At 62.4% G+C, this 49,870-nt stretch carries 45 protein-coding genes, 3 tRNA genes and 1 pseudogene (1 of these 49 only partly in view); 25 read left to right on the top strand and 24 right to left on the bottom strand.

Going from position 1 to position 49,870, the window contains the following annotated elements:
• The first annotated feature begins 386 nt into the window (after positions 1-386).
• Positions 387-578 (top strand): hypothetical protein, encoded by a 192-nt coding sequence (locus tag P0D96_RS21080; protein WP_134456271.1) that lies wholly within the window; start codon positions 387-389, stop codon positions 576-578.
• Positions 579-653: 75 nt separating this feature from the next.
• Positions 654-1,046 (top strand): hypothetical protein, encoded by a 393-nt coding sequence (locus P0D96_RS21075; RefSeq protein WP_408175644.1) that lies wholly within the window; start codon positions 654-656, stop codon positions 1,044-1,046.
• 31 nt (positions 1,047-1,077) lie between these two features.
• Here P0D96_RS21075 and P0D96_RS21070 read toward each other — a convergent pair whose 3' ends face one another.
• Together P0D96_RS21070 and P0D96_RS21065 are read right to left on the bottom strand one after the other, a co-directional pair.
• Entirely contained in the window at positions 1,078-1,410 is a 333-nt protein-coding gene (locus tag P0D96_RS21070; RefSeq protein WP_408175798.1) for a DMT family transporter, read from the bottom strand.
• Positions 1,411-1,420: 10 nt separating this feature from the next.
• Complete coding sequence (locus tag P0D96_RS21065; protein ID WP_342960271.1) at positions 1,421-1,918, bottom strand: heme-degrading domain-containing protein; 498 nt, start codon at positions 1,916-1,918, stop codon at positions 1,421-1,423.
• Between the two features lie 238 nt (positions 1,919-2,156).
• Here P0D96_RS21065 and P0D96_RS21060 point away from each other — a divergent pair.
• The 7 genes from P0D96_RS21060 to P0D96_RS21030 all read left to right on the top strand — a co-directional run bounded on the left by P0D96_RS21060 (position 2,157) and on the right by P0D96_RS21030 (position 7,691).
• Positions 2,157-2,233 (top strand) — tRNA-Met (locus tag P0D96_RS21060).
• Positions 2,234-2,608: 375 nt separating this feature from the next.
• A complete protein-coding gene (locus P0D96_RS21055; RefSeq protein ID WP_132374874.1) occupies positions 2,609-3,154 on the top strand; it encodes an NUDIX hydrolase in 546 nt (181 codons plus the stop codon).
• Positions 3,155-3,163: 9 nt separating this feature from the next.
• On the top strand, positions 3,164-3,901 hold the full coding sequence (aat, locus tag P0D96_RS21050; RefSeq protein WP_132374875.1) for a leucyl/phenylalanyl-tRNA--protein transferase: 738 nt from the start codon (positions 3,164-3,166) through the stop codon (positions 3,899-3,901).
• Between the two features lie 116 nt (positions 3,902-4,017).
• Positions 4,018-4,839: an arginyltransferase gene (locus P0D96_RS21045; RefSeq protein WP_408315105.1), complete on the top strand. Its 822-nt coding sequence runs from the start codon at positions 4,018-4,020 to the stop codon at positions 4,837-4,839.
• 96 nt (positions 4,840-4,935) lie between these two features.
• A complete protein-coding gene (locus P0D96_RS21040; protein ID WP_408175648.1) occupies positions 4,936-5,997 on the top strand; it encodes a quinone-dependent dihydroorotate dehydrogenase in 1,062 nt (353 codons plus the stop codon).
• Between the two features lie 132 nt (positions 5,998-6,129).
• A complete protein-coding gene (locus tag P0D96_RS21035) occupies positions 6,130-6,924 on the top strand; it encodes a cystine ABC transporter substrate-binding protein (RefSeq protein ID WP_134456289.1) in 795 nt (264 codons plus the stop codon).
• Between the two features lie 107 nt (positions 6,925-7,031).
• Positions 7,032-7,691: an amino acid ABC transporter permease gene (locus P0D96_RS21030; protein WP_408175651.1), complete on the top strand. Its 660-nt coding sequence runs from the start codon at positions 7,032-7,034 to the stop codon at positions 7,689-7,691.
• Between the two features lie 18 nt (positions 7,692-7,709).
• Here the strand turns inward: P0D96_RS21030 and lepB are convergent, their stop codons facing one another.
• The 7 genes from lepB to P0D96_RS20995 form a co-directional block, all read right to left on the bottom strand.
• Positions 7,710-8,408, bottom strand: a complete 699-nt coding sequence (gene lepB, locus P0D96_RS21025; protein ID WP_408175652.1) for a signal peptidase I — start codon at positions 8,406-8,408, stop codon at positions 7,710-7,712.
• A 195-nt stretch (positions 8,409-8,603) separates the two neighbouring features.
• Positions 8,604-9,602, bottom strand: coding sequence for a Gfo/Idh/MocA family protein (locus P0D96_RS21020; protein ID WP_408315103.1), 999 nt, complete (start codon positions 9,600-9,602; stop codon positions 8,604-8,606).
• 145 nt (positions 9,603-9,747) lie between these two features.
• Positions 9,748-10,467 carry a FadR/GntR family transcriptional regulator gene (locus P0D96_RS21015; RefSeq protein ID WP_132374882.1) on the bottom strand — a complete coding sequence of 240 codons (720 nt, stop codon included), beginning with the start codon at positions 10,465-10,467 and terminating at the stop codon, positions 9,748-9,750.
• Positions 10,468-10,799: 332 nt separating this feature from the next.
• The gene (locus P0D96_RS21010) at positions 10,800-11,402 is read right to left on the bottom strand and encodes a flavin reductase family protein (protein WP_408175656.1); all 603 of its coding nucleotides are present in this window, start codon (positions 11,400-11,402) and stop codon (positions 10,800-10,802) included.
• Positions 11,377-12,591, bottom strand: coding sequence for a sugar phosphate nucleotidyltransferase (locus tag P0D96_RS21005; protein ID WP_408175657.1), 1,215 nt, complete (start codon positions 12,589-12,591; stop codon positions 11,377-11,379). Before P0D96_RS21005 ends, P0D96_RS21010 begins: the two co-directional genes overlap by 26 nt.
• Before the next feature lie 95 nt (positions 12,592-12,686).
• The gene (locus tag P0D96_RS21000) at positions 12,687-13,520 is read right to left on the bottom strand and encodes a methyltransferase domain-containing protein (protein ID WP_408315101.1); all 834 of its coding nucleotides are present in this window, start codon (positions 13,518-13,520) and stop codon (positions 12,687-12,689) included.
• Positions 13,521-13,981: 461 nt separating this feature from the next.
• Positions 13,982-14,515: a GNAT family N-acetyltransferase gene (locus P0D96_RS20995; protein WP_132374886.1), complete on the bottom strand. Its 534-nt coding sequence runs from the start codon at positions 14,513-14,515 to the stop codon at positions 13,982-13,984.
• Between the two features lie 347 nt (positions 14,516-14,862).
• Here P0D96_RS20995 and P0D96_RS20990 point away from each other — a divergent pair, with 347 nt between their 5' ends.
• From P0D96_RS20990 to P0D96_RS20955, 8 genes are all read left to right on the top strand, one after another.
• A complete protein-coding gene (locus tag P0D96_RS20990) occupies positions 14,863-15,114 on the top strand; it encodes an acyl carrier protein (RefSeq protein WP_132374887.1) in 252 nt (83 codons plus the stop codon).
• On the top strand, positions 15,111-16,397 hold the full coding sequence (locus P0D96_RS20985) for an acyl-CoA dehydrogenase family protein (RefSeq protein WP_408175660.1): 1,287 nt from the start codon (positions 15,111-15,113) through the stop codon (positions 16,395-16,397). The genes P0D96_RS20990 and P0D96_RS20985 overlap by 4 nt, the downstream gene beginning before the upstream one ends.
• A gap of 1 nt (position 16,398) precedes the next feature.
• On the top strand, positions 16,399-17,463 hold the full coding sequence (locus tag P0D96_RS20980; RefSeq protein ID WP_408315099.1) for an amino acid--[acyl-carrier-protein] ligase: 1,065 nt from the start codon (positions 16,399-16,401) through the stop codon (positions 17,461-17,463).
• Complete coding sequence (locus P0D96_RS20975; RefSeq protein ID WP_408315097.1) at positions 17,460-18,527, top strand: DUF1839 family protein; 1,068 nt, start codon at positions 17,460-17,462, stop codon at positions 18,525-18,527. The genes P0D96_RS20980 and P0D96_RS20975 overlap by 4 nt, the downstream gene beginning before the upstream one ends.
• A gap of 40 nt (positions 18,528-18,567) precedes the next feature.
• Complete coding sequence (locus P0D96_RS20970) at positions 18,568-21,192, top strand: glycoside hydrolase family 2 protein (RefSeq protein ID WP_408315096.1); 2,625 nt, start codon at positions 18,568-18,570, stop codon at positions 21,190-21,192.
• Positions 21,193-21,820: 628 nt separating this feature from the next.
• Positions 21,821-22,555 (top strand): Crp/Fnr family transcriptional regulator, encoded by a 735-nt coding sequence (locus P0D96_RS20965; RefSeq protein WP_006048767.1) that lies wholly within the window; start codon positions 21,821-21,823, stop codon positions 22,553-22,555.
• Positions 22,556-22,591: 36 nt separating this feature from the next.
• Positions 22,592-23,977 (top strand): undecaprenyl-phosphate glucose phosphotransferase, encoded by a 1,386-nt coding sequence (locus tag P0D96_RS20960; RefSeq protein WP_408315094.1) that lies wholly within the window; start codon positions 22,592-22,594, stop codon positions 23,975-23,977.
• Between the two features lie 2 nt (positions 23,978-23,979).
• Positions 23,980-24,933 (top strand): glycosyltransferase family 2 protein, encoded by a 954-nt coding sequence (locus P0D96_RS20955; protein WP_408315092.1) that lies wholly within the window; start codon positions 23,980-23,982, stop codon positions 24,931-24,933.
• Positions 24,934-25,178: 245 nt separating this feature from the next.
• Here the strand turns inward: P0D96_RS20955 and P0D96_RS20950 are convergent, their stop codons facing one another.
• The 3 genes from P0D96_RS20950 to P0D96_RS20940 form a co-directional block, all read right to left on the bottom strand.
• Positions 25,179-25,601 (bottom strand): helix-turn-helix domain-containing protein, encoded by a 423-nt coding sequence (locus tag P0D96_RS20950; protein WP_408280610.1) that lies wholly within the window; start codon positions 25,599-25,601, stop codon positions 25,179-25,181.
• Positions 25,598-25,897 carry a type II toxin-antitoxin system HigB family toxin gene (locus P0D96_RS20945; protein WP_408315090.1) on the bottom strand — a complete coding sequence of 100 codons (300 nt, stop codon included), beginning with the start codon at positions 25,895-25,897 and terminating at the stop codon, positions 25,598-25,600. The genes P0D96_RS20950 and P0D96_RS20945 overlap by 4 nt, the downstream gene beginning before the upstream one ends.
• A 262-nt stretch (positions 25,898-26,159) precedes the next feature.
• On the bottom strand, positions 26,160-27,368 hold the full coding sequence (locus P0D96_RS20940; RefSeq protein WP_408315088.1) for a glycosyltransferase family 4 protein: 1,209 nt from the start codon (positions 27,366-27,368) through the stop codon (positions 26,160-26,162).
• Positions 27,369-27,613: 245 nt separating this feature from the next.
• Between P0D96_RS20940 and P0D96_RS20935 the strand changes: the two genes are divergently transcribed.
• A complete protein-coding gene (locus tag P0D96_RS20935) occupies positions 27,614-27,820 on the top strand; it encodes a hypothetical protein (protein ID WP_408315086.1) in 207 nt (68 codons plus the stop codon).
• Between the two features lie 34 nt (positions 27,821-27,854).
• Here P0D96_RS20935 and rpiA read toward each other — a convergent pair whose 3' ends face one another.
• The 3 genes from rpiA to rnr all read right to left on the bottom strand — a co-directional run bounded on the left by rpiA (position 27,855) and on the right by rnr (position 32,056).
• Positions 27,855-28,550, bottom strand: coding sequence for a ribose-5-phosphate isomerase RpiA (gene rpiA, locus P0D96_RS20930; RefSeq protein ID WP_132374897.1), 696 nt, complete (start codon positions 28,548-28,550; stop codon positions 27,855-27,857).
• Between the two features lie 65 nt (positions 28,551-28,615).
• Complete coding sequence (rlmB, locus tag P0D96_RS20925) at positions 28,616-29,359, bottom strand: 23S rRNA (guanosine(2251)-2'-O)-methyltransferase RlmB (protein ID WP_007182197.1); 744 nt, start codon at positions 29,357-29,359, stop codon at positions 28,616-28,618.
• Positions 29,360-29,554: 195 nt separating this feature from the next.
• Entirely contained in the window at positions 29,555-32,056 is a 2,502-nt protein-coding gene (gene rnr / locus P0D96_RS20920) for a ribonuclease R (RefSeq protein WP_408315084.1), read from the bottom strand.
• 337 nt (positions 32,057-32,393) lie between these two features.
• Between rnr and P0D96_RS20915 the strand changes: the two genes are divergently transcribed.
• Positions 32,394-32,480 (top strand) — tRNA-Leu (locus tag P0D96_RS20915).
• Positions 32,481-32,721: 241 nt separating this feature from the next.
• A tRNA-Leu gene (locus P0D96_RS20910) sits at positions 32,722-32,808 on the top strand.
• A gap of 421 nt (positions 32,809-33,229) precedes the next feature.
• On the opposite strand, the gene P0D96_RS20905 is transcribed toward P0D96_RS20910, so the two are convergent.
• Positions 33,230-34,171, bottom strand: coding sequence for a LysR family transcriptional regulator (locus P0D96_RS20905; protein ID WP_132376918.1), 942 nt, complete (start codon positions 34,169-34,171; stop codon positions 33,230-33,232).
• Positions 34,172-34,657: 486 nt separating this feature from the next.
• Between P0D96_RS20905 and P0D96_RS20900 the strand changes: the two genes are divergently transcribed.
• A complete protein-coding gene (locus P0D96_RS20900; protein WP_408315082.1) occupies positions 34,658-36,619 on the top strand; it encodes an alpha-galactosidase in 1,962 nt (653 codons plus the stop codon).
• Between the two features lie 45 nt (positions 36,620-36,664).
• Here P0D96_RS20900 and P0D96_RS20895 read toward each other — a convergent pair whose 3' ends face one another.
• The 3 genes and pseudogenes from P0D96_RS20895 to P0D96_RS20885 form a co-directional block, all read right to left on the bottom strand.
• Positions 36,665-38,629, bottom strand: a complete 1,965-nt coding sequence (locus P0D96_RS20895) for a beta-galactosidase (protein WP_408315081.1) — start codon at positions 38,627-38,629, stop codon at positions 36,665-36,667.
• 657 nt (positions 38,630-39,286) lie between these two features.
• Positions 39,287-39,985, bottom strand: a complete 699-nt coding sequence (locus P0D96_RS20890) for a substrate-binding domain-containing protein (RefSeq protein ID WP_408175801.1) — start codon at positions 39,983-39,985, stop codon at positions 39,287-39,289.
• Between the two features lie 153 nt (positions 39,986-40,138).
• Positions 40,139-40,261 (bottom strand): annotated as a pseudogene (locus P0D96_RS20885) (LysR family transcriptional regulator); the annotation flags it as partial.
• A 192-nt stretch (positions 40,262-40,453) separates the two neighbouring features.
• Here P0D96_RS20885 and P0D96_RS20880 point away from each other — a divergent pair.
• The 3 genes from P0D96_RS20880 to P0D96_RS20870 all read left to right on the top strand — a co-directional run bounded on the left by P0D96_RS20880 (position 40,454) and on the right by P0D96_RS20870 (position 43,616).
• Complete coding sequence (locus P0D96_RS20880) at positions 40,454-41,773, top strand: MFS transporter (protein WP_408175697.1); 1,320 nt, start codon at positions 40,454-40,456, stop codon at positions 41,771-41,773.
• A gap of 32 nt (positions 41,774-41,805) precedes the next feature.
• Positions 41,806-43,119 carry an NAD(P)/FAD-dependent oxidoreductase gene (locus tag P0D96_RS20875; protein ID WP_408315079.1) on the top strand — a complete coding sequence of 438 codons (1,314 nt, stop codon included), beginning with the start codon at positions 41,806-41,808 and terminating at the stop codon, positions 43,117-43,119.
• 92 nt (positions 43,120-43,211) lie between these two features.
• The gene (locus P0D96_RS20870) at positions 43,212-43,616 is read left to right on the top strand and encodes a RidA family protein (RefSeq protein ID WP_408280585.1); all 405 of its coding nucleotides are present in this window, start codon (positions 43,212-43,214) and stop codon (positions 43,614-43,616) included.
• A 65-nt stretch (positions 43,617-43,681) separates the two neighbouring features.
• Here P0D96_RS20870 and P0D96_RS20865 read toward each other — a convergent pair whose 3' ends face one another.
• The 4 genes from P0D96_RS20865 to P0D96_RS20850 all read right to left on the bottom strand — a co-directional run bounded on the left by P0D96_RS20865 (position 43,682) and on the right by P0D96_RS20850 (position 47,689).
• Entirely contained in the window at positions 43,682-44,065 is a 384-nt protein-coding gene (locus P0D96_RS20865; RefSeq protein WP_408175702.1) for a nuclear transport factor 2 family protein, read from the bottom strand.
• Positions 44,066-44,095: 30 nt separating this feature from the next.
• A complete protein-coding gene (locus tag P0D96_RS20860; protein WP_408175704.1) occupies positions 44,096-45,037 on the bottom strand; it encodes an aldo/keto reductase in 942 nt (313 codons plus the stop codon).
• An 801-nt stretch (positions 45,038-45,838) separates the two neighbouring features.
• Positions 45,839-45,979, bottom strand: a complete 141-nt coding sequence (locus tag P0D96_RS20855) for a hypothetical protein (protein ID WP_408175706.1) — start codon at positions 45,977-45,979, stop codon at positions 45,839-45,841.
• A 384-nt stretch (positions 45,980-46,363) separates the two neighbouring features.
• Positions 46,364-47,689, bottom strand: coding sequence for an epoxide hydrolase family protein (locus tag P0D96_RS20850; protein ID WP_132374904.1), 1,326 nt, complete (start codon positions 47,687-47,689; stop codon positions 46,364-46,366).
• Positions 47,690-48,206: 517 nt separating this feature from the next.
• On the opposite strand from P0D96_RS20850, the gene P0D96_RS20845 reads away from it, so the two are divergent.
• The gene (locus tag P0D96_RS20845; RefSeq protein ID WP_408315077.1) at positions 48,207-49,163 is read left to right on the top strand and encodes an enoyl-CoA hydratase/isomerase family protein; all 957 of its coding nucleotides are present in this window, start codon (positions 48,207-48,209) and stop codon (positions 49,161-49,163) included.
• 41 nt (positions 49,164-49,204) lie between these two features.
• Here P0D96_RS20845 and P0D96_RS20840 read toward each other — a convergent pair whose 3' ends face one another.
• Positions 49,205-49,870, bottom strand: the 3' portion of a protein-coding gene (locus tag P0D96_RS20840; RefSeq protein ID WP_408175709.1) for a VOC family protein. The gene runs 9 nt beyond the window's last position; 666 of the gene's 675 nt are visible here — the last part of the coding sequence; its start codon lies off the right edge, out of view; it ends in the stop codon at positions 49,205-49,207.

Raw genomic sequence — 49,870 nt, 5'->3', positions numbered from 1 at the left:
CCACTGTGGCCGGCATGTCGGCCACGGCCGCCGGCACGAGGCGCGCGGCGGCGCTGATGTAATAACCACGGTAAGGGCCGCTGACCCGTTCAGCCATATTCGTTCTCCTCGTTGCAATTCATGGGCGGACGCCGTGTGGACCTGCGTTCGATACGTCTGCCTGTGCGTTGACCTTCATGTCGCCGGTTGCGTCCGCGCGGCCGGTGCAGCACGCGCGTCGGCGCGCGGCCAACCAGTATGTAAGGCGCCTCGCGAGCCGATTAGTTCTGTCCGACTCACGCGGCGACGGACCCGATCGCACTTGTTCGGCTCGCGCCGGTCGAACGGGATCATCGGCACGGTCCGTGCTGCCGCGACGACGCCTTTTCGAGTTCAGCGAGCGCAATATGGGAAAATATTTTCTGCAAAACCACGAATTGCCCGAGCCGGATGCGGCGAACACATGGTTTGCTTACGCCGAAAGCCACGGCATCGACATTCCAAAAGCCATCAGCATCTGGGAAGACGCGGCCACCAAGGAGGGCGAGGAAAGCCGCCGGATGGTCAGCGCGGCGGGCATTACGATCGAAACGCCCTGAACGTCTTGCGAGACTCGACAGGCGCTCCTAATCCACGTGGCAAGCCCGAATATCAATCTGAAAGGAAACAACACGATGCATTTCATGACGCAACTGCGCCGCGCCGGCCGCCTCGACCGCTTCCGAACCAATGCAGTGTTTGCGCTGGTTCGCCGGACGTCGCTGTCAGCCGCCCTTCCCGCCGCCGTGCTGCTCGGCGCGGCGGGCCTCGCCGGCTGCGCATCGTCGAATACCACGTCGCTGATCAATCTGCCGAACGGCCAGACTGGCTTCGCCGTGAATTGCAGCGGCGCCGACGCCGCTTCCAGCTGGGCCTCCTGCTACGTGCAGGCCGGCAAGGCATGCGGCGCGACGGGCTACGACATCGTGTCGAAAGACAATGACGAAGGCGGCACGGCGGGCGGCAGCGTCACGAACGTCGTCTCGGCCAACGTGAAAAACCGCTCGATGATCGTGCGCTGCAAATAAGCGCCCGCGGCGCCTGGGTTCGCGCGGCGGCTTAGTGCGCCTGCATCTTCGAAAACATGTTCAGCACGGCAACCCCGGCAATGATCAGCCCGAGTCCGATGACGGCCGGCACGTCGGGCACCTGCCGGTACAGCAGCACCGCGACCAGCGTGATCAGCACGATGCCGGCGCCGGACCACACCGCGTAGACGATGCCGACCGGAATGCTCTTGAGCGTGAGCGACAGGCAATAGAACGCCACGCCGTAGCCGAGCACGACAACCGCTGAAGGCAGGAACCGCGAGAAGCCCTCCGACGCGCGCATCGCGGACGTCGCGATCACTTCGGCCACGATCGCGATGCCGAGCAAGGCATAAGGAGGCAGCCGCATCGCCTCAGGCCTTTGCAAGCGCGAGCTTGCTGTAGTCGTGGCCCAGATGCGCGCACAGCGCTTCCACCACCAGTTCATGATCGCCGCGCTGCGGCAGACCCGACACCGTGATCGACCCGATCACGCCCGCGCCCGCCACCGTCAGCGGAAACGCGCCGCCATGCGACGCGTACTCCGTAGCAGGCAAGCCGTGCTTGTCGGCGAGCGTGCCGCCGGCCTGCTGCATCTTCAGGCCGATCGCGTACGAGCTGCGGCGGAAATGCGCAACCGTGTTGCTCTTGCGGCGCACCCAATCGACGTTGTCCGGCGTCGCGCCGTCGAGCAGACTGAAGAAGAGCGGCTGACCGAAGGTGCGCAGGTCGATCGCAACGGGGATACCGCGCGCCTTGGCGACCTCGTGCAGATAGGCGCCGACTTGCCACGCGCGGTCGGCATCGAATTGTGGGAACACCAGCGCGTGTTCCTGAGCGGCAATCACCTGCAGATCGTGAGCGATATCCATGGAGTTCAGAGCAAGGTAAGGGGTGGAGCGTGCGCCGCCGTGCGTGCATGGCGGCGTCGCGAGAGGAATCTGAATTCTAGCGCAGCGCCTTACGCAGGCCTTCCGGCATGCGACGTGAGCGATGCGTGCGGCGACCTTCAGAGCCCGCGCGCAGATTCATGGCCCGCGGATTGAAGCCGGTTCTTAAATAGCTATTGCACAGCTATCGGCTTTGTTCTATAATCTTTTCTTCGACGGACGCGGGGTGGAGCAGTCTGGCAGCTCGTCGGGCTCATAACCCGAAGGTCGTAGGTTCAAATCCTACCCCCGCAACCAAGTGCACCAAGCTGGTTGACTACGTCGAAAACAACATTGAAGGCTTGCCCAACCGGCAGGCCTTTTTTGTTTTCTTTCCAAATATTTCATAGCGCGTTGCGCATTCCCGGCTTTTCTCGTTTCCCCAGTCTGATTCCGGCAGCGGTTCTGACGGCAAATCGCCCCGCCCACGACGCCATCCACGCCCTCGGATCAAGCCTCGCGCGCAAGATACTCCGGATTCCGAACAAAATGATTGCGCCATTTGCGAGCAGTTTGGACGACCCCTCGGCACCGACCTCACTGCCCGCGGAATCCCGCGCGACGCTATTTTGCGGCCTGAGAAAAACCGCGTGCCAGTGATAAACTCCTATCACCCTTTCTCGTCCCCTTCCTATGAAATTCTGTTCTGTCTGCGGCCAGGGCGTCAGCCTGAGCATTCCGCCTGGCGACAACCGCGAGCGCTTCGTATGCGGCAGTTGCGGCACGGTGCACTATCAGAATCCGCGCAACGTGGTCGGCACCGTCCCGGTGTGGGACGAGAAAGTGCTGCTGTGCCGTCGCGCAATCGAACCGCGCTACGGCTACTGGACGCTGCCCGCCGGCTTCATGGAAATGGGCGAGACGACCGCCGAAGCGGCATCGCGCGAAACGCTGGAAGAAGCCGGCGCGCGCGTCGAAGTGCAAAACCTCTTCTCGCTGCTGAACGTGCCGCACGTGCATCAGGTGCATCTGTTCTATATGGCGCGCCTGCTCGACCTCGACATTGCCGCCGGTGAAGAAAGCCTCGAAGTGAAGCTCTTCGAAGAACATGAAATCCCCTGGGACGAGATTGCCTTTCCCACGGTCGGCCAGACCCTGCGTTTCTTTTTCGCCGACCGCGCCGCCGGCAGCTTCGGCCTGCACACGGGCGACATCTTCCGCTCGCTGCGCGAAGGTTGAGCGGCGCGCATGGTGCCCTGGCTCGGACCTGACGATCCGTTCCCGCCCGTCGAGCGCGCCCTCGGCGCGACCAGCGGCGCGCCGGGCCTGCTCGCGGCCAGCGGCGACCTGCTTCCGTCGCGGCTGATCGACGCCTACCGGCGCGGCATCTTTCCGTGGTATTCGGACGGCCAGCCGGTGTTGTGGTGGAGCCCCGACCCGCGCATGGTCCTGCGCCCCGCCGACTTCAAAGTGGCGCCGTCGCTACGCAAAACGCTCAGGCGCGTGCTGCGCGAAGACGCGTGGGAAATCCGCGTCGACCATGATTTCGCCGCAGTGATGCGCGCCTGCGCGCAGGCGCCGCGACGTGGACAGCGCGGCACATGGATCACCGCGGATGTCGTCGAAGCGTACTCGTCGCTGCATCGTGTGGGCGACGCGCACAGCATCGAAACCTGGTTCGAAGGCAAGCGCGTGGGCGGTTTGTACGGCGTGTCGTTCGGCAAAATGTTCTTCGGCGAATCCATGTTCGCGGACGTCACGGATGCGTCGAAAATGGCGCTGGCTGCGCTTGTCGGACACTTACGCCGTCACGAAATAGAAATGATAGACTGCCAGCAGAACACGTCGCATCTGGCGTCGCTAGGCGGTCGCGAGATAGCGCGCAAGGCGTTCATCGCGCATGTTCGCGCGTCGGTCGAGGCGCCGCCGATTCCCTGGCGCTTCGACAAGACCGCGTTGCTCGAGGTCGTTGCGCCAGCGGCGTAGGAAGAATCAGGCCGAATCCGGATCCGCCGCCTACCGAGCCGCGGGTCACGAGCCGCGGGTCGTCCACCGCAAGGCGCCGGGTTTGCATTACCAGAGATGCTTCGAGAGCTGCCAACGTGACTCATCCCAACGAGCTGCCTCTTTCCCCGCTTTCGGCGCTGCAATTTTATGCAACAGCGCCCTATCCCTGCAGTTACCTGGACGGGCGCATCGCGCGCTCGCAAGTCGCCACCCCGAGTCACCTGATCAACTCCGACGTCTACACCGACCTCGTCAAGGCCGGCTTCCGGCGCTCGGGCGTGTTCACGTACCGGCCATATTGCGACGGCTGCCGCGCCTGTGTGCCGGTGCGCGTGCCGGTCGACCAGTTCGAGCCGAACCGCACGCAGCGCCGCGTCTGGAAGAAACATGGCGAACTGATCGCGACCGTCGCGCCGCTCCACTACGACGAAGAGCACTACGCGCTCTACATGCGCTATCAATCGGCGCGGCATGCGGGCGGCGGCATGGATCGCGACAGCCGCGACCAATATGAACAGTTCCTGTTGCAGAGCCGGATCAACTCGCGGCTGGTCGAATTCCGCGAGCCGCTGCGGGACCGGCCCAATGCGCCGGGCATTCTGCGCATGATCAGCATGATCGACATCCTCGGCGACGGGCTCTCCTCGGTGTACACGTTTTTCGAGCCGGGGCTGCCGAACACGAGCTTCGGCACCTACAACATCTATTGGCAGATCGAGCAGGCACGCAGCCTCAAGCTGCCCTACGTGTATCTCGGCTACTGGATTCGCGAGAGTCCGAAGATGGCGTACAAGGCGAATTTCCGGCCGCTCGAGGGTTTGATCGACGGCGCCTGGCGCGTGCTCGATCCCACGGGCGTGGACCTGCCGCCGCTCGACCCGGCGATGCAGGGCAAGCGCGCGCCGTTCAAGCCGTAGCAAAGCCGTACATAGCAAGGCAGTAGCAGCAGCGGCCCGCTCGGGCCGCGACTCGATCCCGCCAGTCGGTCTCATTGAAGCCTCAAAGCCGGTAAAATGGCGGGTTCCCATTTTCCGGCCGCCCGGCTTCGTCCCGTGTTCAGTTCCCTCTACCCGCTTGTACGCGCCCAACTCTTTCGCATGGACGCGGAAGACGCTCACCACCTCACCTTGCGCATGCTCGGCGCCGCCGGCCGCACCGGCCTCGCCGGCGCGCTCGCGCCGCGCGTGCCGGATGCGCCGCGCACCGTGATGGGGCTGACGTTCCGCAATCCGGTGGGACTCGCCGCGGGCCTCGACAAGGACGGCGCCTGCATCGACGGCCTCGCCGCGCTCGGCTTCGGCTTCATCGAAGTGGGCACGGTCACGCCGCGCGCGCAACCGGGCAATCCGCGGCCGCGCATGTTCCGCCTGCCGCAGGCGAACGCAGTGATCAACCGGATGGGCTTTAACAACGCGGGCGTCGACCAGTTCGTGAAGAACGTGCAGGCCGCGCGCTATCGCGGCATTCTCGGCCTGAACATCGGCAAGAACGCCGACACGCCGATCGAACGCGCCGCCGAAGACTATCTGTACTGTCTCGAGCGCGTGTATCCGTTCGCCAGCTACGTGACGGTCAATATCTCGTCGCCGAATACGAAGAATCTGCGCCAGTTGCAAGGCGCCGGCGAACTCGACGCGCTGCTCGCGGCGCTCAAAGAGAAGCAGCAGCGCTTGGCCGACATGCACGGCAAGCTCGTGCCGCTCGCGCTGAAGATCGCGCCGGACCTCGACGACGAACAGATCAAGTCGATCGCCGACACGCTGTTGCGCCATCAGTTCGAAGGCGTGATCGCCACCAACACCACGCTCTCGCGCACGGCCGTCGCCGGCATGCAATACGGCGACGAAGCTGGCGGCCTGTCGGGCAAGCCGGTGTTCGACGCGTCGAATGAAGTGATCCGCAAGCTGCGCGCGGAAGTCGGCGAAGCGGTGCCGATCATCGGCGTCGGCGGGATTTTTTCCGGCGACGACGCGCGCGCCAAGATCGCGGCCGGCGCGTCGCTGGTGCAGCTCTATACCGGCTTCATCTACCGCGGACCGGCGCTGATCGCCGAATGCGCTCAAGCGCTTCGCTAAGCGCGGGCTCAGTAAACGCGGCACGCTGAGCCGCGCCGGTATATAGACATAAACAAACGGTATTTTGGTTTCGATAGTCTGCTTTGTTATGCTTTCGTCTGTTAAAACGCCAGACGAACAAAAAGGAACTCGATGAAATTTGGCTTGCTGAAAAAGATTCTCGTCGCCGGTCTGATCGGCGCTTCGTTCACCGCCGTCGCCGCCCACGCCGACGACCTGCTCGATCAGGTCAAACAGCGCGGCACGCTGCGCATCGGCCTCGAAGGCACCTTCCCGCCGTTCAATTCGAAAGCGCCGTCGGGCGAACTGGTCGGCTACGACGTCGACATCGCCAAGGCCGTGGCCGCCAAGCTCGGCGTGAAGCCGGAATTCGTCACGACCGAATGGAGCGGCATCATCGCCGGTTTGCAGGCGAACAAGTTCGACGTGATCGTCAACCAGGTCGGCATCACCGACGCGCGCAAGCAGGCGCTCGACTTCTCGCCGGCCTACACGTATTCGGCCGCGCAACTGATCCAGCGTAAGGACGACACGCGCCAGTTCAAGTCGCTCGACGACCTGAAGGGCAAGAAGCTCGGCGTCGGTCTGGGCACGAACTACATGGACATGGCCAAGTCGGTGCCGGGCATCGACGTGAAGACGTATCCGGGCGCGCCTGAGTATCTGCGCGACCTGGCCGCCGGCCGTCTGGATGCGGCGCTCAACGACCGCCTGATGCTCGCGTACCTGATGAAGAACTCGCAGTTGCCGCTGCGCACCGGCGCCAACGTCGGCGCGGGCACGCCGTCTGGCATTCCGTTCAGGAAGGGCAATCCGAAGTTCGCCAAGGCGATCGACGACGCGATGACCCAGCTCGAAGCGGACGGCACGTTCTCGAAGATCTCGGACAAGTGGTTCGGCATCGACGTCAGCAAGCCGATCAAGTAAAGACGCGCTGACTGAAACGAAGGGCGGCATCGTCAGCGATGCCGCCCTTCGCGCTTTTGCAGCAAAGTTTATGATGTGCGCTTTTGCGCGCCAACCGACCACCGCTCATGTCCACCACTTCCCTGCTCGTCCAATCGCTTCCTGTGCTCGCGCAGGGCGCCGTCCTGACGGTCAAGTTCGCGGTTCTGTCGATGATCTTCGGCCTGCTTGCCGGCGCCGTGCTCGCGTTGATGGGCGTCAGCCACAACCGCGTGCTGAACTGGATCGCGCGCATTTACGTGAGCGTGATGCGCGGCACGCCGCTGCTGGTGCAGATTTTCGTGATCTATTACGGCTTGCCGAGTTTCGGCATTTCACTCGATCCGACGCCGGCCGGCGTGATCGCCTTGTCGGCGAATGTGGCGGCCTACCTGTCGGAGAGCATGCGCGGCGCGATCCTGGGCATCCACAAGGGCCAGTGGCTCGCCGCCTATAGTCTCGGACTCTCGCGCCGCCAGACGCTGCGCTACGTGATCGCGCCGCAAGCCTTGCGCATTGCCGTGCCGAGTCTGTCGAACAGCCTGATCAGCCTGATCAAGGACACCTCGCTGGTGTCGGTGATCACCGTGACCGAACTGCTGCGCAGCGCGCAGGAAATCATCGCCTCGACCTATCAGCCGCTGCCGCTGTATCTCGCCGCGGCCGCGATCTACTGGGTGCTGTGCCAGGTGCTCGAAAGCGTGCAACGCTGGTACGAACGGCGCCTTGCGCTGCCGTCGCGCCACTGAGACCCTGGGGCATCTGACTTAACGGCTGGCGACAGACGACGCCGCATCCAGCGGCGCGCCGAAGCGCTCGAAGCGCGGCGTGTAGTAATGATCCGGGTCGAGCGAAAACGCGACGTGACGCGTGCGGCCCATCAATTCCTTGCGCGGAAAGAAGCCGAAGTAACGCGAATCGGCGCTGTCGTCGCGATTGTCGCCGAGCATCAGATACTCGCCGGGCGGCACGATCACCGGCCCAAACGAGTCGCGCGGGCTCGGCGCTTGCGGCGCGAGCCGCACGGTATGCGCGACGCCGTCGAAGCGTTCGGTCAGATAATCGCCGGGCGACGCGGCGTCGCCGGGCAGCGGTTTGAACTTCAGCGGCTGGTAATCGGCGCGCACGCCGTTTACGTACAGCACGTTCTCGCGCATCGCCACGCTGTCGCCGGGCAGGCCGATCAGACGCTTGACCATCAACTCATGCGCCGCCGACGAATCGATCGTCACGATATCGCCGCGCTGCGGATCGTGCAAATGCGCGATCGCGATGTGCGTGAGCGGCACGCGCAGATCGTAGGCCATCTTGTCCACGAAGATGCGGTCGCCCTCGCGGATGGTCGGCAGCATCGAGCCGCTCGGCACGACGTTCCAGTCGGCCACGGCGCTGCGAAACAGCACCATCAAGAAGAGAAACGCGACGAGGCTCTTGTTGTCGCGCCACAGTTTTCCGAGCATGCGCATGGCAGGCGGCTCCATTGGAAGGAATTCGAAAGCAGCGGGCACGTGGAGTGTTTTTCTTTCCGCATGCCCGCGCAAATCCTACCACCGCTGCTGGGTGCAACGCGGCAACAGCGGCGGCGGAGCGCGATAGCGGGATCGCAAGATGGCATGGCGGCGGCACGGGCTCGCGCGCCTCGACGCACGCTCAATGCGCCCTCATTCGCCCGCGAACTTCAACCCGAGCGCCGCGCGCGCCGCGTCGGCCATCGCGATCATCTGCAGCGACTTGCTGTGCGGCATCACCGGGCTTTCCAGTTGCCCCATCCTGATCAGTTCGCAGAAGTGCGCGGTCTCGTAGTTCAGCCCGCCGCCTTCGAACGGCTCGTCGAGTTCGACCACGCGTCCATCGGCATAACGGATGGTCGCGCGCGACGGATTCCACCACGGCTCGTGAATCGTGACGTGACCCCCTTTGGCCATCAGCAGCGCATCACCCTTGCCGTGCAGATCGAGCCCGCAAAACAACTGGGCGATGCCGCCCTCGTGCTGGCTGTTCAGGCTCGCGAACGTATCGACGCCGGTCGCCCCGAGCCGCCCGAGCGTTTGCACCTCACGAGGCGCGCCCAGCCAGTCGACGGCGAGAAACATCTCGTAGATGCCGATGTCGAGCAGCGCGCCGCCCGCATGCTCGAACGACAGCGACGGGTGATCGTCCGGCACGCCCGGCACCGAGCAGCCGGCTCGCACCAAGCCGACCGCGCCGATCGGATCGGCGTCTAGATGCGCGCGCAACTTTCTGTAGAGCGGATAAAAGGGCGGCTTCATGGCTTCCATGAACAGCCGTTGCGCGGCGCGCGCGGCATCGAGCACGCGCTCGAGCTGCGGCTGATTGATGGTGGCGGGTTTTTCGCACAGCACGTGCACACCGGCTTGCAGCGCGGCGATCGCGTAGTCGGCGTGACTGTCCTGGACGGTGGCGATATAGAGCGCGTCGATCCCGCTGGCGAGCAGCGCGTCGAAACTCGCGCAGACCTCGCCGCCGAATTCACCGGCGAAAGCCGTGGCCGGTTCCGCGCGGCGTGACCACAGCGCGGTCAGTTGCGCGTGCGGCACATGAGCGAGACCTTGTGCGAAGCGACGGGCAATGCGGCCCGTCCCGACGATTCCCCAACGGATCGTGCCGCCCGAGGGGATTTCCTGCGTTGCGATTGTCATCGTTCCTTCGAGTCCATGCAGTTCAGAACAGGCGCTATTGTCGCGCATGCCGCACGCTCTCGCGTGGACGTGAACTCGCGCCCTCTGCCACACAGTCTCACAAGGAAAATACCAAAGACCCAGCGTGCCGCCGCGGCGGCGACGCTCAGCCGAGTGCCGGCGGTTCCGCTGAAAAATGGCCGCTGACTTCTTCCGCGGTGTAGTCGATCATGGCGAGCGAAGCGATCTCCGCTTCCTTCGGATCGCGCCGTTCAATCGCTTCGACCACGCGTTGATGGGAATTCACTGCGGTTTCCCACAGTCCGTCCCTGTCGGTGACGATGGGATTGACCGTCGATAGCGCGCCGCGAATGATCGCCGCCATCTGCTTGAAGAACTGATTGCCGCTCGCCACCACGATGCGGGTGTGGAACAGTTCGTCCGCTTCCTGATAGCCCGGCTCGCCCGGCCGGATCGTGCGGAACGCCTCGAACGCCTCGCGAATCGCGGCAATATCCGCCGCGCTGCCGCGCGCGGCCGCCTGCGCCGAAGCGCGCGGCTCGATCAGGATGCGAAACTCGATCACGTCGCGCAGAAACAGCGGATCGGGTTTCGCGCGAAAACGCCAGTTCACGACGTCTTCGTCGATCATGCGCCAATCGCTCATCGACCGGATGCGCGTGCCGATTTTCGGCCGCACGTCCAGCATGTCGCGCGCGAGCAGCATCGACAGCGCCTCGCGCATGACGGTGCGGCTGACGTCGAACTCCTTCGACAGCACATCCTGCGGTGGCAGTATGGCGCCGTATTTCTCTTCGACGATCCCCGTGACCAGTCCATCCATGACTTTGCTCACGAGCGATCGATCTTTGTTTGCCTGTTCCATGACACTCTCCCCGAAGCGGTGTTTGCCCCCGCGTAGCCTGTTGATCAAGCGGCCCTTATACGTCGTTCTATTGATGTCACTTAGTTCTTCTACGATACGTTGCTAGCTTCAAAACGGTTGCGCCAGTTGGGAAACTTCCTGACAGGGTTATCCCTCTGAAGAATTGTTTCTTCCTTGTAACGCCGCATATTTTGACGGGCCATAAGCTTGCATCTCAAGCGTGCCTGCATTGCAGAATTTGCATAGTGCGAAGACGCACGTTGCGAGACGATTTGTCTGATCCACGATGCCTCGGCGGATAGGCTGGCGGGAAACGACGAATGACGTGCGCATCAGCGGGTGCTCACGGCAATCGCTGGCGAGTCCTGCGTCGAAGCCGCCGTCGAACCCTGAATGGAACTCTGAGTGCAACCCGGCGCCGTCACCGACCCATAGCGCCCGCCGAAAAAAATCAGGGGCGCGTGTTCATCGAGCGAGAACACCAGCACCTCGCCGACGAAGAGCGTATGGTCGCCGCACGGATGCCGGTCCACCACGCGCGCCGCGAAACGCGCCGCCGCGTGTTCGAGCAGCTCCACGTCGGGCAGCCCTTCGACCGCCGCGAAACGCGGCGCGAGCAAGCTCTGCGGTTCGCCGGCGAAGTGGCGGCTATGCGGCTCCTGCGCCTCGGACAACACGCTCACGCCGAACAGCGCGCTGTCCATCAGACGCTCGTGCATGCGCGCCCGGTGCCCGACCGAGACGACGATCAGCGGCGGCTTGAGCGAACCCGACATGAAGGCGTTGGCGGTCATCGCGTGCAAATTGTCGCCGCTGCCGGTCGAGATCACCACGACGCCGGTCGCGAAGCGTCCCAACGCGTGGCGAAAGCGCCGCTCGTCGAAAGCCGCCTGCGAGGCGCGCGGCGCCTCAGCGTGAAGTACCCTTGCCTGCATGGCTGGCCTCCTGTTCGCGACCGTACTGGTCGTCAAAGCGCACGATGTCGTCTTCGCCGAGATAGCGGCCTGATTGCACCTCGATCCTTTCAAGCGGCGTCCTGCCGGGATTCTCGAACCGGTTCGCGACGCCGAGCGGAATGCCCGTCGACTGGTTCTCCGTGAGCAGGAAGCATTCCTCGCCGCGCGTGACGTGGGCCGTGCCACGTGCCGCCGAATCCCAGGCGCCCACCTCCGACCAGCCCGCGGAGAACGGCACCGCGACGCCGACCAGCCGCGCGTCGGTGCCGACGCGCTCCATCACCGCGTAGTCGATCGAATCGGACGGACACAGGGCGAAGGCATCGCGCGCGAGATGCAGCGCGCCGCCGCCGTCGACCGTGGCACGCTCGAACGCAGCCGCGCAGGCCTCGGCAATCGCCGGCTGGCAGAGCTTGATCGCCGTGAGCCACACCGACGCGCGCACCACGAACATGCCGCTGTTCCACCAGTAATTGCCGCAAGCGAGATAGCGCTCGGCCAGTTCCGGATCGGGCTTCTCGACGAACCGTTCGATGGCGCGCGCGCCCCGCGTGCCGAGCGCCCCACCCGTGCGGATATAGCCGTAGCCGGTATCCGCGCGCTTCGGTGGCACGCCGAGCGTAACAATGGCGCCGCGTGCCGCGTGGTCGAGCGCCTCGGCGAGCGCCGAGCCGAACGCAATGTGATCGGCAATCAGATGGTCCGCCGGCAACGCCACGATGAGCGGATCGTCGCCTTGCACAACCGACGCGCGCGCGGCGAGCGCGGCGACGGTCAACGTGGGCGCGGTATTGCGCGACATCGGTTCGAGCACCATGCGCACCGGCCGGGCCGATCGTTCGAGCCGCTCCAGACGCTCGAGCGTTTGTGGGTGCCGATCTTCGCACCGGACCACCAGCGGTGCTGCAATGGAATGCGTGCCGGATGCCGGCGTAGTGCGTTGCGCTGCGGCGAAAGACGCGTCGAGGCGGCTCAGCATGGTTTCGAGCAGCGACTCGTCGCCCACCAGGCGGATCGACTGCTTCGGACTGCGCTCGCGCGAAAACGGCCGCAATCGCGTGCTCGAGCCGCCGGCGAGAATCACCGGCTGCACGGATAGACGCGTGGCTGTTTCGCTGACGCCCCCGGCCGAGGCAAGCGGATTGCCTGGTTCTACGATGCGATTCATGTGCAAGTCCCCTATCCGGTCAAACTGGTCCGGCGCATTGTTCTATTTGTCCTGCGTGCTACGTGTCAAGCCATGCCTTCGTTCAGTGGCCGCCGTCAGTCGAAGCGGCAAGCAGCGAGCGGTTTGTGCGCGATGAAGTGAAACCACCAGGCGTCGCTCGGTTCCACATCGTCGGTAATGAGATTGCCCACGGAACTGTCGAACACCGCGTCGCATTGCAAGCCGACCTGCGCCAGTTGCCGGCGCTGCTCGCGCAGCGTCGTGTAGACGATCACAATGCCGAAGTTGTGGGCCGCCGCGGTGTTGACCGCATAGCCGCCGTAGTCGTGATTCAACTTGGCGTTGCGCACATAGTTCAGCGTGCCGAGCTGGAAACGCCGCGCCGAGCGCAGCGTGCGCCAGCCGAGTTTGAGCGGATTGAACGTGAATTTCGGCAGCAGTTGCCAGATGTTTTCGCCGTAGCCGGGGCCGCCGCGATTGTGCGACGAAAACAGCACATAGCCGCCGGGCCGCACCACGCGATACATCTCTTCGAGAATCTTCACGCGATCGTCGTAGTCGACGCAGTCGATGCCGTTCCAGCTGAATTGCGTGAGCCCGTAATGATCCGAAGGCAGCGCGGACATGTCACGCGCGTCCATGTGCCGAAGGTCGCGATCAGGAAAGCGCGCCTTCGCGAGATCGAGCAGCTTTTGTGTGTAGTCGACGCCGGTGTAGTCGTCGGAGATCGCCGTCATCAACGGAATCGTGCGGCCGGTGCCGATTCCGATGTCGAGCAAGGGCTCACCCGCGCAACGCTGTGCGAGCCAGGCAAAGGCAGCCCGTTCGCCGGGATCGGAATAGGTCTTGTCGAGCATGAGAACGCGCTCGGCGTCCGACGAATTCCATGCAACTCGGTTGATGCGGTCCAACTCGGATTGACTGTTCACTACGCGCTCCCCGTAAGCGTCTGTGCGCTGGACAATCCGTGCGCATGCATAACGCTTCCCCGAATAGACGGAACCCGCGCGCACGCTTTAAAAGCCATCGCGTGGCCTTTGGCTCGCCGGATGCCACCAGCCGAACCGGCCATCGAACACCACTGGCCTCACGCCACGCTCCTCACCAGGTCCCCGCTCTCAATCCATTACAACAAACGTTGCATGATTGATATGTACGTCCAGCCACATTGTCTTGGAGTCCGATTCAAGGGCGAATGCATGTCGTACGCGTCATTAGAAACAGACAGCGTAGTCCGTCGCCATGCGACGCGCGCAGCACGAACGTCGAGCGCGTGGCGAGCAGCACCTGATAGGAGAAGCGCGCGCGGCCGAGGCCACATCGCTCTCGCGTGGCGTCAGCTTCGCAAGTGCAACTTGTGCACTGGAAGGCGTGACAAGCGCCCGCCCCATCACAACAACTCGAACGTGTTCACGAGCACCGCGCTGTCGCGCTCACGGCGCCGCCCGCCGAAAAGCGGCTGGCTGCCGCGCACCTGGCGCGTAAGGCCGATGAAGGGCACGCCGTGTTCGAGATAGGGCCCTTCCGTCTTGCGAAAGCCGAATTGTTCGTAGAAGCCGCGCAAACCGAGCGGCGCGCTAACACGCGCGGCATGGCCCGGCCAACGGCCGACAATCGCCTGCAGCACGCGTTCGATCAATAGTTCGGCGGTGCCGTCGCCGCGTCGCAGCGGGCTCGTCAGCACCTTGTCGATGGTGATCTCCGGATCTTCCGCGTCGCCGGGTTGCAGGCGCGCGTAGGCGAGGATCGGCATCGACCGCGCCATGTCCTCCACGGCGAACACATGCAACGCGTGTTCGTCGCGGCCATCCGCGTCAAGACAAACATGCGATTGTTCGACCACGAACACCGCGCTGCGCGCGCGCAAGATCAGATACAACTCGCGAGCCGAAAGCTGATCGAATTCCAGCGTTTTCCAGTTCATCACGTACCCCAGCGGTCAGTAAGTTCAATGAGGCCGGCATCGCGCGCCGGCTTCTACGACCTGGCTGTATAGGCCGGCCCGTTCTGATGACTACACGGTACGTCCACGAAACTCGTGTTTCCGTGCGCCATCGCACTGACGCTGGGCGTTGACAATTCTTAAATACGCAGACATCGGGGCGCGGCTTGCAGAAAACCGCCCGAAAGCGCACGCAGTCAATGTGAACGCGCCGCATCCGGCATAGGGACTCCGCCGGCATGCGCCGCGGCAACGAACAGAAATAGCGATCACGTGCGCTGGATCGATGTCCGCAAATTCAAGACTGTTCAACAACAGGGGACCACACCATGAAAAACGCATTGCGACGCATCCTTTCCGAATCGGCTCGCCTGGATGTCCCGGCGGACACCCTGGCCGATGACGCCGACCTGTACGCCGCGGGCCTCTCCTCGCTCGCGACCGTGCATCTGATGCTGGCAATCGAAGATGAATTCGGGATTGAAATTCCGGACCGTCTGTTGACACGGCGCCTGTTCTCCAGCATCGATTCGATGGCCGCCGCAATCACCGAGCTGCAACAGGCGAAGGCGGCAGCATGAACGCCCCGCTGCTGGACGCGGCGGCGGCCGCCGCCGCTACGCAGGCGCACGATGCGTCCGAAGGCGCCGACGCGTCGGTCGTGCTGACCGCCGTCGAAACCGAACCCGGCTGGCGCGCGGCCGCGCAACGCTGTGCGGCGGTAGCCGCGCAGTTCGCCGACTCGGTGGATCGCGAGGCGCGCTTCCCGAGCGAAGCGTTCGACGCGCTCAAGCGCGAATGCCTGCTCTCGGCGATGGTGCCGGCCGCGTTCGGCGGCGCGGGCCTGTCGCTCGCGGACGTCGGCGCGATCTGCGAAACGCTCGCGCAAGGCTGCGCCTCCACCGCGATGGTGTATGCGATGCACCAGATCCAGGTGGCATGTATCGAGGCCCATGGCAGCGACGCGGCATGGCATCGACAGTTGCTCGTGCAACTGGTCAAGCAGCAGTGGCTGCTGGCATCGGCCACTTCCGAGGAAACCATCGGCGGCAATATGCGCACCAGCGCCTGCTCGGTCGAACTCGACGCTGCGCGCTTTCGCATCGAAAAGCTCGCACCGACGATTTCGTACGGCGCGCACGCCGACGGCATTCTCGTCACCGCGCGCCGCACCGCCGAGTCGGCAGCCGCCGACCAGGTGCTGATCGTCGCGTTGCGTGCCGACACGCAACTGGAAAAGCGCGGCGGCTGGGATTCGATGGGCATGCGCGGAACCTGCAGCGAGGGCTTCCGGCTCGTCGCCACGGGTCTGGCCGAACAGATTCTGCCGACGCCCTTCGCCGAGATCGCCGATCAAACCATGCTGCCGGTCTCGCACACGCTGTGGGCCTCGGTTTGGACCGGCGTGGCCACCGACGCCGTGAATCGCGCGAAAGCGTTCTTCCGTGCACAGGCGCGTGCGAAGCCAGGTGTGGTGCCACCGGCCGGTTTGCGCCTCGCTGAAGCGGTCGGTCTGCTGCAGATGATGCAGGCGCGCCTCGCGGTCGCGCTGGAGGCGGCACGCGCCGCTCACCAGGCGCGCCACGGCGGCTCGCAAGCCGATGCGCCGCTCGCGGCCATGCTCGGATTCGCGTCCGACATGAACACGCTGAAGACGAGCATCTCCACCACCGCGCTGCAGGTCGTGCACGAAGTGCTGATGATCTGCGGCATGGCGGGCTACAAGAACGGCACACCGTACAGCGTCGGGCGCCATTTGCGCGACCTGCACTCCGCGCCGCTGATGATCAATAACGACCGTATTGCGCAGAACACCGCGAGCCTCTTGCTCGCGCAACGTCCTGCCGCCCCGGGGAGAGCCTGATATGAACACGATGACCGATACCGTCGCTCTTGCCGCCGCCGCGCAAGCAGCCGAAGCGCCGAGCTTTCGCGATGAACTGCTGGCCGCGGGCCTGTTGATCGACACCGGCGAAAACGGCCTGTATGGCCGCAGCCAGGTTTTCGAAGACGTGGTGGACCGCCTGAACGTGGCGATCACGCATCTGGGCGCGGACCAGCAGCCGGAAGTGCTGCGCTTTCCGCCCGCCATGCGCCGCACCGACTTCGAAGACAGCGAGTATCTGAAGAGCTTCCCGAATCTGGCGGGTACGATCCACTCGTTCTGCGGCAACGACATGGGCCACCGGCGCCTGTTGCACGCACTCGACGACGCCATGACGGAAAGCGACGACGATCGCAGCGACGAGTGGATGGCGCAGCAGAAGCCGACCCGCGTGGTGCTCACGCCGGCTGCCTGCTATCCGATCTATCCGGTGATGGCGCGGCGCGGTCCGTTGCCCGCCGACGGCCGCACGATCGACGTGCTGTCGTATTGCTTCCGTCACGAACCGTCGCTCGATCCCGGCCGCATGCAGATGTTCCGCCAGCGCGAATACGTGCGTCTCGGCAGCGCCGAACAGGTGATGGCATTCCGGCAGATGTGGATCGAACGCGGCTCGCTGCTGGTCAATCTGCTGCAATTGCCGGTCGAAGTGGATCTCGCCAACGATCCGTTCTTCGGCCGCGGCGGCAAGATCGTCGCCGATAGCCAGCGTGCCCAGGCGCTCAAGTTCGAACTGCTGATTCCGGTGGCCGATCCGCGCGGCAAGACGGCTTGCCTGTCGTTCAACTATCACATGGAACACTTCGGCGCGATCTGGAAGATCGCGTGCGAAGACGGCACGGTCGCGCATACGGGTTGTGTCGGTTTCGGCATGGAACGCATCACACTCGCGCTATTCCGTCATCATGGGCTCGACGTGAACGCGTGGCCGGACGATGTGCGCGCGCTGCTGTGGGGCGATGCCGAAGCGCGCGTGGCGCATGGGCTCGCAACCATGCAACCGTCGTCCGCCGAAACGGCGCAAGGCACCGGAGAGTGCGTATGAATCCGTCGCTGACACCTGTACCGAACGGCGCGAACGGCGCTTTCCTGCTGACCCGGCGCGTCGATCTGCCCGCCGCGGGCGGCGTGGCCGCACCGGCGCCCGCCGCGCGTTTGCGCGAGCATGCGCCGCATGCGCTGCATCAGGGCGAGCGCGTCTGGCAGGAGACTAACTGCTACGTCGATCTGTGGATCGAACTGCTGCACGGCTTCGGGCTCGACCCGCGCGCCGCGCTCGGCTTTACCGTCACGCAGGATTTCGAAGGCGACCAGTTCACGTTCTTCAAGTTTCCGCTCGAAGACCTCGACCGGCTCTACGGCACCCAGGTGCAGGAACTGGCCATCTACGATTCGCTCGAAACGCGCGTGCTCGCGCAGACCTTGCGCGGCCATACCGTGCTGGTGGAAGTGGACGGCTATTACCTGCCGAACACGCGCGCCACGTCGTACCGGCGTGAGCATCCGAAAACCACGGTGGGCATCGACTTCATCGATCCGGACGCACGCCGTCTCGGCTATTTCCACAACACCGGCTATCACCTGCTCGACGGTGAAGACTACGACGGCGTGTTTCGCAAGCTGCCGCAGTTCCAGCAGCAGCCCGATCTGCTGTTTCCGTATGTGGAGTTCGCCAAGCAGGCGCGGCCCGCGCTCGAAGGCACCGCGCTGGCCGAAGCGTCGGCGGAACTGCTGTGCGCGCATCTCGGGCGCCGGCCGCTGACGAATCCCATTTCGCAATGGCGTGCCGCGTTTCCCGCGCATCTCGAGACGCTGTTCGAACGTGGCGAAAAGTTCTTCCACCCGTACTCGTTCAACCTGATGCGGCAGCTCGGCGCGAACTTCGAGTTTCTTTCGAAGTATCTGTTGTGGCTTTCCGCACAAGGCTTCGAGGTGCCGGCAGCGATTCCGGCAGCGGCGCAGAGCATCGCGTCGGAGTCGATGGTGATGCAGTTCCGGCTCGTGCGGGCGATTGCCCGCGGCCGGCACGATCTGTGCGAAGACTGCTTCGACGTACTCGAAAGCGCTTACGAAAAGACGCTGCCACCGCTCGCCGCTCTGGTGCTGTGACGCGCCGTGCGCGGCTTCGCGGACTTCTCGGGGATTTGCCGTGGATGCACTGACGATAGGGCTGCTGCCCGATGAAGGCGGCGCGAGCGGCGTGCTCGCGCCCGCTCCTGACGAAGCCGCGCATGTCGATGTCGATGCGACTTCGGCGCAAGCATCGCAGACGCTCTGGCCGCGGCGCCTCGACATCGGCTGGCAGTGTGTGAGCACGCCCGCGGGCGCGTGCGCGACGCCCGCCGATTTACCCGCGCACGGCTGGCTGGCCGCGCAAGTGCCCGGCACGGTCGCGAGCGCGCGCCGTGCCGCAGGTCTCCTAAACATTGCGCATCCACCACCGCTTGCCTTCGACGACCACTGGTATCGCCTCGAACTCGAAGGCACCGGCCAACGCCGCTTGCGTCTGCATGGTCTCGCCACCATCGCCGAAGTCTGGCTCGACGGCGTCAAGCAACTCGATTCCGATTCGATGTTCGTCGCGCACGATCTCGACATCGAACTGAGCGGCAGCGCGACGCTCGCGCTGTGCTTCCGCTCTCTCGCTCCGGCGTTGGCGGCGAAACGTTCGCGCGCGCGCTGGCGTCCACGGCTCGTGTCGCCGCCCACCTTGCGCAACGTGCGCACCACCCTGCTCGGTCATATGCCCGGCTGGTGTCCTTCTGTGCAAGCGGTCGGTCCGTGGCGTCCGGTTGAACTTCTGAGCGACGCGCCCCATGCATTCGACACCGTCGACGTGTCGAGCCGGCTCGATCACGACGACGGCGTTGTATCGCTCACGCTACGTTTCGTTCATCCGCACGATGGCGCGACCTGCCGCACCTCGCTTAAATGCGGGGATGCTGTTTCGTCTTTGCAATGGAGCGATGCATATACACTGACCGGCCGCGTACGCGTGCCGGGTGCCGAGCGCTGGTGGCCACACACCCACGGCGAGCCCACTTTATATCCATTGACGTTGCAGCTTGATGACGGGCACGCGACGTCGCATTCATTGGGTTCGGTCGGTTTCCGCAGTATTGAAGTGGACCACGGCGCGGACGGCATGGGCTTCGCGTTGTGCGTCAATGGCACGCCGGTATTCTGTCGTGGCGCGTGCTGGACCAGCGCGGACCTCGTCACGCTCGCGGGCAGCGAGGCGCAGTTGCGTCACACTTTCACGCTGGCCCGCGATGCGGGCATGAACATGCTGCGCGTGGGCGGCACGATGCTGTACGAGTCCGACGCGTTTTATGCACTCGCCGACGAATACGGCCTGCTGATCTGGCAAGACTTCGCATTGGCGAATTTCGACTATTCGAACGATGCCGCATTCAGCGCTTCGATCGAACGCGAAGCCACGCAGTTTCTGACGCGCACACGACGCTTCGCTTCGCTCGCGGTGCTGTGCGGCGGCAGCGAGGTCGACCAGCAGGCGGCCATGTTCGGCCTGCCGCCTTCGATGCGCGCGCAACCACTCTTTACGGAACAGTTGCCCGCCATCGTCGCGCGTGAACGGTCCGACGTGCCGTATGTCAGCAACTCGCCCTCTGGAGGCGCGTGGCCGTTCTCAACTAATGAGGGCATCACTCACTACTACGGCGTAGGCGCCTATCAGCGTCCGCTCGACGACGTGCGTCGCTCGCAGGTGCGCTTCGCCGCCGAATGCCTCGCCTTCGCCAACGTGCCCGACGACGCCACCCTGCACGACGCGCTCGGCACGATTCATCTGCACGATCCGCGCTGGAAAGCGGCCGTGCCGCGCGACCCCGGCGCCGGCTGGGATTTCGACGACGTGCGCGACCACTATCTGCAGACGTTATATGGTGTCGATCCGGCGCGCTTGCGCTATGAAGACCCCGAGCGTTATCTGGACCTGTCGCGCGCGGTGGTCGCCGAACTGATGGGCGACGTGCTCGCCGAATGGCGCCGCGCCGGTTCCGCGTGCGGCGGCGCGCTGGTCTGGCAGCTTCAGGATTTGCGCCCCGGCGCCGGCTGGGGCCTGATCGATGCCGCAGGACGGCCTAAAAGCGCCCTGCACGGCCTCGCGCAAGCACTGCAACCCATTCAGGTGGTCATGACCGACGAGGGCCTCAACGGCCTCGATATTCATCTGCTGAACGAACGTGCGCAGCCGTTGCGCGCGCAACTGGAACTGGTCTGCCTGCGTGACGGTAGCGTCAAGGTCGCCTCCGCAAGCCGCGAGGTGGAACTGGCGCCGCACAGCGCGCAACGTCTCAGTGCGGGCGCGTGCCTTGGCCAGTTCTTCGATTTCACCCACGCGTACCGCTTCGGCCCGCGCGCGCACGACGTGACGATCGCCACACTGCGCGACCAGACGAGCGGCCAGGTCGTTGCGGAAGCGTTTCATCTGCCGGAGCGGCGCGTGAGCGAGCGCCACGACCTGGGCTTGACGGTCACGGCCGAGCGCAACGGCGACGGCTGGCAGCTCGTGATCGAAGCGAAGCGTTTTGTGCGCTTCGTTCATATCGTTGACACACACTACAGGGCCGCGCGCGACTGGTTTCATCTGCCGCCGAACCGGCCTTGCGTCGTGCCGCTCATCCCGCTCACGCCGCAGGAAAGATTCGTTGCTCACGCATCGAATGCCGGGTTTAAAGCTGATGCAACATACGCGGCGCCCGCGGGTGAAGTTCGCGCGGTCAATGCGATATCCGCCATCTTCTACGGCTGAAGGTCTCCCTGATCTAATCACGCTTTCGCAAGGCGCGTAAAACCTCGCGCCGCGCGTATCCACCTGTCTGGTCCGCGGAATCACTGTTGGTTTTTCTCAGACTTTTGGCTCGCCAAAAACATCATCCGTACGGCACCGAACCAAGCGTGTTGAACACATCTGAATCATTTCCGGCACATCCCGGACGCGGCGTGACAACGTGCATGGAAGGGCTGATTCAACGCTGAGACAAGTACCGTCAAGCCCCTCCCAGCACCCGCCAACCCAATTCCATCAAGGATTTGAGCCGAACAGGATGCGCCTGGCGGCCAACCGCCGGTCGTCAGGACGTTGTGCAGATTTGAAACAAAAAGTCACGTTTGTCTTCGCGCGGCGCTAAGCCTTGGTGCGTTACCCCGCACCAGCGCTCGCTTTCCCCGCCGCTGGCACGCTCCTCGCTAATAGAAGAGCGCAACACCGCGTCACCGCAGAGACATCGACAACAACGGCGGCGGCGCATCAGGCCAATACGGGGCCGGTCCTGTTTATCCTTCGCTGCTCACCAGGCAGCACGTCGTTAAAAGGGATGCAGGCATCGGATCAAAAACAGAAAGTCACGCAGAGCGCGACTTTCACGCGAGGACCGATCATGTTGACACTTCAATCCGATCTGCACGGAAACCATTTGCTCGGCGCATTGCCGTCCCATGAATGGCAGGCGCTGGCTCCCCATCTCGAACTGGTTCATCTGCGCACCGAGCAATTGCTGTGCGACTCCGGTCAGCGCATTCATCACGTCTACTTCCCGACCACCGCGATCATCTCGATGCTCTCGACGATGGAAGACGGCAGCTCGGTCGAAATCGCCGCGGTCGGCCGCGAAGGCATGACCGGCGTGCCAGTGCTCACGGGCGGCGAAACCATGCCGAACCGCGTGCAAGTGCAATGCGCCGGCTTCGCTTACCGCATGAGCGCACAGGCACTCAAGCAACAGTTTGCCCGCTCCGACTTCCTGCGCCGCCTGATGCTGTTGTATATGCACGCCCTGCTCACGCAAGTCGCGCAAACCGCTGCCTGCAACCGCCACCACGCGCTGAACAAGCAACTGTGCCGCTGGCTGCTGATCGAAGTGGACCGCGTGGCGTCGAACGATCTGACCGTGACCCAGCAACTGATCGCCGACATGCTCGGCGTGCGCCGCGAAGGCATTACGGAAGCGGCCGGCAAGTTGCACGACGAAGGCCTGATCCATCATAGCCGCGGCCACATCAAGGTGCTCGATCGTAAAGGACTCGAAGCACGCGCCTGCGAATGCTATGGCCTCGTCAAGCGCGAATTCGACCGCCTTCTGCCGCGTCTGCGCCAGGCTGAAACCGTCGAGTAAAGCGCTGGTTTGTCTGACTAATGAATAGAGTCAAATATGTTCAGGAATACTGCGCGATTCCTCGACGTACTCTTCGTGATTGCGGGAGGGCTGCTCGCTCATTCGATGCGGTTCTCGACGCCGATTGCATTGTCGGACACCGAACGTCTTCTGATCGCGTTTAACTGCGTGCTCCTCCTGTTGCTGTTTCCCGGCTTCGGGGTCTATGAAACCTGGCGCGGCAAACCGCTGCCCTCCATGCTGGCGAGGGTTGCCGCCGCGTGGATGGTCGTGGTGTTCACCGCGCTCGTGCTGGCGTTCACGCTGCATCGCATGGATGCGGTGTCGCGCTTGTGGTTCGGTTACTCGACGCTGATCTCCGGCGCGCTGATCATCGTCACCAAGTGCCTCGTGCATGTGGCGCTGCGCATCGTGCGGAGCCGCGGGATGAACTACCGCACCGTCGCGATCGTCGGCGCACCGGGTTTCGCGCGCACGCTGCTCGCCCATCTCGAACATGCGCCGCAAGCCGGCTTCAAACCGGTCTGCGTATTCGATACGAGCATTGAAGCGGCCGAGACGTACGGCGCGCGTCTGAACCGCCTGCCGGTCCTGACCGATCTGGACGCATTCGCCGCCAAGGTGCGCGAGGACCACGTGAACGAAGTGTGGCTCGCGTTGCCGCTTTCCGAAGAACATACGATCTACCGGTTCACGCGCATGTTCCGGCATGACTTCGTAAATCTGCGCTTCATCCCCGATGTACGCAGCCTCTCTCTATTCAATCAAGCGCTGGTCGATGTCGTCGGCTTACCGACGCTCAATCTCAGCGCGACGCCCTTCTCGTCGCCGCAGATGTGGCCCAAGCTGATCTTCGACCGCCTGTTCGCGGCGGCCGCGCTGCTCGCGCTCGCGCCGGTGTTCGCGGTGCTCGCGATCGGCATCAAGCTCGGCTCGCCGGGTCCGGTGTTCTTTCGCCAGACGCGCAAGGGCGTGGACGGGCAGCCGTTCGCGATCTACAAGTTCCGCTCGATGACCGTGCATCACGAAGCCCAGGGCCAGCTCACCCAGGCCTCGCGCAACGACGCCCGTGTCACGAAGCTCGGCGGCTTCATGCGCCGCACCAGTCTCGACGAACTGCCGCAATTTCTCAACGTGCTGCTCGGCCAGATGTCGGTGGTCGGCCCGCGTCCGCATGCGGTCGAACACGACGATCTCTACAAGGATCAGGTGTACGGCTACATGCACCGCTACCGGATCAAGCCCGGCATCACCGGCTGGGCGCAAGTCAACGGCTATCGCGGCGCCACCACCAAAGTGGAAAAGATGGAAGCGCGCGTCAAGTTCGATCTCTTCTACATTCATAACTGGTCGTTCTGGTTCGACATGAAGATCGTGTTCATCACGATCTTCAAGGGCTTCATCAACCGCAACGCATTCTGATCATGCCAATTCGGAAACCGTTCGTGAAAGTCTCCGTGATCGTGCCAACCTACCGACGCACCGCCGATCTGGCGCGCTGCCTCGCGGCACTCGATTCGCAGGAGCGCCGCGCCGACGAAGTGATCGTGATCGCGCGTCACGACGATTACGCCACGCTCGACTGGCTGCGCACCCGCGAGGCCAACCGGCCCGACCCGCGCCGCGCGGTCGTGCTGGTGCGCAAACCCGGTGTGGTCGCCGCATACAACCTCGGCATCGAGAGCGCGAGCGGCGACGTGCTGTGCTTCACCGACGATGACGCCGCGCCGCATTCCGACTGGGTCGGGCGGATCGCGCGCGCCTTCGAACGCGATGCGACGCTCGGCGGCCTCGGCGGACGCGACATCGTGCATGAACGCAACGGCATCCTGCAGGGGCAGAAGCCGCGCGTGGGCGTCGTGCGCTGGTATGGGCGAACCATCGGCAATCACCATGTCGGCCACGGCAAGGCGCGCGAAGTCCAGGTGCTCAAGGGTGTGAACATGTCGTTTCGCCGCGAGGCGATCGGCGCGCTGCGCTTCGACGGCCGCTTGCGCGGCACCGGCGAGCAAGTTCACTGCGAGATGGCCTTCAGTCTCGACGTGCAACGGCGCGGCTGGAAGCTGATCTACGACCCGGCGCTGCTGGTGGAGCACTTTCCCGCCCTGCGCAGCGATGAAGACCAGCGTTTCACTTTCAACGACGCGGCGTTCTACAACGCGTCATTCAATCTCCGGCTCATCATGTGCGAATACCTGACGCCGCCTGGCCGATGGGCGTTCGTCATCTATTCGACGCTGATCGGCGATCGCGCGGACCCGGGGTTCCTGCGCGCCTTATCGTTGGCATTCGAGCGCGGCGGCGTGGCACTTGCGCTTCGCAAATGGCGAGTCGGTTTACGCGCAATGCGCGGGGCATGGCAGGAAGCGATGCGCTGACCGATCGACGCATCAGTCTGCTCCGCCGACGCGCTGCTGCAGGTCGACGCGCAAAGCAAGAACGCGCGAACTTCGAACGCGTGATTCGAGCGGCAGAAACAGGAGCGACGCCAAAGCGGCAAGCACCGACGCCGACGGCCTGGAACATGCCGCCGGCGCGGTGTGGAAAGGACGAGGTAGCGACGAGAAAACTTGTCGGTCAGCACAACGGCACGGCGCGGCCCGAGGCCGGCGCCGCGCGGCTGTTATAGAAACGCGCTGACGTCCGTATGAAAACGCACGGCTAGCGCCTTGGCCACCTTCTTACTGATGGCGCGGCGGCCCGCGAGAATATCGCTCACCACGGTAGGCGACGCGATACCTATCAGGTCCTTCTGCCTGAGTCCATGCGTTTCCAGCAGATGCCGCAACACCTCTCGCGGCTCCGCTTTTGGAATCGTCACGTTATGCGCTTCCCAGCTTTCGATCAGATCGGTCACGATCGCGAACAGATCGGAGAGCGGATCTTCCTCGTTGCCGTTCAGATGATCGGCGAGCGAGCTAGCGAGCCGTACCATGGTCTGGTAGTCCTGCTCGTTGCGAATCGGCGTGATCGGCAACTGCGTTTGCAGCGCGGCCCAGGTTTGAGCGATGTCGGGAAAAGCTCCCGGAAGGCGATCGGCATTCATGAGTTTAAATTCTTCCTCGTCCAAAGGTCGTATTCCGCATGCGTCAATACATGACGAACGAATAACGACTGCCTGTTGTAGTGAATCGCCGCAACGATCCGGAACCGGTTGCCGCCTACATCGAAAACGATGGATTGAGGCGGCACCTGGTCCACGCCGGCGAACGTCTGCTTCAGGTCGTTATGGCCATACGCGAGGCATGCCTGCGCCAGTGAATACCACGCCAATAGCGCACTGCGCGCCCCCGGATGTCTCTTTATAAAGTCCAGCAACGCTTTCTTTGAAACGACCCGCATCGGATGTCCTCGCGCATGTTCGCGCGCTGAACACGCGCGCTTCCTCTGCAAGGCTAAACGGAGCGAATCGACACCGGTAGCCGGCCGGACGGCATAGTCCGAACAGCTATTTACAGCCTACTGCGGTACGACGACACCATTTTGTTCGCGTATTGCGAAGTCCCCGATACGCGAACAATAAGACGACTTGCCGCTTTCCTGCGAAGTCGCGCCAACCCACGCAGGCCGGCTGACGTCATCACGTTCGAGCACGTCAGCGGCCTCAACTGCTCTTCTGCGCCGGCTCGCCGGGCCAGCGGAAATCCGGTTTGGCGAGATCCGGTTCGATCCGCCCCACTGTTTCAATCCGATTACGCCGTCCCGCCGCCGCGATCGTCCGCGTGACTTCGGCCATGAACGCGCGCCGGAATACCGCCGCCGAAAAACGTTCCGCGTTCGCGCGGCATGCCGCCGGCGTGATCTGATCGCGCTGACGCTCGAAGCAATCGATCGCGTCGAGTATCGACACCACGGTCTGGCGGGCGAAATACACGCCGGTGGGGTGCGCCTCGCCGATCGGCACCACGGTTTCGAGCGCGCCGCCCTTGCCGAACGCAATGACCGGCGTGCCGCATGCCTGCGCTTGCAGTGCGACGATGCCGAAGTCCTCTTCGGAGGCGGACACGAAAGCTCGCGCGCGTTGCAGATGGTCCTTCAACACCTCGAACGGCTGATCGCCGAGGATCGTCACATTCGGACGGGCCTTGGCGCGAAGCGCCGTCATCTGCGGCCCGTCGCCGATCACGACCAATTTGCGGTGCGGCGTGGCATTGAAGGTCTCGACAATCAGATCGATGCGCTTGTACGGCACCATCCGCGAAACAGTCAGGTAGAAATCTTCCTTGCGCGTGCACAGTTCGAATTCATGCACGTCGACGGGCGGCGGAATCACGGCCGCATCGCGCCGGTAGGTTTTCATCACGTGACGTGCAACGAAATGCGAGTTCGCGATCAAACGGTCGACGCCGTTCGCCGAGTGCGAATCCCTGCCGCGCAGATAGTGGAGCAAGGCGCGCGCCGCCCACGACTTCGGGCCACGCGTCAGATTCGCTTCGCGTAAGTACTGATGTTGCAGATCGCACGCGAAGCGCATCGGCGAATGCACATAGCTCACATGCGTCTGATCTGGTCCGACCAATACGCCCTTGGCGAGCGCATGAGAACTCGTAATAATGAGGTCGTAGCCCGACAGATCGAATTGCCCGACGGCAAGCGGCATCAACGGCAAATAAGCTCGATAGCGGCGTCGCGCGAATGGCAGGCGCTGAATGAATGAAGTCGTCACGGGCTTGCCGCCTGGCGGCCGACGGTCTTCGAGGAAATCGACAAGACTGAAAAGGTCGGCGTCGGGAAAGCATTCGAAGATCTGCTCGAGCACCTTCTCCGCTCCGCCCGGCGCGACCAGCCAGTCGTGCACGATCGCCACTTTCATGATCCCCTCGTTTTTTAATTGACGCCTCTTAGGCTTAGGATCGAGTGTATGTGGCGCTTCGTCTGCTGTGCGTGCGCGTGCCCACATTCGACGCGCGACAGGTCGCGAATAATTAAACGTCGCGGTTCGCCTAGTGCGAACCCGCGTGTCCCATTACGTCGCCTTTCTATCGCCCGACTATGTGATCGGGATCGTGCGGCACGGGCGCAACGGCTGGATGGTGAAACCGGGGGATGTCACGGGCATTGGCTGACGCGATCGGCACGTTGCGTGCCGATCCGGCATTGGCGCAGCGTCTCACAAAACAGGCGCTGGCCGATGCACAAACGGAATTATCAGTGGAGCGGTATTTGCAGCGGATGACGCAGGAGATCAGGCAAACCGCGCGCCAATTATGGCGGTGCGGCATGTCGATGCAAACTCCGCGTTCGATGCCCGCGCGAGCCGGTTGACCCAAACTCGCGCGCGATGCGTGGCCGGCGTTGCTCAGCCCTTGCTGTACTCGATCGTCTCGACGCCGGTGTCCGTGCCGAGCAGGCACAGATTCGCGCCACGGCCGGCGAACAGGCCCACCGTCACCACGCCCGGCCATGCGTTGATGTGCATTTCCAGCGTCCGCGGGTCACTGATACGCAAGCCCTTGACGTCGATGATTTCGTTACCGTTGTCGGTAATGAACGGCACGCCTTCTTTCGTGACGCGCACCACCGGCACGCCGCCGAGCGCCGTGACGCGGCGGCCGATCGCGGTACGCGCCATCGGCACCACTTCGATCGGCAGCGGGAAATTGCCGAGCGTCTCGACCAGCTTGCTGGCGTCCGCGATGCACACGAACACGTCCGACACCGACGCGACGATCTTCTCGCGCGTCAGCGCGCCGCCGCCGCCTTTGATCATCGCGCCGCTGTGGTCGATCTCGTCGGCGCCGTCCACGTACACCGGCAGTGAATCGATTTCGTTGAGGTCGAGCACCTTGAAGCCGTGCGATTGCAGCCGCGCGGTGGTGGCAAGCGAACTCGACACCGCGCCGCGATAGCGCGCCTTGTTGGCGGCGAGCGCGTCGATGAAACAGTTCGCGGTGGAGCCGGTGCCGACGCCGATCACCAGGCCCTCGGGCACGGTGGCGTTCACGTAGTCGGCGGCGGCCTGGCCGACCAGTTGCTTGAGTTCGTCTTGAGTCATGGGAAAGGCAGGCGAGCAGTAAAAAACGCTAGTTTACCGGAGTGGCGGGCTGACGCCGGGTGGGATTACTTCTTCACCGCCCGTTGACGCACCGCTTCGAACAGACACACACCGCTCGCCACCGAAACGTTCAGACTTTCGACCGTGCCCGCCATCGGAATCTGCATGACCACGTCGCAGGTGTCGCGTGTGAGACGGCGCATGCCCTCGCCTTCGGCGCCCATTACCAGCGCCACCGGACCGTCCAGCTCCGTGTCGTAGAGGCTCTTGGTGGCCTCGCCGGCCGTGCCGACGACCCACACCCCCGCGTCCTTCAGCTCACGCAGCGCGCGCGCCAGATTCGTCACGGTGATGTACGGCACGGTGTCGGCCGCGCCGCTCGCTACCTTCGCGGCCGTCGCGTTCAAACCCACCGCGCGGTCGCGCGGCGCGATCACCGCGTGCGCGCCGGCGGCATCGGCCACGCGCAAGCAAGCGCCGAGATTGTGCGGATCGGTCACGCCGTCGAGCACGAGAATCAGCGGCGAACCGTTGATGCCGTCGAGCAGCTCGGCCAGGTTCTGGGCGAGCGGCATGTCGCCCGCGCGCGCCACCACGCCCTGGTGACGCTCGGTGTGCGCGAGGCCCCACAGACGCGTTTCGTCGGCGGCGATCAGACGCACGCCGGCTTCTTTCGCCGCGTGCAGGAATTCGGTCATGCGACGGTCTTTGCGCGTCGCGTCGTAGTAAACATCTTCGACTGTCGACGCATCGTGCCGGATACGCGCGGTCACTGCGTGGAAACCGTATAAAACCTTGAGACGTGCCATGACTAATACAACCTTTGATTGAGCGCGCGTTCGACGCGCGCTGCTGTGATGAATACGAACCTGCGTGCTTTGCGTGCTTATATGTCAGCACTGCGGCTGCTGTGTCCGAATGCTTGATGACGATGAAACGCAGACCGCGCGCAACCGGCACGTTGGTACGTGCCCGATGCGCGCGGTTTAAGCAGGCAGGCGGCTTCAGCGCTTCTTGCGTGCCTGCGGTTTCGACACCGATTTGGTCGCGGCGCCGTGCTTCTTCGCCGCGCCGCGCGCGGCGCGTGCTTCCTTGACCGCCGCGGTTTGCGCGGGCGCAGCCTTCTTGCGACGCGCGCCCGGCGCTGCCGCGCCGCCTTCCACCGGCGGCAACACGCGCACGCGTGCCCCACCGTTTTCACCGGACGACTTGTCGGCCGACGGCCCGCGCACCAGAGGCGGCTTGATCGGCGTGTCGCGCACGAGCCGGAAGTCGATCTTGCGCGCATCGAGATCGACGCGGCTCACCTGCACCCGCACGCGATCCGACAGACGATAACGAATGCCGGTGCGCTCGCCGCGCAGTTCGTTCTTGATCTCGTCGTACTGGAAGTAGTCCGAGCCGAGTTCGGTGACGTGCACGAGGCCTTCGATAAAGAGCGAATCGAGCTGCACGAAAATCCCGAACGACGTCACGCCATTGACCATGCCGCCATACTCTTCGCCGAGCTTGTCGCGCATGAAGTAGCACTTCAGCCAGGCTTCGACGTCGCGCGAGGCTTCGTCGGCGCGGCGTTCGTTGGCCGAGCAATGCAGGCCGAGCTCTTCCCAGATCGCCACGTTGTTCGAGCGCTGACGGCCGCGCTTTTCGTCATCGGCCTGCTGCATGGCGCGAGCGCGCGGCGAGAGCGCCGTATTCAGCTCGACGCCTTGCGGCGGCTCGGGCTGATACTTGCGGCCTTGCAGGATCGCGTAGATCGCGCGGTGCGTGAGCAGGTCGGGATAACGGCGAATCGGGCTCGTGAAGTGCGCATACGCTTCATACGCGAGACCGAAGTGGCCGATGTTGTCCGGGCTGTAGACCGCCTGCTGCATCGAGCGCAACAGCATGGTTTGCAGCATCTGCGCGTCGGGCCGGTCGCGGATCTGCGCCATCAAGGCGGCGTAGTCGCTCGCGTGCGGTTTGTCGCCGCCGGCCAGCGTGAGGCCCATGCCGCGCAGGAACGTGCGCAGATTCTCGAGCTTTTCGGCGGTCGGTCCGGCGTGCACGCGGAACAGCCCGGGATGTTTGTTGCGCTTGAGGAAGTCGGCCGCGCAGACGTTCGCGGCCAGCATGCATTCCTCGATCAGCTTGTGCGCGTCGTTGCGGGTGCGCGGAATGATCTGTTCGATCTTGCCCTGCGCATTGCAGACGATATACGTCTCGGTCGTATCGAAGTCGATCGCGCCGCGTTTCTGGCGCGCGGCGAACAGCGACTTGTACACGCCGTACAGATTCTGCAGTTGCGGCAGCAAGGCGGCGCGGCGCGTGGCCTCCGGACCCTTGGTGTTCTTCAGGACCGCGGCGACTTCCGTATAGGTCAGACGCGCGGCCGAGTGCATCACGCCGGGATAGAACTGATACGCCTTCACTTCGCCGCGCGCGGTGACGATCATGTCGCACACCAGCACGCAACGGTCGACGAGCGGGTTCAGCGAGCACAAACCGTTCGACAGCTTCTCCGGCAGCATGGGGATCACGCGGCGCGGGAAATACACCGAGGTGCTGCGCTCGATCGCGTCGGCGTCGAGCCCGCTCTTCGGATGCACATAGTGCGAGACGTCCGCGATCGCGACGATCAGGCGGAAGCCCTCGCCACGGCCAACCTGAACCGGCTCGCAGTACACGGCGTCGTCGAAGTCGCGGGCGTCTTCGCCGTCGATCGTGACGAGCGGCACGTCGCGCAGATCGATGCGATGACGCGCGTCGACCGGGCGCACTTCGTCGGGCAGGCGCGAGGCTTCGTCGAGCGCGGACTGGCTGAATTCGTGCGGCACGCCGTACTTGCGCACCGCGATTTCGATTTCCATGCCGGGGTCGTCGATATCGCCGAGCACTTCCACCACGCGGCCGAGCGGCTGCGAATGACGGCTGGGGAAATCGGTCAGCTCGACCACCACCACCTGGCCAACCTTGGCCTTCTTGGTGTTCTGCTGGATCAGAATATCGTGGCCGATGCGCTTGTCTTCAGGTGCAACGATCAGCGCGCCGTTCTCATTGAGCAGGCGACCGATCACGCGCTTGTTGGCGCGATCCGTGACCTCGACGATATGCCCCTCCGGACGGCCGCGCCGGTCATAGCCGACGATGCGCGCGAGCACGCGGTCGTTGTGCATGACCTTCTGCATTTCCGCGGTGGGCAGGAACAGATCGTCCTGGCCGTCGTCGCGAATCAGGAAGCCGAAGCCGTCGCGATGGCCTTGCACACGGCCCGCGACGAAGTTCGACGGATGAGTCAGTTGGTAGAGATTGCGCTGATCGAGCCGGATCTGGCCGTCGCGCTCCATCGCGCCGAGGCGCTTGAAAAACCCTTCGCGCTCCTGGCGTTTGATCGACAGGGCTTCGGCGATGTCGTTCGCTGCAAGCGGCGCTTCACTCGTGCGCAGGACGCCCAGGATTTCTTCGCGGCTTGGAATCGGATACGGAAATTTGCTCAAGGGCTTGTCGATGATTTTTTCTCGTTGCATGGACGTCGGTCGGCGATGTGGCTCGGCTTAGGAAGCGTTTGCTTAGCGCTTCAGTTACGCTTCAGTTGCGCTTGAATTGCACCTGCAAATGCACAGAAAAGACTGCTCGGTCCGGCTCGTTCAAGGCTGAGTCCGACGGGCGTGTGCACCGTGCCAACGAACTACTGCGAGGCATTCTAACACCCGTCTTGCGCGCCAAGCGGCCCGTCAAGAGTCGCTGCGCGGTTGGCCGTGACGCACGCGCACGCTCGTCGACGCGATGTTTAAGCGAGTTTTGAGAAACGCTTGACAGGTTCTAATCTGTCGCTATAATGGCGTTCTTTGCTGTTCATCACCTGCCCAGGTGGCGAAATTGGTAGACGCACTAGGTTCAGGTCCTAGCGGTGGCAACACTGTGGAGGTTCGAGTCCTCTCTTGGGCACCAGATTCAAAAGTAAAGCCGCTTACGAGCGGCTTTACTTTTTGTGTGAAGCCGGGTGATCCGATTCTGTTTATCAGCGTGGATTACGTGGCGCAATGAGTAGTTGGCAGGACGGCTGTCGAGCGGTGAAGCATCCCTTCATTGCACGCGATATCCGGGCGGTTGGTTGGAGCGAAGTTAGTTTGCATGTGGGGATTGACACGCTACATCATCACGCTAAAATAGCGGTCTAGCTTGAAGACGTGCCCAGGTGGCGGAATTGGTAGACGCACTAGGTTCAGGTCCTAGCGGTGGCAACACCGTGGAGGTTCGAGTCCTCTCCTGGGCACCAACGGTTGTTCCGGCGTAAGCCGAAGAAGTTCGAGAAACCCCGTAAGATCAAAGTCTTACGGGGTTTTTTGTTGTCTGCGGATCCCTTGCGTTCCGCGGACGTCGACGGTTTTTGCGTTTACCGGATTCGCGGGCAACCCTATGCCCAGACACGGCGAACCGAAGGCGGAACCAGTATTCCGCGCCGCCAAAGCGTGCGGCCCCGTCCCCACCTTCTCGTGGACGGAAACGGATTCGCATGGACTCATTGCAGCCGACGACGCTCCCCGTCTGCTACGCCATCAAGAGAAATGCGTGTGCCCCACATCAGCAGGCCGGCACGATGTCGCGTCGAAGGACTGCTGGCACATTTTTGTAGGCCTTGAAGGCGTTGTCGCCGTTGGTGAACGCGTGCGGATATGAAAAGCCAAAAGAGGCACGACTCACGGTTGGACACGCGCTGATAGTGCCGACAGGTCGGCCTCTAGAGCCCGCGAAACGAATTCCCGGAGGAACTCGACGAAGGTTCTAATCTTCGCGTCGAGGTACTGCCTCGACGCGTACAGCACGTAGGCGGTTAGCTTCTGCAACTGATATTCGGGCAGCACGCGAATCAGCGCGCCGCTGCGCAGCGCCGGCAACGCGCTCGCGATGGGAAGCGCCCCGATTCCAATGCCGTCTCGCAATGCAACGCTCAGTGCTTCGATCACATTCACCCTGAAATCCGCCGGTGGTAGTTCGAACGTTTCCAGCCCGTTGGGGCCATCCAGATGCCAGCGGTCACGTGGAAAAACCGACGAGACGATTTGCAGGCAAGCATGCCCGTTGAGCTCTTCTACCGTAAGCGGCATACCGTGTTCCTTCAGATAAGCGGGTGCGGCGCATAGCACGCTATGGACATCGCCAAGCCGATGCGAGACGAGGCCTGAATCGGGCAGGTGCGTCATACTCAACTGAAGCGAAACGTCGTACCCCTCATCGAGCAGATCGGGGACGTGCTGCGACAACGTCAGATCCACAGCGACCGAAGGATTCTGTTCCCGATAGCGCAACACGGCCGGCAAGACGTACGTTTGACCGAAGGCTGATGTCGCGTGCACCTGCAATTTTCCAGACGGCTTGACCTGAGCGTCCGCAGCTTCGGCCTCGGCTTCGTCGACGTAGGCGAGAATCCGCTCGCACCGCTCCAGATAGCGTTGACCGGCCTCAGTGAGCGCGACGCGGCGCGTGCTGCGATTGAGCAGGCGCGTCCGCAGATGTGCCTCGAGTTGCGCAATAGAACGTGAAGCATTGGCATTGGTGATATTCAGGCGCTGGGCTGCTTCCGTGAAGCTGCCCTCCTCTGCGATGCGAACGAATATCCGCATCATATGTAGCGTGTCCATTATCTTTTTCCCACTGGTGAGGTTACCCCTCAACTCGTTACGTGCCCGATTTACCTCATCCCCTGGCGAGACGACAGGAAAACAAACTGCGAAAGCTTTGCGAGTGCTGGCAACCGATGACACGAGGATTTTCTCGTCGCTACCCGGGCGAGCAGCCCCGTGCCTGCGCCTATTTTCAACCAGGGTTCGGCAGAAAGTCTAACGACGCCCCAATTTTCCAGGTCGACCGGTTTCGCGTCGGAAAAACGCAGAACTGTTTGTAGCACGCCGCCGGCACCAACGATCACCAAGCCTGCGGACCTCGCCCCGCTCGTTCTCGCTATCGATCCCCACAAGTCGCTCATTGCCCGTGCCGGCTTCAGCCTCACCATGGTGACCGCCCTTCGACTCGGCGTGGTTGCCGCCGTGCCGTGGGACGAGAGCACCCGCTGAGTCCGCCCGAAGTATTCTATGGATCAGGCACCCACCTCATCCTGGGCTTCTTCCATGCACGCCAAAGAAACCGTGTCCACGCATCCGGGCATGCCCGCGTCCCAGACGAACGGCGACTGTCATTCCTTCGGTAACGCGGCGATCGCCTTGAACTGGACCGTCAGGCACCCGCATCTGGCCGAATTCGCCCTGACCGACCGCCTGCACGAGCGCACGCTGCCGGTCACCGCGCCGTTCGCGCTATCGCTGGCCGACGGTCGCACGCTGGGCATGGCCGACCTGAAGCTGCTTGCCCCACTGCGCGAAGAAATGCTGACGGCAAATCCCAGGGCGTCTCGACTGGCCGAACGAATCGCGGGCAGACGCGTGCGTGCCATCCTCGGTGACGAACAGGATCGCCTACGGGTGGAGTGGAGCGTGGAGCAACGCGAAGACTCGCAGCACTTGCGCTTGCAAGTGGCAATTACCGCGATCGGCAAGGACGAGCACGTTGCCACCGTTTCGCTGCTGGAGACGCGGACGTCTGGTGCGCAAACCGGCGGTGAGTTCAAGGGAACACCTGTGATCGCGGGCGACGTCTACCTCGGTTTCGAGCTTCCGTTGTCGGAAAGCCAGGTTCGCGACGACACCGTCAGGTTCATCCTGCCGCGGACGTTACCGCTGGAAAAGGGCAAGGCCTGGGTCTTCTCGGCGGTGGCGGGTGTGGCTCGAGACGGCCAGCTACGCCGCGATTTCGCAGCCTATCTCGAACGCGAACGAGCCCATCCATACCGCCCGTTCCTACACTACAACTGCTGGTACGACATCGGGTACCTCACGCCGTACACGCAGCAGCAAGCGCTCGAACGCATCGGCGACATCGGCCGCGAGTTGCACGACAGGCGCGGCGTACAACTCGACTCCTTCCTGTTCGATGACGGCTGGGACGACTACAGCGGCAGCTGGCATTTCGGCAAGGATTTTCCGCATGGATTCGTGCCGCTGCGCGACGCCGCCGCCCGGTACGGCGCGGCGCCGGGCGTGTGGCTGTCGCCGTGGGGTGGCTACGGCTCGACGCGGCAGGAACGCGTGACACGAGGCCAAGCCGCCGGCTACGAGATCATCGATGACCGCTTCGCGCTGTCCGGACCGAAATACTATCGACGCTTCCATGAGGCCGTGATGGAGCTGCTCACGCGGCACGGCATCAATCAATTCAAGTTTGACGGCACCGGCAATGCTGACACGGTGGTCCCCGGCAGCCGCTTCAGCAGCGACTGGGACGCGGCGATCCAGCTAATCGAGGACATCCGCGAGGCCAGCCCCGAAGCCTTCATCAACCTCACCGTCGGCACCTATCCATCGCCGTTCTGGCTACGCTACGCTGATTCGATCTGGCGCGGCGGCAAGGATGACGACCTGGCCGGCGTAGGTAGCAATCGCGAACGCTGGATTACCTACCGCGACGCACAGACCTACCGCAACGTCGTAGTCAGAAGTCCGCTGTTTCCGCTTAACTCACTGATGCTCCACGGCATCATCTACGCGCAGTTCAACGATCGGTTGAATACCGCTCAAGGCCAGGCCTTCGCAAACGAAGTGCATTCGTACTTCGGCAGCGGTGCACAACTGCAGGAGTTGTACATCACGCCGTCGCTGCTGAGCGACGGCGACTGGGACGTTCTCGCCGAGTCCGCCCGATGGGCCCGAGCAAATGCCGAGGTGCTGCGCGACAGCCACTGGATTGGCGGCGCGCCTGATGAGCTCGAGGTGTACGGGTGGGCTGCATGGTCGCCGGTCAAGGCGATCATCACCCTGCGCAATCCCGACAGCGGGGCGAACAGCTTCCTGCTCGATCTGCGGCGGCAATTGGAGTTGCCGGCCGGCGCGGCGGGACGATTCCTGACGCGCAGCGTGTGGCGCGGCCATGCCTCGGATATTCCGCCGGTGCTGGATGCGGACCGGCCGCACGATATCTCGCTCGCGCCTTTCGAAGTACTCACTTTGGAACTGGTATCGGCCGGCGGCGAAGGGTAATGGAGGTGGTCGCGAATTTCCCGGTGTGCGCTTCCAGAGACCCCCTTACGATAGCGTGCGCGCCAATTCAACCGGTCTCGCTTCAATCTGATGCAGATCGAAGATGATGATCTCGTTGTCACCCTGTCTCAGCGAGGGAGCAGGACAATACAGCCGCTCTTGCGGACCGATATTCCAGTAGCGCCCCAGATTGTGCCCGTTGACCCAGACCATACCTTTGGTCCAGTTACGCATGTCGAGATAGGTATCGCCGACTGTATCCAGCGGCAGAATCGCCTTGAAAAACAGTCCGGCCTTACGAGGGTTCGCACAGACGGCGCGCAAGTTCGCGATAAACGCGGTATCCATCGGCAACAGGAAGACTTCCCAGCCGGTGAGCGTGGCGCTCGAGCCTCCCGCATCCTGCAGCGTGACCGGTTCGAGAATGCCTTTGCGGTCGATCATCGCGTGGCCATAGTTGACGCGCCCCATGCCCTCGACGAGGATATCCAATGATACGTCGCTGCCCGGCGACGACGACACAAACGGAACCGTAAGCGGCGCGTGGTGCGTGACATTCCACTGCCGCGCGCGATGCTCCGGCATGAAAGCTCTCGATACGCCGCCTACGTATTGCTCGCCGACGAAAACGGTCGCGTAATCGTGAACATCCTTGAGATCCAGCACACCGCCGCGGTAACCCTGCAGCTTCTTGCGATACAGCGCGAAACCGAACGCCTGGCCGTACAACTCGAACGGCCCTGGGTGGACAGTTTGTGCCGCCGGGAGCGCGGCAGGCAGATTGTCCCAAATGGAAGCGTAAAGTTCCGGCATCAAGGCCTGACCTCCTTTGCGGCTGATAGTCGGAACGGGTTCGGGTATATCGGGCAGCGGCGTCGAGAGATAGCGGGCGATCACGCCGCGGTACTTCATGTACTTCGACGTCGCCACGCCTTGCTCGCTGATGGGTGCGGCGTAATCGTAGCTGGTAATGTCGGGTTGATATTCGCCTGAATCGGCATCCACGTTTGCGCCGGCATAGAACCCGAAGCTGGTGCCGCCGTGAATGACATAGAGGTTGAACGACAGCTTCCGTTGCATGAGCGCGTCTAGCGTGCCGGAGATATCGACGGCCGTGCCTTTGAGCGTCTCATCGCCCCAATGGGTGAGCCACCCTGGATACACTTCGCCGGCCATTGCCGGAACGGCCGGAAATTCCCGCCGGACGGCCGCGATTTGCTCCGCATCGCCATTGCTCAACGCAATCGCGCCGCCGGCGACGTTCGTGCGATTCTGTTCGAGCTGCCTGATGCCATCTTCGGTATAGAACGGTCCCTGTATCCCTTCGTGAAGCCAGAGCTGCCGTATCTCTTCGAGGTATGCCGGGTTGCTGGCGTACGAGCCGAATTCATTCTCGATCTGAATCATCAGGATCGGTCCACCGTTACTCACCAGTAGTGGTTCGATGCGCTGGCTCAACTCCCTGATGTAGCGGGCCACCGCCGACATGTAGCGAGGATCGTTAGCGGAGTCGGTCCTAAGCAGGATGTCCGGATGACTCAGCAGATACGACGGAATACCGCCCAGATCCCACTCGCCGCAGATATAGGGACCCGGCCGCAGCAACACCCACATCTCCTCCTGCTGGCACAGTCGAATAAATGCTTCGACGTTGTGGTTGCCTGTGCGGAAATCGAAAACGCCTGGACTCGTTTCGTGGTAATTCCACATGACGTAGAGGGCGATGCAGTTCATCCCCATCGCCTTGGCCATCAGGATGCGATGCTGCCAGTATTCGGCGGGGATGCGGGCGGGATGCATCTCCCCGCTGCGGATCTGGAAAGGCTCGCCGTCGAGCAGGAAGCTTTCGCCGTCCTGGCTGAAAGAAAAAGTATGTCCGCTGTGGATCGTTGGTGCTGGGATGTCGACTGCGGAAGGTCCGGTTCGACTGCTGTCCGGGTCATGGCCAATATCGTGCGCCAACCTGATTGGTAGGAGCGCGGTGAATGCTGAGGATTCTCTCGTGTCCATTGATTGCATTTCCCAGAATGCTATCGAGACGTGGCACAGCGGAATGCGCGAACGACGACGAAGCACGGGTCGCCCACGGTGGTCCGTCCGTGACGGAAACAACTGTAGCCTCCGTTCGCCGTCATGTCGACGACCAGTTTGTCATGCTATGCCGACGCCAACGCCAGCGGCCCGGCACGCCCGGACGTTGCAGGCTCGGCACATCGTTGATCGCAAGTCTGGCGATAAAACGATCGTGCCGCCAATTTCCGCAGATGGGCGACGCTCGTTTTACCTGCTCACACAGCGGAACAGCGCGCAGCCGATGATCCGAACCCGCACTAACTTGACGGCATGGCCCCCTTCGGCGAGCGGGATTTTCGCCGAACTGCCGCTTCCCGATCAACTGCACGCGGACGGGCCCACGCATCAGCGAGCGGTTCGCGAGTTTCGTCTTTTCCCGCGATCGCCTTTTTTCCTGTCGAGCGCTCAAGACGATGCGAATCTGGTGCACTTCGTACTTGAGTCAGTGCAAGCGACAGACGCTCTAGCTGTCCAGGCCCCAGGTCGTCGACCGGCCGCTCCTTCCCCAGATGGATAGACACCGCCCTCCCTTCATCGCGGCCATTGACAGCAGCAAATTCAAGCGCTTCAGCGCAATGAGCGATCCAGCCCTCGTCAGGATCCGCGTCGAGCTGACGGAGTGGCCGAAGCGCGGGGGCGGCCGGCGGTCTTCTCGTCGGCCATCGTGGCCTGCAGTGCGTCGGCCACGATCTGACTGGCGGGCGACAGGGTGCGTCCTGCCAGTTTGACGATGCCCCAATCGCCGTAGACTTGGGCCAGATTGAGAATCGGCAAGCGTACGAGCGTGCCCTTGGCGACCTCGTCGCGCACCAGCCGATCAGCGCAGGTCAACACGATATCTGTATCGGGGATCAATTGCTTGAGCAGCGTGATGTCGTCGCATTCGACATGCACCGGCAGAACGGCCCCGTCCGGCAATCCAAGCGACGCGGCAAGCTCATGCCTCGCGATTGGGGGGATGCGCACCGATGCCAGCGGATAGGCCAGCAGCGCGTCCGTCGACACCATCGCGCGGCGCCGGCTACGGGGCGGCTGCAGCAGCGGGTGATGGCGGCAGCAAAAGAAACCGATTGGCAGAGCGCCGAGCGACGTGACATCGATATGCTCATCGGGCGGCAGCGCACGGGTATCGGCGATGAAGAAATCGATCTGCTCTTCGTTCAACATCCGCAGCAATTGCAGCCAGTTGTTGACCTCCACGCGGATGGCGATCTTCGGGTAGCGGTTATGGAACGCGCGCAGCACGGGCGCGACGATCGCGGCAGCGGAAAACGGCCCGGCACCGAAGATCACTTCGCCCAATTCGGCATCCCGCAAGAGCTTGAGGTCATGGGACAGACTGCGCGCATCCAGCAATAGGCGCCGTGCGCGCTGCACTACCTGTTTGCCGACCGAGGTCAGTTCGACCGAGCCTCCATGACGATCGAAAATGCGCAAGCCGCACGTCTGCTCGAACGCGGCGATGCTGCGGCTGAACGCCGGCTGGCTCAAGTGAACCCGTTCGGCTGCCCGGTGGAAATTCAGCGTCTCGGCAAGGGCCACCACGTGCTGGAGGTGCTTGAGGTTCATGATGCAATCAATGCATTGAATATGGATTAATAATGCATTAGACATACCACCAGCGCAATCCCATACTCAAAACAACCAGAACAAAACCGGGAGCGCCACTGCATTCCGGCGGCTACTGGGCATGCGTGCCCGCGCGTGACGGCGTGCTTTCGCCGGCGCGTATCTCGCCATCATCGACCAGGAGGAGACTTCATGTTGGATAACGCATTCGGCGTCAGCGGCGTCACTCATGTACCGGATTCGTCGCCGCTATCGAGGCGGCGAATCATCGCGGCCACCACGATCGGCAATGCACTCGAATTCTATGATTTCCTGATCTACAGTTTTTTTGCGGCCCAAATCGGCCGCGCATTCTTTCCGGTCGGTAACGACGTCGGCTCGATGCTGGCGTCGCTGGCGACGTTTGGCGTGGGTTTCCTGTTTCGGCCATTGGGCAGTATCGTGCTGGGGGCGTATGCCGATCGCCGTGGACGCAAAGCAGCGATGTTGCTGACCTTGTCACTGATGGCACTGGGCACCGCGATCATCGCTTTCACGCCAACCTATGCGCAGATCGGCGTGTTCGCGCCAGCGCTGATTGTTCTGGGCCGAATCCTTCAAGGATTTTCCACTGGCGGTGAAGTAGGCGCGGCGACCTCGATGCTGGCTGAAGCCGCCCCGAACCATCAGCGCGGCTACTACATCAGTTGGCAAATGGCGAGCCAGGGCCTAGCGGTCCTGGCGGCTGCGCTGATTTCGTTCACGTTGACGCAAACGCTGGACAAGGCGGCGCTAGCATCGTGGGGATGGCGCTTGCCGTTTGTCGTTGGCATGCTGATTGCGCCGATGGGCATGTATATCCGGCGCCGGCTCAAGGAAACCTATGCTCGCGAGATGGTGCCGGACGCGCAGCGGCATCCGGAAAGCGCACTCACTGAACTGGCGGCCAGCCACCGGAATATGTTGGTGATGTCCACGTTGATTCAGGCCGGCTCGCAGATTACTTCGTACATCTTCATTATCTATTTGCCGACCTACGCCATCGTGCAATTGCACATGCCGGCGCATCTCGCCTTGGCGGCGGTGATCGTCAGTGGCATCGTGACCTTCGTGGCCAGTCCGCTGCTCGGCATATTGAGCGACCGGATCGGCCGCAAGCCTCTGGCGTGGGGCTCGCGCATTCTGTCGATCGCGGTGGCGATACCGTGTTTCCATGCGATGAACCTGCAGCCGCCGATGTGGGCGTTGGTGCTGATGCTCGGTGGCCTGGCCATCCTGGCTGCCATGTGCGCGGTGGGTAACTACACGCTGGTGACGGAGAATTTCCCCGCCAAGGTACGGGCCAGCGGCATGGGTATTGCGCAGGCCATCGGCGCGGCGATCTTCGGCGGCTTCGCGCAATTCACGGCGACCTGGTTGATTCGCGTGACAGGCGACTCGCTCGCGCCGGCCTATCTCGTGATCGCCTGCTGCGTGATATCGATGATCCCGCTGTTCTTTCTGCGCGAGACGCGCAACGTCCAGTTGACGTGAACCCCTTTCTTTCGACGCCGAATCTCCAAGTCATGCGAAGCACTTATCCCCGTTACGCCCGGCCCAGTGGCTGGAACCAGTTGCTGCCGCCGCGGCGGACACCCGCAGCCGGGCTCGAAGGCGAACACCGCGTGCGCTTTGCCGTAATCGGCGCGGGCTATGCCGGCATCGCCGCCGCGCGGCAATTGGCCGAATCGTTTCCCGGCGAACCGATCGTGCTGCTCGAGAGCGGTACGGTCGGCGATGGCGCTGCCGGCCGGAACTCCGGTTTCATGATCAACCTGCCGTACGCGAAGATCCAGGGCAGCCGCAATGCGGCCGAAGCCGAGTGGCAGAAGACACTGCTGCAGACCGGGCATGCATGGCTCGAAGCATTAGTAGCCCAGCACCATATCGATTGCAGCTGGCGTACCTGTGGCAACTACAAGGGGGCAACGACGGTCCGGGGAGAAGCCGAACTGCGGCAACTGGCAACGCAACTGACTTCGCTAGGCGTACCGTTCAAGGCGCTGACGCGAGAGGAGCTAACGCAAACGCTAGGCACGTCGTTTTATCGCCATGCCCTCTGGATGCCGAGCTGTACCCTGGTGCAGCCGGCCGCACTGGTACGAGGGCTGGCCGATGCGCTGCCCGAGCAAGTGATGCTGGCTGAGCATACGCCGGTGCTCGACGTGCGGCACGGCCGCCCACACAGGCTGAAGACACCAAGCGCGCGTATCGATGCCGACGTGGTGGTGTTTGCCAATAACGCGTTTCTCGGTCGCTTCGGTCTGGCGCGCAGTCGCCAGATTACGGTGTACACCTATGCCGCGCTGACCCCCGCGTTGCCGGATGATGAAGCGGCCCACCTGGGCAGCGCGAGCGACTGGGGCATGGTGCCGGCCGAGCGCATGGGCGCGACGACGCGCAAGGTCGACGGCAACCGGTATATGATCCGCACCGGTTTTTCGTACGACCGCGAACAGGACAATGCAGAGATCGAGGCAATGTTGCAGCAGGCGTATCGGATGCGCTACCCGCAGATGCGGCGGCATGATCTCGAGTACGTCTGGGGCGGTGCGGTGAGCCTGACGCGCAATGGCGCGCCCTTCTTCGGCCAGGTGGCACCGGGAATGTATGGTGTCTCGGGTTGCAATGGCTCGGGCATCATCAAGATGTCGCTGTTAGGCCGGTTGCTGGCCGAACAGATTGCCGGCCAGAGCAGTTCGTTGCTGGAACGCTGCATGGCGTGGGCCACACCCACGTGGATTCCACCCGAGCCGCTGCGTCGAATCGCCGTGTCGACGTCCATGCGCAAGTATCAACGGCAAATGCGCGACGGCGCGTCGGATGTCGCGGCTGCGTAGCTTGATCTATCGCACGCCGAGCGTGTCGCGGCGCCCCCGGTCCGGGGGCAAGTCCAGCACTTTCAGCGCGAACTCACTACCGGAGCACGAAATTGATCACTTCTGCAAACAGGCTGCAGCTGGTCAAATCGAACATCGTCAATCCACCTTCCGCCCCTATCAGCAACGCACTCGTCGCGGACGATGTGATCTATACCGTGCAGGTGCCACGTCATCCGCAGACCTTCGCGCCAAGCGGAGAAGGCAACATCGAGATGCAGGCCGCACGCGTATTCGACCAGTTGAAGCATGTGCTCGAATGCGCAGGATCGAGCCTCGCGCATGTCGCGCAGATGACCATCTATCTGGTCGACAAGGCCGACGCGCCGGAAATGAACCGCGTCTACGCGCGCTATTTCACGGCGCCGCCTTACCCGAATCGGGCGACGGTGGTCGTCAAGGAACTGCTTGGCGAGAATTGTCTGATCGAAATTGTCGTGCATGCAATCAAGGCCTGACGCGAGACGATCACGGAGGACTCGATCGAGCGTTACCGCGCGCTATATCGCGCCGCAACGCGATGTCACGCTATCTGCTGAACCCATTGACTCCGCCAACCCGGTGCCTCGAAGGGATCGGAAAAATACTGGGTCTCGTGAATGACCTTGCCGTCGCAGAACTCCATGATGCTTACCGTGTACGCCGCTCGCCCCTCATAGGCGATGGTGTATTCCGTGACCCAGAGATTACCCTCTCCTTGAATCCGCCTGACATTGAAGCCTGATGGCTTATCTGGATGATGGCTCCGCAGTGCCTGCAAATTGCTTCGCCCGATAATTCGCTCACCTGATTGGGGATAGTCACAGACGGCATCATCATCGTAAATATCATGCTCCGCGTCGAGATCGCCCGCCGCCGACGCGCTCCAGTGCGCGTCCAGAGCTTCACGTATCTTGTCTTCCTGCATGGCGTGCCTCCGGATAACGTTCACATCTATCTATTGCGTATGCCGCGGAATGAACCCGGGGCTGCCCGTCTTAACGACTTCGTTGTACCTCTGCCTCGTCTCAATCTGGTTGATCTCGTCGAATGCATCTGCTGGCAGCGCGGAGATTTCGAAATTCTCTCGCGCACGGGTCGCCGTTTTAGGGGTGGTGAGCAAAGCTCCGCCGCGCTGGATCGCCCAGGCAAGCAGTACCTGGGCTGGCGTCTTTCCAGTTCGTGCTGCAATCCGCGAGATGACCGGGTCCTCAAGCGGCCCCGGCCTGATTCCGTGACCCAATGGCGCAAAGGCCAAAAACACGATCTCTCTCTCCTTGCAGAATTCCAGAAGTTCCGTTTCCGGAAGATACGGATGGGCTTCGACCTGCACCGCAGCCGGCTTGATTCGTGCAGATTCATAGAGAGGCCGCAGGTCGTTCAGGCCAATATCGGACAGTCCGATGGCCCGGCATCTTCCGCGGTCGACGAGATCTTCCATCGCCCTCCACGTGTCCAGCAAAGTCACGCCTTTATCGTAGATGACATCGCCGTTTGCATCGCGTGGATCCTGCTCATCCCCCGCTTGAAATGCGAACGGCGTGTGTATCAGATAGAGATCGAGATAGTCGAGCCCGAGTCTTTCAAGACTTGCCTCGAAAGCCGGTTCGACACGCTCGCGCCGATGATTGGAGTTCCACAATTTTGTAGTCACGAAGATGTCTTCGCGCGCAATTCCTCCGGCGGCAAGCCCTATCCGCAGCGCTTCGCCCACTTCGCGCTCGTTACGGTATCGCTCGGCACAATCGAAGTGCCGATAGCCGGCCTCCAGCGCGTCTCTGGTAGCGCTGACAGTCGTAGCTGAATCGGGAATCAGCGTGCCGAATCCGAGCGCGGGCATCCGGCCGCCTCCGTGATTCAGCACTAACTTTTTGCTCCGGAAATCGGAAGACTCAATCATGTCGACATCTCCACACTATTTCATGCCCTGCAACGAAGGACCGACGCATGGGTCCGCAATTGCGGCGCCAGGTCCATGAACGGAAAAAACCTCAACGTACTCGAGTCGGACAACCGCTTCGTAGCGATTCCTGGCCGACGAATTCGTGAACTGCTTACACCGTGTCTCTTTACTTAAGGGTATGTGAAGTGCCGCTTTATTGTCAGGCTCGACGTCGTAGCTTTGGCAGAGAAGTCGGCGTCGCTCGACAACCCGAGCGAGCAGACGGTGACCCTGAAGCCCTTCTCTTTCTCAGGTCGGATTGATGTTGAACGTGCAGAAGTTGAAGCCGGTAAATCGGGGCGCGCCGATTCGCAACTCAGCCGCCGCCGTCAGAGTTAACGGAGCGCCAAACAGGTCTGCTTCCTGATCAAGTGTAGCAAATGAATCACTGCGCGGCAGCGGACGGTTCCGGAAAAGTACACCATGTAGTTGGTGTGAATGCAGTCCATGCAACAAAGCGTCCGTACTGTTCACTGCTGGCCAACTGTTGCGTGATCAGCGTGGCGCGCTTGCACCGCGATCCTGTTCACGTCCCCATCTCCGCGTCGAGTAAGATTGACAGCTTTTTCCGGTCAGCCGCCTCGACTTTGCAAATACCAGGATTCTGCAAATTTAGCGGTGGCCGAGCGTCCAAAAGAAAAGCGCCGCTGGCCCGGAACAGCCAATTGGATTCGAACCACGCGTGACCGCGTGACCACCACCATGAAACGCCCCACGCCCCCCTACAGCCGCTGTGATTGAATTCAGTCTCACACGTGTCTACGCTTCGACAATGGTGACTTCATAGTTCTCGTCTTCGAAAGCGATGAGAAACTCTTCGGGCATCAGCCATGAATCGACGCTCACCATCTTGGTGTCAATGTCGACGTTGACTTTCGCGTCGGCGTCGACAGTCTTCATCGCATGCTCAATCGTTGACACATCGTCTGAACGGATTTCGTTTTTCATCGAGAATTTCATTTGTCACTTCTCCAGTCAACAACGCTTGAATAAAGCAGGACCTATCGATTCATCAGCGTCAGTGGGTCCGCATATTGATTGTACCCACTACACATTCGACGGTCGACGAAGCGCTGCGCCAGTTGTTGATACAGGCATGTTGCAACGTATGCCGGACAAGACAGTGCGCATTGAACCGGCGTCTTGTTGCGTGCGACAAGATGTGTGTGGCGCGCGTCTTCCCGTCGTCGGCTTCCAGTAAGTAAGAGGTCGGCGAACGAGCGCTTCCAGGACCCGTCAGCCGTTTCAGCAACGGCCGGGACGACGTCACCCGCACCTTTGCGCTCAACGCAGCGACCGGAAGCTCACGCGAATCTCTTCCGAGAATACTTGCGGCTGCTCCCAGGCTGCAAAATGTCCGCCTTTTGGAAGGCGGTTATAGTGAATCAGCTTGGGATATGCCTTCGCTGTCCAGCTTTGCGGGGCAGCGTAGATCTCATCGGGAAATACGCTGACGGCAACCGGAATGGCGACGTGCTTGGGAGCAAAGAAGTTGAGCTTGTTTTCCCAATACAACCGCGCCGAAGAAATTCCCGTGTTCGTGAGCCAATAGAGCGTCACGTTCTCGAGAACGTCGTCTCGCGTCAGCCCCTCGGACTGACCGTCAAATACGCGCGCGATAAGTGCCTGGCTGGCGGCGTCGTGGTCGAGCATCCACGCGGCAAGGCCGACAGGCGAGTCTTCAATTCCGTACAACGTCTGCGGGCGGTTCGTCATCTCCTGGGCGTAGCCAAGACCGTGCTTGTAGAAAAAGTCGAGCTGGTCGTAAGCGTGCCGCTCGTCGGCTGAGAGGTCGGCCGGCGGCGGGTTGCCGTACTTGAGCGCCTCTGCAATATTGTCCGGTACGGTGGCCGGCATGTTGGTGTGAATGCCGAGCAGTTCCGGTGGCGCAAGCAGGGCCATCTGCTCCGTGACAGCATTTCCCCAATCGCCACCTTGCGCCACATATCGCGTGTACCCGAGCCGCTTCATCAGTACGACCCACGCACGTGCAATGCGAGCAGGGTCCCAGCCGGTCGCGCTCGGTTTGCCTGAGAACCCGTAACCCGGGAGCGACGGAATCACGATATCGAATGCGTCCGACGCCATCCCGCCATGAGCGGTCGGGTTGGTCAGCGGACCGATGATCTTCAACTGCTCGATGATCGAACCGGGCCACCCGTGCGTGACGATAACCGGCAACGCGTTGGCGTCTTTCGAACGAACGTGGATGAAATGAATGTCGAGCCCATCGATTTCGGTGACGAACTGCGGCAACGCGTTCAGCCTCGCTTCGACTTTGCGCCAGTCATAGTCGGTCGCCCAATACCGTGCGAGCTTCTGCATTGTCGCGAGCTGCACGCCTTGTGACGCATCAGTCACGGTCTCCCGCTCAGGCCACCTGGTCGCCTTGATACGCCTCTTCAAATCGATGAGTTGCGATTCCGGCGCGTGTACACGGAGTCGACGAATAGCGGTCTTGTCACCGCCGCTCGACTTCGTGACTTCAGTGATGGTTTGATTCGTATCCGCGAAAGCAAGTCGGCTCAATGAGCCCGCAATCGCGGCCGCCGCCGCCACGCCGATAAAGCGACGGCGCGATGGGGTTTGGGGAAGGATATCGTCAGCCATACAAGCTCCTGTTGGCAATGAATCAGATGAGGTGGAGCGATGGGCGTGGCGGCAACGCAATATCCTGGGCAAACACGTTCACGATTGTCCAATTGAGTCGTCTATAGAGGCAGCCAGTTGGCAAGCCTCGCATCGTTATCGCTTCAACCGACCGCAAACCGCCGTTCGCAGTAGTTGTAGCGATTGTGTGGAAGCAAGCCCTCCGGGTAAATGGCCAAGTTAGAACAACAGTTGTGTCGATCGCGAACAAATCCGTTGCGCCAGGCTTTTTTGGCCATTGCCGTGTGGACACGATGCGCGAAAAGACACTGGCGAGTTTTATGCGGCGGCGACCGTATCGGTTACACAATCCGGCATTGCTTCACACCGCTCAATATGGTGTCCTGATTCTTGATTGACCGATGCAGTCATGCTCATTGGTATCTGCCGAGTGGGTGCCTACACTAATTCCTGTGGACCGAATGCCCCGCGCGTTCTTTCTTCCGCGAATTTCTTCAGCATCAAAAAGGAAGCGAACATGAAACTGACCCACTTGGTGGTGGCAATGGCCGCAGGCGCACTGTTTCACAACGGCAGCGCGATAGCACAGAACGACCAGGCAAGCACCGCCGCGAATCAAAGCGCGCAACCGGAAACTGGCTCGAAGCAGGAGTTCAAGATCAAACGCGTGACGCCGGCATACTGGCGCGTCACCATCGACCATCCGCCGTTCAATATCTTCGGTCCGGAATCCATACCGCAGTTGAACAGCGTGATCACCCAGATAGAGAACGATCCCGAACTGAAGGTCGTGGTGTTCGACAGCTCAGTACCCGGTTTTTTCCTGACTCACTATGACTTTGTGCCGCCCCTCGAAGTCACGACGCGCATGCCCCCCGGCCCGACAGGCATGCCGCCGCTACCCGATATGCTGACTCGCCTGAGCCGCTCTTCCGTGGTGTCGATCGTGTCGATCCGGGGCCGGGCTACGGGCGTTGGCAGTGAGTTGTCCCTTGCGTCCGACATGCGCTTCGCCAGCCGCGAAAAAGCCGTGCTTTCCCAATTCGAAGTAGGCGCCGGTTTCGTTCCCGGCGGCGGACCGATGTCCCGTCTTCCCCGTCTGATGGGGCGAGGCCGCGCACTGGAAATTCTGCTGAGCGGCAACGATATCAACGGCGAACTTGCCGAACGATATGGCTATGTCAACCGCTCACTTCCGGATGCCGAACTGGATAAGTTCGTCGACACCCTGGCTCGCCGCATTGCATCCTTCGACAAGCAGACCATCGGGGAGATCAAGCACTTCGTCAACATCTCCACTCTCCCTCCTGATAGCGAGGTTGGGCCACAGTGGGACGCTTTCATTACCTCCGTACAACGTCCAGCGGCGCAGCAGGATATCAAGAAGCTGATGGAACTTGGATTGCAGAAAAAGCCTGACGTGGAAATTCATCTCGACCGGTACACCGGCAAAGTCAATCAACCGGACAAGTAATCCACGCGCTTCGCAGTTGGCCGAGCTATCAACCGCCAGACTTACGTCGGCAACTGCGTGCCGGCCTGCTCGGCGACGATATAGCTGGCGTACCAGTCCGGCCAGTTTTCGTCATGCTGTCCGGAGAGTTTCTCATGCTCGCCATGCGCGGCCGCGGCGCGCCGTAGCGCCCCTGCGAGTTCTATTGCCGAAGCGAATGTCGTGACCTGCGTGTCCACCCTTCCAGCGAGTCGAGTGGTCACTTCCTGGAAGACCCAGCCATTTCCGTCAGGATCGCTGAACGAGGCAAAGGAGCCGTAGCTGCGCCGTTCCGGTTGCGGGCCGCTCACGCGCCCTTCCTCGCCCGCATGGTGGAAAAGGCCGCCGGCGTCATGGAAGACTTCGCTCACGTCGATGCCTCGCTCGACAAGCTCTGAGTGCGCCCTGTCTATATCGGACACAATGAGATGGAGTCCCTGCACCGAACCCGGTTCTTCAGTCGTGACGCCCTTGCCGAAGAGAACCGAGCATTGCGAGCCTGGGGGCGTGAAATGGACAACTCGAAACTGCTCGTCCTTCGCGATATCGACGTCGAGCCTCCAACCTAACCTGGCATAGAACTCTTTCGCGCGATCGACGTCGGAGACTGGGATGACAACGATCTCGAGCTTCATGTCGACCGTCCGCGCTGTACCAGCAGCCGTGTCGGCTTGGTTGGTTGTTTGTGC

Origin of the sequence: Paraburkholderia sp. RL17-347-BIC-D, from assembly GCF_046027915.1 — a bacterium.
Lineage (GTDB): Bacteria > Pseudomonadota > Gammaproteobacteria > Burkholderiales > Burkholderiaceae > Paraburkholderia.
The sequence above is the reverse complement of the archived record's forward strand: the minus strand, read 5'-3'. Positions and strand labels throughout refer to the sequence as shown.

Coding starts and splice junctions, on each gene's coding strand:
- P0D96_RS21080 (WP_134456271.1), top strand. CDS start 387: ATGGGAAAATATTTTCTGCAAAACCACGAATTGCCCGAGCCGGATGCG.
- P0D96_RS21075 (WP_408175644.1), top strand. CDS start 654: ATGCATTTCATGACGCAACTGCGCCGCGCCGGCCGCCTCGACCGCTTC.
- P0D96_RS21065 (WP_342960271.1), bottom strand. CDS start 1,918: ATGGATATCGCTCACGATCTGCAGGTGATTGCCGCTCAGGAACACGCG.
- P0D96_RS21055 (WP_132374874.1), top strand. CDS start 2,609: ATGAAATTCTGTTCTGTCTGCGGCCAGGGCGTCAGCCTGAGCATTCCG.
- aat (WP_132374875.1), top strand. CDS start 3,164: ATGGTGCCCTGGCTCGGACCTGACGATCCGTTCCCGCCCGTCGAGCGC.
- P0D96_RS21040 (WP_408175648.1), top strand. CDS start 4,936: ATGGCGGGTTCCCATTTTCCGGCCGCCCGGCTTCGTCCCGTGTTCAGT.
- P0D96_RS21035 (WP_134456289.1), top strand. CDS start 6,130: ATGAAATTTGGCTTGCTGAAAAAGATTCTCGTCGCCGGTCTGATCGGC.
- P0D96_RS21030 (WP_408175651.1), top strand. CDS start 7,032: ATGTCCACCACTTCCCTGCTCGTCCAATCGCTTCCTGTGCTCGCGCAG.
- lepB (WP_408175652.1), bottom strand. CDS start 8,408: ATGCGCATGCTCGGAAAACTGTGGCGCGACAACAAGAGCCTCGTCGCG.
- P0D96_RS21020 (WP_408315103.1), bottom strand. CDS start 9,602: ATGACAATCGCAACGCAGGAAATCCCCTCGGGCGGCACGATCCGTTGG.
- P0D96_RS21015 (WP_132374882.1), bottom strand. CDS start 10,467: ATGGAACAGGCAAACAAAGATCGATCGCTCGTGAGCAAAGTCATGGAT.
- P0D96_RS21010 (WP_408175656.1), bottom strand. CDS start 11,402: ATGCAGGCAAGGGTACTTCACGCTGAGGCGCCGCGCGCCTCGCAGGCG.
- P0D96_RS21005 (WP_408175657.1), bottom strand. CDS start 12,591: ATGAATCGCATCGTAGAACCAGGCAATCCGCTTGCCTCGGCCGGGGGC.
- P0D96_RS20995 (WP_132374886.1), bottom strand. CDS start 14,515: ATGAACTGGAAAACGCTGGAATTCGATCAGCTTTCGGCTCGCGAGTTG.
- P0D96_RS20990 (WP_132374887.1), top strand. CDS start 14,863: ATGAAAAACGCATTGCGACGCATCCTTTCCGAATCGGCTCGCCTGGAT.
- P0D96_RS20985 (WP_408175660.1), top strand. CDS start 15,111: ATGAACGCCCCGCTGCTGGACGCGGCGGCGGCCGCCGCCGCTACGCAG.
- P0D96_RS20980 (WP_408315099.1), top strand. CDS start 16,399: ATGAACACGATGACCGATACCGTCGCTCTTGCCGCCGCCGCGCAAGCA.
- P0D96_RS20975 (WP_408315097.1), top strand. CDS start 17,460: ATGAATCCGTCGCTGACACCTGTACCGAACGGCGCGAACGGCGCTTTC.
- P0D96_RS20965 (WP_006048767.1), top strand. CDS start 21,821: ATGTTGACACTTCAATCCGATCTGCACGGAAACCATTTGCTCGGCGCA.
- P0D96_RS20960 (WP_408315094.1), top strand. CDS start 22,592: ATGTTCAGGAATACTGCGCGATTCCTCGACGTACTCTTCGTGATTGCG.
- P0D96_RS20955 (WP_408315092.1), top strand. CDS start 23,980: ATGCCAATTCGGAAACCGTTCGTGAAAGTCTCCGTGATCGTGCCAACC.
- P0D96_RS20950 (WP_408280610.1), bottom strand. CDS start 25,601: ATGAATGCCGATCGCCTTCCGGGAGCTTTTCCCGACATCGCTCAAACC.
- P0D96_RS20945 (WP_408315090.1), bottom strand. CDS start 25,897: ATGCGGGTCGTTTCAAAGAAAGCGTTGCTGGACTTTATAAAGAGACAT.
- P0D96_RS20940 (WP_408315088.1), bottom strand. CDS start 27,368: ATGAAAGTGGCGATCGTGCACGACTGGCTGGTCGCGCCGGGCGGAGCG.
- rpiA (WP_132374897.1), bottom strand. CDS start 28,550: ATGACTCAAGACGAACTCAAGCAACTGGTCGGCCAGGCCGCCGCCGAC.
- rlmB (WP_007182197.1), bottom strand. CDS start 29,359: ATGGCACGTCTCAAGGTTTTATACGGTTTCCACGCAGTGACCGCGCGT.
- rnr (WP_408315084.1), bottom strand. CDS start 32,056: ATGCAACGAGAAAAAATCATCGACAAGCCCTTGAGCAAATTTCCGTAT.
- P0D96_RS20905 (WP_132376918.1), bottom strand. CDS start 34,171: ATGGACACGCTACATATGATGCGGATATTCGTTCGCATCGCAGAGGAG.
- P0D96_RS20900 (WP_408315082.1), top strand. CDS start 34,658: ATGCACGCCAAAGAAACCGTGTCCACGCATCCGGGCATGCCCGCGTCC.
- P0D96_RS20895 (WP_408315081.1), bottom strand. CDS start 38,629: ATGGACACGAGAGAATCCTCAGCATTCACCGCGCTCCTACCAATCAGG.
- P0D96_RS20880 (WP_408175697.1), top strand. CDS start 40,454: ATGTTGGATAACGCATTCGGCGTCAGCGGCGTCACTCATGTACCGGAT.
- P0D96_RS20875 (WP_408315079.1), top strand. CDS start 41,806: ATGCGAAGCACTTATCCCCGTTACGCCCGGCCCAGTGGCTGGAACCAG.
- P0D96_RS20865 (WP_408175702.1), bottom strand. CDS start 44,065: ATGCAGGAAGACAAGATACGTGAAGCTCTGGACGCGCACTGGAGCGCG.
- P0D96_RS20860 (WP_408175704.1), bottom strand. CDS start 45,037: ATGATTGAGTCTTCCGATTTCCGGAGCAAAAAGTTAGTGCTGAATCAC.
- P0D96_RS20855 (WP_408175706.1), bottom strand. CDS start 45,979: ATGAAGACTGTCGACGCCGACGCGAAAGTCAACGTCGACATTGACACC.
- P0D96_RS20850 (WP_132374904.1), bottom strand. CDS start 47,689: ATGGCTGACGATATCCTTCCCCAAACCCCATCGCGCCGTCGCTTTATC.
- P0D96_RS20845 (WP_408315077.1), top strand. CDS start 48,207: ATGAAACTGACCCACTTGGTGGTGGCAATGGCCGCAGGCGCACTGTTT.